Source organism: Mycobacterium sp. KBS0706, assembly GCF_005938675.2.
Classification (GTDB): Bacteria; Pseudomonadota; Alphaproteobacteria; order DSM-16000; family Inquilinaceae; genus Inquilinus.
The window spans coordinates 1-42,227 of sequence record NZ_VCCH02000075.1 but is presented as its reverse complement, the minus strand read 5'-3'; the positions used below and the strand labels follow the sequence as shown (position 1 = coordinate 42,227).

34 protein-coding genes are annotated in these 42,227 nt (G+C 69.4%); 9 read left to right on the top strand and 25 right to left on the bottom strand.

The features are described from left to right. Positions 1–187: 187 nt before the first annotated feature. The 3 genes from FFK22_RS30590 (at position 188) to FFK22_RS30580 (ending at position 4,594) form a co-directional block, all read left to right on the top strand. A complete protein-coding gene (locus FFK22_RS30590) occupies positions 188–802 on the top strand; it encodes a glutathione S-transferase family protein (protein ID WP_186002738.1) in 615 nt (204 codons plus the stop codon). Positions 803–1,070: 268 nt separating this feature from the next. Continuing rightward, positions 1,071–2,690, top strand: coding sequence for a M28 family peptidase (locus FFK22_RS30585; RefSeq protein ID WP_138888111.1), 1,620 nt, complete (start codon positions 1,071–1,073; stop codon positions 2,688–2,690). Positions 2,691–2,995: 305 nt separating this feature from the next. Further along, entirely contained in the window at positions 2,996–4,594 is a 1,599-nt protein-coding gene (locus tag FFK22_RS30580; protein WP_138888110.1) for a M28 family metallopeptidase, read from the top strand. 264 nt (positions 4,595–4,858) lie between these two features. On the opposite strand, the gene ugpC is transcribed toward FFK22_RS30580, so the two are convergent. The 6 genes from ugpC to FFK22_RS30550 form a co-directional block, all read right to left on the bottom strand. After that, positions 4,859–5,941, bottom strand: coding sequence for a sn-glycerol-3-phosphate ABC transporter ATP-binding protein UgpC (ugpC, locus tag FFK22_RS30575; RefSeq protein WP_138888109.1), 1,083 nt, complete (start codon positions 5,939–5,941; stop codon positions 4,859–4,861). Next, positions 5,941–6,789, bottom strand: coding sequence for a sn-glycerol-3-phosphate ABC transporter permease UgpE (ugpE, locus tag FFK22_RS30570; protein ID WP_138888108.1), 849 nt, complete (start codon positions 6,787–6,789; stop codon positions 5,941–5,943). Before ugpE ends, ugpC begins: the two co-directional genes overlap by 1 nt. Then, complete coding sequence (gene ugpA / locus FFK22_RS30565; protein ID WP_138888107.1) at positions 6,786–7,670, bottom strand: sn-glycerol-3-phosphate ABC transporter permease UgpA; 885 nt, start codon at positions 7,668–7,670, stop codon at positions 6,786–6,788. Before ugpA ends, ugpE begins: the two co-directional genes overlap by 4 nt. Before the next feature lie 106 nt (positions 7,671–7,776). Then, the gene (gene ugpB / locus FFK22_RS30560) at positions 7,777–9,078 is read right to left on the bottom strand and encodes a sn-glycerol-3-phosphate ABC transporter substrate-binding protein UgpB (RefSeq protein WP_138888106.1); all 1,302 of its coding nucleotides are present in this window, start codon (positions 9,076–9,078) and stop codon (positions 7,777–7,779) included. A 139-nt stretch (positions 9,079–9,217) separates the two neighbouring features. Next, positions 9,218–10,711 (bottom strand): glycerol kinase GlpK, encoded by a 1,494-nt coding sequence (gene glpK, locus FFK22_RS30555; RefSeq protein WP_138888105.1) that lies wholly within the window; start codon positions 10,709–10,711, stop codon positions 9,218–9,220. Between the two features lie 96 nt (positions 10,712–10,807). Further along, positions 10,808–11,371, bottom strand: a complete 564-nt coding sequence (locus FFK22_RS30550; protein ID WP_138888104.1) for a regulatory protein RecX — start codon at positions 11,369–11,371, stop codon at positions 10,808–10,810. Positions 11,372–11,591: 220 nt separating this feature from the next. Between FFK22_RS30550 and nhaA the strand changes: the two genes are divergently transcribed. Then, positions 11,592–12,812: a Na+/H+ antiporter NhaA gene (gene nhaA, locus FFK22_RS30545; protein WP_138888103.1), complete on the top strand. Its 1,221-nt coding sequence runs from the start codon at positions 11,592–11,594 to the stop codon at positions 12,810–12,812. On the opposite strand, the gene FFK22_RS30540 is transcribed toward nhaA, so the two are convergent. From FFK22_RS30540 to FFK22_RS30520, 5 genes are all read right to left on the bottom strand, one after another. Beyond that, positions 12,778–13,680, bottom strand: coding sequence for a lipid kinase (locus FFK22_RS30540; RefSeq protein ID WP_138888102.1), 903 nt, complete (start codon positions 13,678–13,680; stop codon positions 12,778–12,780). The genes nhaA and FFK22_RS30540 overlap by 35 nt on opposite strands. Further along, positions 13,677–14,096 carry a Cu(I)-responsive transcriptional regulator gene (cueR, locus tag FFK22_RS30535; RefSeq protein ID WP_138888101.1) on the bottom strand — a complete coding sequence of 140 codons (420 nt, stop codon included), beginning with the start codon at positions 14,094–14,096 and terminating at the stop codon, positions 13,677–13,679. Before cueR ends, FFK22_RS30540 begins: the two co-directional genes overlap by 4 nt. Before the next feature lie 78 nt (positions 14,097–14,174). Then, positions 14,175–14,402, bottom strand: a complete 228-nt coding sequence (locus FFK22_RS30530) for a hypothetical protein (RefSeq protein ID WP_373683765.1) — start codon at positions 14,400–14,402, stop codon at positions 14,175–14,177. A 162-nt stretch (positions 14,403–14,564) separates the two neighbouring features. After that, positions 14,565–16,061: an L-asparagine permease gene (gene ansP, locus FFK22_RS30525; protein ID WP_138888100.1), complete on the bottom strand. Its 1,497-nt coding sequence runs from the start codon at positions 16,059–16,061 to the stop codon at positions 14,565–14,567. Between the two features lie 167 nt (positions 16,062–16,228). Then, the gene (locus FFK22_RS30520) at positions 16,229–16,768 is read right to left on the bottom strand and encodes a MarR family winged helix-turn-helix transcriptional regulator (protein WP_138888099.1); all 540 of its coding nucleotides are present in this window, start codon (positions 16,766–16,768) and stop codon (positions 16,229–16,231) included. Between the two features lie 126 nt (positions 16,769–16,894). Between FFK22_RS30520 and FFK22_RS30515 the strand changes: the two genes are divergently transcribed. Further along, positions 16,895–17,230 (top strand): cupin domain-containing protein, encoded by a 336-nt coding sequence (locus FFK22_RS30515; RefSeq protein ID WP_138888098.1) that lies wholly within the window; start codon positions 16,895–16,897, stop codon positions 17,228–17,230. A gap of 38 nt (positions 17,231–17,268) precedes the next feature. Further along, the gene (locus FFK22_RS30510) at positions 17,269–17,673 is read left to right on the top strand and encodes a VOC family protein (protein ID WP_138888097.1); all 405 of its coding nucleotides are present in this window, start codon (positions 17,269–17,271) and stop codon (positions 17,671–17,673) included. A 16-nt stretch (positions 17,674–17,689) separates the two neighbouring features. Here FFK22_RS30510 and FFK22_RS30505 read toward each other — a convergent pair whose 3' ends face one another. The 11 genes from FFK22_RS30505 to FFK22_RS30455 all read right to left on the bottom strand — a co-directional run bounded on the left by FFK22_RS30505 (position 17,690) and on the right by FFK22_RS30455 (position 37,232). After that, on the bottom strand, positions 17,690–20,071 hold the full coding sequence (locus FFK22_RS30505) for a glucose/quinate/shikimate family membrane-bound PQQ-dependent dehydrogenase (protein WP_138888096.1): 2,382 nt from the start codon (positions 20,069–20,071) through the stop codon (positions 17,690–17,692). A 332-nt stretch (positions 20,072–20,403) separates the two neighbouring features. Beyond that, the gene (locus tag FFK22_RS30500; protein WP_138888095.1) at positions 20,404–22,194 is read right to left on the bottom strand and encodes an adenylate/guanylate cyclase domain-containing protein; all 1,791 of its coding nucleotides are present in this window, start codon (positions 22,192–22,194) and stop codon (positions 20,404–20,406) included. 18 nt (positions 22,195–22,212) lie between these two features. Then, complete coding sequence (locus tag FFK22_RS30495; RefSeq protein ID WP_186002737.1) at positions 22,213–27,096, bottom strand: PKD domain-containing protein; 4,884 nt, start codon at positions 27,094–27,096, stop codon at positions 22,213–22,215. A 41-nt stretch (positions 27,097–27,137) separates the two neighbouring features. Further along, a complete protein-coding gene (locus FFK22_RS30490) occupies positions 27,138–29,429 on the bottom strand; it encodes a FecR domain-containing protein (protein ID WP_138888093.1) in 2,292 nt (763 codons plus the stop codon). Between the two features lie 280 nt (positions 29,430–29,709). Continuing rightward, positions 29,710–30,633, bottom strand: coding sequence for an ABC transporter ATP-binding protein (locus FFK22_RS30485; protein WP_138888092.1), 924 nt, complete (start codon positions 30,631–30,633; stop codon positions 29,710–29,712). After that, entirely contained in the window at positions 30,630–31,463 is an 834-nt protein-coding gene (locus tag FFK22_RS30480) for an ABC transporter ATP-binding protein (RefSeq protein ID WP_138888091.1), read from the bottom strand. Before FFK22_RS30480 ends, FFK22_RS30485 begins: the two co-directional genes overlap by 4 nt. Next, positions 31,460–32,359: an ABC transporter permease gene (locus tag FFK22_RS30475; protein WP_138888090.1), complete on the bottom strand. Its 900-nt coding sequence runs from the start codon at positions 32,357–32,359 to the stop codon at positions 31,460–31,462. The genes FFK22_RS30480 and FFK22_RS30475 overlap by 4 nt, the downstream gene beginning before the upstream one ends. Then, a complete protein-coding gene (locus FFK22_RS30470; RefSeq protein ID WP_138888089.1) occupies positions 32,356–33,339 on the bottom strand; it encodes an ABC transporter permease in 984 nt (327 codons plus the stop codon). Before FFK22_RS30470 ends, FFK22_RS30475 begins: the two co-directional genes overlap by 4 nt. Positions 33,340–33,540: 201 nt before the next feature. Next, positions 33,541–35,190, bottom strand: coding sequence for an ABC transporter substrate-binding protein (locus tag FFK22_RS30465; protein WP_138888088.1), 1,650 nt, complete (start codon positions 35,188–35,190; stop codon positions 33,541–33,543). A 315-nt stretch (positions 35,191–35,505) separates the two neighbouring features. After that, complete coding sequence (locus FFK22_RS30460) at positions 35,506–36,732, bottom strand: ROK family transcriptional regulator (protein WP_138888087.1); 1,227 nt, start codon at positions 36,730–36,732, stop codon at positions 35,506–35,508. 83 nt (positions 36,733–36,815) lie between these two features. Further along, the gene (locus tag FFK22_RS30455; protein ID WP_138888086.1) at positions 36,816–37,232 is read right to left on the bottom strand and encodes a cupin domain-containing protein; all 417 of its coding nucleotides are present in this window, start codon (positions 37,230–37,232) and stop codon (positions 36,816–36,818) included. A 350-nt stretch (positions 37,233–37,582) separates the two neighbouring features. Between FFK22_RS30455 and FFK22_RS30450 the strand changes: the two genes are divergently transcribed. Continuing rightward, positions 37,583–38,524, top strand: coding sequence for a ribose-phosphate pyrophosphokinase (locus FFK22_RS30450; RefSeq protein ID WP_138888085.1), 942 nt, complete (start codon positions 37,583–37,585; stop codon positions 38,522–38,524). Here the strand turns inward: FFK22_RS30450 and FFK22_RS30445 are convergent. Continuing rightward, a complete protein-coding gene (locus FFK22_RS30445; RefSeq protein WP_138888084.1) occupies positions 38,521–39,285 on the bottom strand; it encodes a response regulator in 765 nt (254 codons plus the stop codon). The two genes, FFK22_RS30450 and FFK22_RS30445, sit on opposite strands and share 4 nt — an antisense overlap. Positions 39,286–39,509: 224 nt before the next feature. Then, entirely contained in the window at positions 39,510–40,457 is a 948-nt protein-coding gene (locus tag FFK22_RS30440; RefSeq protein ID WP_138888083.1) for a LysR substrate-binding domain-containing protein, read from the bottom strand. 106 nt (positions 40,458–40,563) lie between these two features. Here FFK22_RS30440 and FFK22_RS30435 point away from each other — a divergent pair, with 106 nt between their 5' ends. Beyond that, complete coding sequence (locus FFK22_RS30435; protein WP_138888082.1) at positions 40,564–41,448, top strand: PhzF family phenazine biosynthesis protein; 885 nt, start codon at positions 40,564–40,566, stop codon at positions 41,446–41,448. A gap of 21 nt (positions 41,449–41,469) precedes the next feature. After that, positions 41,470–41,859: a RidA family protein gene (locus FFK22_RS30430; RefSeq protein ID WP_138888081.1), complete on the top strand. Its 390-nt coding sequence runs from the start codon at positions 41,470–41,472 to the stop codon at positions 41,857–41,859. A 112-nt stretch (positions 41,860–41,971) separates the two neighbouring features. Here the strand turns inward: FFK22_RS30430 and FFK22_RS43310 are convergent. Next, a partial coding sequence (locus FFK22_RS43310) for a hypothetical protein (RefSeq protein ID WP_221938974.1) occupies positions 41,972–42,227 on the bottom strand: 256 nt, incomplete at its 5' end.

Here is a 42,227-nt window from a genome sequence, read left to right as displayed (position 1 = left end):
GGACCGTCCGTCCTGGGTGAGAGCGCGGCGCCTGAGGCCGCCCGCGAAACGGGCCGCACAATAGCACCTGAATCTCAGGGGGCAACCGAGTCGCTGCATTGCAGCAAGCCGCGGCGCGCAGGGCGTTGATCCCGGCCGGTTTCGCGCCATCATGGTTGCAGCGGTCCGGAATCGGGAGGGCGCGGCGATGTACAGGCTGTACTGGAACAAGGACACCGGCGCCTTCGCCCCCGACCTCGTGCTGCGCCTGGCCGGCGTGCCCTGCGAGCGGATCCGCGTCGACCACAAGACCGGCGAGCACCGCGATCCCGATTATCTGCGCCTCAACCCGATGGGCGAGATCCCGACGCTGGTGCTGCCGGATGGCACGGTGCTGACCGAATCGGCGGCGATGATCCTGCACCTGGTCGATGCCCATCCCGCGGCCGGGTTGGCGCCGCCTCCCGGCAGCGCCGACCGCGCCCGCTTCGACCGCTGGCTGCTGTTCATGGCGGTGAACCTGTACGGCGCCGTGCTGCGCCAAGCCTATCCCGAGCGCTACACCGCCGACCCCGCCGGCGCGCCGGCGGTGCGGGAGGCGGCGGACCGCGCCGTCGACCGCTACTGGGCGCTGGTCGCCGACGCGCTGATGCCCGGCCCGTTCCTGCTGGGGGAGCGGCGGAGCGCTGTCGACCTGTATCTGCTGCTGCTGCTGACCTGGTACGACTTCCGCGAGGAGATGACGCCGCTCAGCACCCTCTGGAACCGCCTCCTGGCCGACACTGAAGTGGCGGAGGTCTGGAACCAGTACTTCTCCGCATGACGATGTGCCGCAGTGCAGTATAGAAAAGGGTGCGCCAATTTTGTCTGGCGAAATCTCAGATGAGACGCCGCCGATCGGTAGAATTGTTAACGTATAACGCAAATGTTTGAACAGAGTTTCAGACAAATTGCCCTAAATCGGTAATGTTGACGTCTGTCCCCACGCTGCCGGACAGTGCTTGCCTCGTGGGGGGCTGGCCGGACCGAGGCCATTTGTTTTGCGATCCGGCGGCCATAAGCCCCACCGCAACACTTAAGGGGGACCGATCGTGAGACTGAGTCATCTGGCGGCCGCCGCGCTGGCGTCCGTCATCGCCCTTCCCGTGTCCTCGGCCCTGGCCCAGTCGGCGCCCGCGGTCACCAAGGTTTCCGCCAGCACCCTGTCGCTGGGCAATCCGCTCGGCGACCTGATCACGACGCTGATGAGCCTGGACCTGCAGCGCGCGGTCACCGTTAACGGCATCCGCCTGCATCTCGCCGCCCTGCAGCGGATCGCCGACGCCAATGGCGGCACCCGCGCCGCGGGCACGCCGGGCAACGTCGCCACGGTCAACTACCTCAAGCAGCGGCTGCAGCGCGCCGGCTACCGGGTGACGGTGCAGAACTTCGACATCCCGTTCTATGAGGAGCTCGGGCCCGGCACCTTCGCCGAGACGGCGCCGACCCCGAAGACCTTCGTCGAGGACACCGACTTCACCACGATGCCGTTCTCCGGCTCGGGCGACGTCATCGGCCGGCTGGTGCCGACCAACGACATCGAGATCCCGCCGGCGCCGGCGCCGAACTCGAGCAGCGGCTGCGAGGCCGCGGATTTCCCGGCCGCGGTGTCAGGCAACATCGCGCTGGTCCAGCGCGGCACCTGCGACTTCAGCGTCAAGGCGGCCAACGCCAAGGCGGCCGGCGCCAAGGCCGTGGTCATCTTCAACGAAGGCCAGCCCGGGCGCACCGACCTGTTCCCCACCGCCGCCATGGACGTGCCGATCGACATCCCGGTGCTCAAGGCGACGTTCCAGGTCGGCGCCGACCTCTATGCCCAGACCCAGGCCGGCCCGGTGACCGTGCATGTCACCACCAACACGCTGTCCGAGAACCGTCCGACCTCGAACGTCCTCGGCGAGACGTATTTCGGCCGGCCCGACTCGGTCGTGGTGGTCGGCGCCCACAATGATTCGGTGCCCGCGGGCCCGGGCATCAACGACGACGGCAGCGGCACCGCGACCGACCTCGAGGTCGCCGAGCAGCTGGGCCGCCGCCAGCTGCTCCTGCGCAACAAGGTGCGGTTCGCCTTCTTCGGGGCCGAGGAGCTCGGGCTGCTCGGCGCGTTCCACTATGTCGAGTCGCTGAGCGACGCCGAGCGCGCGAAGGTCAAGGTGATGCTGGACTTCGACATGCTGGCGTCGCCGAACTACGTCCGCTTCGTCTATGACGGCAACGGGTCGACCTTCCCGGACGCGGCGGGCCCGAACGGCTCCGGCCTGGTCGAGAACGTGTTCCTGGCCTTCTTCGCCCAGCGCAACCTGGCGACCGATCCGACGGCCTTCGACGGCCGGTCGGACTACGTCGCCTTCACCGATGCCGGCATCCCGGCCGGCGGCATCTTCACCGGCGCCGAGGTGATCAAGACCGAGGCCCAGGCGCGGATCTACGGCGGCACTGCGGGCATAGCCTATGATCCCTGCTACCACCAGGCTTGCGACACCATCGCCAACATCAACAACACCGTGCTCGACCAGTTCTCGGATGCGGTGGCGAACTCGGTCGTGGTGTTCGCCCAGCGGCGCGACCCGGTGGTCGACCCGGTCGGCCTGGCGGCGTCCGCCTCGGCCAAGCGGGTCGCCCGGACGGCGACGAAGGGCGCGCTCTACAAGGGTCCGCTGATGATCCGCTGACGTCGCGTCAGCCGGGTTTCGGGGTCCGGGCGCTCGCGTCCGGACCCCGTTCCGTTTGGTGAGATCAGTAATTTGTCAGGCAATACGCTGGTTATTTTCGAAGCCGTGTAGAAATTGTCAGACGAAAATCGACCGTATCAAATTTCTGCAAATACAGATCAAAACAAGATTCAAAAATTATATTGACGCCTTTCCCAGCGCTGCTGGACAGTGCTGGCCAAGTGGGGGCGGGCCGAAACACGGGCCATTCGATTGCGATCCGGGCGGCCACAAGCCCCACCGCAACGACTTGAAGGGGGACCATCGTGAAACTGCGTCATCTGGCGGCCGCCTTGCTGGCGACCGCCATCGCCATCCCTGCGTCCTCGGCCCTGGCCGCCACCACCAACACCGTCCCGTCGGCGGCCGCCCAGCGCGGCCTGATCGGCGACCTGATCACCGGGCTGATCAGCGCCGACCTGCAGCGGGCAGTTACGGTCGCCGGCATCCGCCAGCACCTGACGGCGCTGCAGGCGATCGCCACCGCCAATGGCGGCAACCGCGCCGCCGGCCTGCCGGGCTACAAGGCCTCGGTCGACTATGTGAAGCAGCGGCTGCAGCGGGCCGGCTACCAGGTCACGCTCCAGCCGTTCCAGTTCGACTTCTTCCTGGAGACCGGCACGCCGGAATTCGCGCGGGTGTCGCCGTCGCCGCGGGCCTATACGCCCAACACCGATTTCGCGACCACGCTCTATTCCGCCTCGACCGAGGTCACCGGCCGGGTGGTGCCGACCAACAACATCGTGCTGCCGCCGACGCCGGAGCCGAGCTCGGCCAGCGGCTGCGAGGCCGCCGACTATCCGCCCGAGACGGCGGGGGCGATCGCCCTGATCCAGCGCGGCACCTGCCCCTTCGCCCAGAAGGCGGAGATGGCGGAGGCGGCCGGCGCCATCGGCGTCATCATCATGAATGAGGGCCAGCCCGGCCGGACCGAGGTGGTCGAAGGCGTCGGCCTCGGCGCGCCCCGGCCGTATCCGGGGGTGTTCACCACCTTCGAGGTCGGCAACGAGCTGTACACCCAGGCCCAGTCCGGCCCGGTGACCGTCCGCATCAAGGTCGAGGCGATCAACGAGCCTAGGACGACCTGGAACGTCATCGCCGACACCCGCTTCGGCAACCCGAACAAGATCGTCACGGTCGGCGCGCATCTCGATTCGGTGCAGGTCGGCCCGGGCATCAACGACAATGGCAGCGGCACCGCGACCAATCTCGAGGTCGCCGAGCAGGTCGGCCGCCGCCAGCTGCTGCTGCGCAACAAGGTGCGCTTCGCCTTCTGGGGCGGCGAGGAGCTGGGGCTGCTCGGCTCGACCCATTACGTCGAATCGCTCAGCGATGCCGAGAAGGCGAAGATCCTGCTGAACCTGAACTTCGACATGCTCGGTTCGCCCAACTATGTGCGCTTCGTCTATGACGGCAACGGCTCCGACACGCCGGATGCCGGGCCGGACGGCTCGGGCCTGATCGAGAACGTGTTCCTGGCCCATTTCGCCCGGAAGAACCTGGCCACCACCCCCACCGCCTTCGACGGCCGGTCCGACTACGGCCCGTTCATCGAGAACGGCATCCCGGCCGGCGGCCTGTTCAGCGGCGCCGAGAACGTCAAATCCGAGGCCGAGGCGCGGATCTATGGCGGCACGGCGGGCCAGCCCTACGACGCCTGCTACCATCAGCCCTGCGACGGCATCGCCAACATCAGCAACACGGCGCTGGACCAGTTCTCGGACGCGGTGGCGAATTCGGTGATCGTGTTCGGGATGCGGGGCGACCCGGTAACCGACACTGCGGAATTCGCAGCCTCGGCCGCCAAGCGCGCGGCGGCAGCCAAGCGCAGCCCGCTGTTCAAGGGCGGCCTGACCATCCGCTGAGGGCGGGGTTTGACGATCGGGGCTGGACGTCACGTCCGGCCCCTTTGCTTTTCGAACAGGATGTCGAGCGTCTTCTCGTATTGCCTCTCCCGCCTGGCGGGAGAGGTCGGACGTCCGCAGGACGGCCGGGTGAGGGCTGGCCCAGGCCTCGACAAACTCCCCTCACCCGGAGCCGCTTCGCGTCTCCGACCTCTCCCGCAAGCGGGAGAGGCAATCGGACTGCACAGACAGCGGTGAGAGACCCCGATCGCGGTCTCCACGGTATCACCCCAGCGCGCGGCCTGTGTCGGGGTCGAACAGGTGCAGCTGGTCCTCCGGCACGGCGAAGGCCAGGCGGTCGCCGTCGCGCACCGGGGCCACGCCGGGCAGCCGGGCCAGCAGCGTCGTGCCGTCGCCCAGCCGGCCATGCAGCACCGTGTCGGCGCCCAGCGCCTCGACCAGCTCGACCGCGACCTCCAGCCGATGTTCCGGGTCGGACGGGCCGTCCAGCGTGAGATGCTCGGGCCGGATGCCGGCGAGAACCTTCCGCCCGCCCAGCCCCGCCGCCCGCTTCGTCGCGACGCGCTGGCCGCCCGGCAGCACCACGCCGTTTCCGTCCGCCGTCACCGTCGCCGGCAAAAAATTCATCGCCGGCGAGCCGATGAAGCCGGCGACGAAGATCGAGGCCGGCTTCAGATACACATCGAGCGGCGGGGCGACCTGCTCGGCCGCGCCGCCATTCATCACCATGATCCGGTCGGCCAGGGTCATGGCCTCGACCTGGTCATGAGTGACGTACAGGCTGGTGACGCCCAGCCGCGACTGCAGCCGCTTGATCTCGATCCGCATCTGGGTGCGCAGCTTGGCGTCCAGGTTGGACAGCGGCTCGTCGAACAGGAACACGGCCGGCTCGCGCACGATGGCCCGGCCCATGGCGACGCGCTGGCGCTGGCCGCCCGACAGCTGGCGCGGCTTGCGCTCCAGCAGGGCCGACAGCTCCAGCGTCCCGGCCGCCTCGCGCACCCGCTTGTCGATCTCGGCCTTGGACAGGCCCTGGATGCGCAGCCCGTAGGCCATGTTGTCGTAGACCGACATATGCGGGTACAGGGCGTAGTTCTGGAACACCATGGCGATGTTCCGGTCCTTCGGCTCCAGCTTGTTCACCACCTGGCCGCCGATCGCGATCTCGCCGCCGCCGATGCTCTCCAGCCCCGCCACCATGCGCAGCAGGGTGGACTTGCCGCAGCCGGACGGGCCCAGCATGACCAGGAACTCGCCGTCGGCGATGACGCAGTCGATGCCCTTGATGGTCTCCTGCGCGGCGCCGGGATAGGTCTTGCGGACCTGACGGATCTCGACTGTCGCCATTACTTTTCGCTCTCGATCAGGCCTTTGACGAACCAGCGCTGCATCAGCAGGACGATCACCACCGGCGGGATGATGGCCAGGATCGTGGTCGCCATCACCAGGTTCCATTCGGTGTCGGCATCGGCGAAGGAGATCATCTTGCGCAGGGCGATGATGATCGTGTTCATGCTGTTGTCGTTGGTCACCAAGAGCGGCCACAGATACTGGGTCCAGCCATAGATGAAGGTGATCACGAACAGGGCCGCGATGTTGGTGCGCGACAGCGGCAGCAGGATGTCGCGCAGGAAGCGCAGCGGGCCGGCGCCGTCGATCCGCGCCGCCTCCACCAGCTCATCCGGGATGGTCAGGAAGAACTGGCGGAACAGGAAGGTGGCGGTGGCCGACGCCATCAGCGGCACGGTCAGCCCGGCATAGCTGTCGAGCAGGCCGAGATCCACGATCACCTGGTAGGTCGGCACGATGCGCACCTCGACCGGCAGCATCAGCGTGACGAAGATCATCCAGAAGAACACCAGCCGCAGCGGGAAGCGGAAGAACACGATGGCGTAGGCCGACAAGAGCGAGATCACGATCTTGCCGACCGCGATCGCCAGTGCGACCACCGTGGTATTGAACAGCACCCGGACCATGTCGATGCCGCCGATCCGGCCCGATCCGCCGAACAGCGCGCCGCCGTAATTGGCCAGGAACTCGCCGCCCGGCACCAGCGGCAGCGGCGGCGACAGGATCGCCTGGGTCGGGTAGGTCGAGGCGATGAAGGTGTAGTAGACCGGGAAGGCGACCAGCACGATCCCGACGATCAGGACGAAATGGGCCAGCAGCGTGCCCAGCGGCCGGTTCTCGATCATGCGTAATGCACCCGGCGCTCGACATAGCGGAACTGGACGAAGGTCAGCGCGATCACCAGCACCATCAGGATCACCGACTGGGCGGCTGATACCCCCATCTGTTGATTCACGAACCCGTCATTGTAGACCTTGTAGACCAGGATCTCGGTCGACTTGCCCGGCCCGCCCGAGGTCACGGCGTGGATGATGCCGAACGTGTCGAAGAAGGCGTAGACGGTGTTGACCACCAGCAGGAAGAACGACACCGGCGAGATCAGCGGGAAGATGATGGTGCGGAAGCGGTGGGCCGGCCCGGCGCCGTCGATCGCCGCGGCCTCGATCAGGCTCTTCGGGATCGCCTGCAGCCCGGCCAGGAAGAACAGGAAGTTGTAGCTGATCTGCTTCCACGCGGCCGCGGCCACCACCAGCGTCATCGCCTGGCCGCCGTTCAGAAGGGGGTTCCAGTCGAAGCCGGCCTGGCGCAGCAGCACCGCCAGCGTGCCCATCGACGGGTTGAACAGGAACAGCCACAGCATGCCGGCGATCGCCGGGGCGATGGCGTAGGGCGACAGCAGCAGTGTGCGGTACAGCCCCTGGCCGCGCACCACCCGGTCGGCCATCACCGCCAGCAGCAGCGCCACCACCAGGGCCGAGACCGCGACCGCGATCGAGAACACGGCCGTGACCTGCAGCGAGTTCAGATAGGCCGGGTCGGCCAGCACCCGGCCGAAATTGTCGACCCCGACGAAGCGGGTCCTAAGGCCGAACGGATCCTCGCGCAGCATCGACTGGCGGATTGCCTGGGCGGCCGGCCAGAAGAAGAACACCACGGTGATCGCGATCTGCGGCGCCACCAGCAGATAGGGCAGGACGGTGTTCGGGAAGATCGCGCGACGATTCATGCGGGGCGGGTCGTGGTGGATGCGTAGGTTGGGTTCGCGGCACGCGAACCCAACAGGGATGCCGGTCGCTGTTGGGTTCGCCGAAGCGAACCCAACCTACGATGCCTTACAGGTCCGCGGCTTCCTTGATCGCGGCGTTGGCGCGCTGGACCGCCTTGTCGAGCGCGGTCTTGGCGTCCTGCTGGCCGTTCAGCATCAGCTCCAGCTCCTCGTTGATGATGTCGCGGACCTGCGGCAGGTTGATCACCCGCACGCCCTTGGAATTGTCGGTCGGCGCCTTGCCCATCATCTGCAGGATCGGGATCTCGCGGCCCGGGTTCTTGTCGTAGAAGCCGGACTTCTTGGTCTCCTCATAGGCCGCCATGGTGATCGGCAGGTAGCCGGATTTCTGGTGCAGCCGGGCCTGGATCGGGGTCTGCGACAGGAACTCGAAGAACTTGGCCACGCCCTTGTATTCGGCGTCCGGATGCCCGGCCAGGACCCACAGGCTGGCGCCGCCCGGGATGGTGTTCTGCGGCGCGCCCGCCGCTTCCGGGTAGTAGGGCAGGGTGCTGGTGCCGTAGTTGATGCCGGATTTGACGATGTCGCCCAGCCCGCCCGAGGACTCCGTCATCATGGCGCATTCGCCGCTGGTGAACTTGATCTTCGCCTCGGAGGTGCGGCCGCCATAGGAGAACACGCCGGCCTTCTGCAGGTCGGCCAGGGTCTGGAAGTGGCGGACATAGAGGTCACTGTTGATCAGCAGTTGCGGGTCCAGCCCGGCCAGGCCGTTCTGCTCGGTGGCGTAGGGCACGTTGTTCCAGGCGGCGAAGTTCTCCTGCTGGATCCAGGTCAGCCAGGTCGAGGTGAAGCCGCAGGGCCAGCCCGCCGCCTTGATCTTCTTGGCCGCGTCGAACAGCTCCGGCCAGGTCTTGGGCGGCGTGTTCTCGTCCAGCCCCGCCTTCTTGAAGGCGTCCTTGTTGTAATAGAGGATCGGCGAGGAGCTGTTGTAGGGGAAGGACAGCAGCTCGCCATCGGCGGTGCTGTAGTAGCTGACCACGCCGCCGAGATATTGCGATTTGTCGAAGGTGACGCCGTCGGCCTGCAGCACCTTGGCCACCGGGACCACGGCGCTGGACGCCGCCATCATGGTGCCGGTGCCGGCGTCGAACACCTGCAGGATGTGCGGCGGCTGGCCGGCGCGGAAGGCGGCGATGCCGGCGTTCAGCGTCTCTGGATAGGTGCCCTTGAACACCGGCACGACCTTGTAGTCGGCCTGGCTGTCGTTGAACTCCTTGGCCAGGGTCTCGACCACCTCGTTGTTCGCCCCGGTCATGGCGTGCCACCACTGGATCTCGGTGGCGGCGAGGGCGGGCAGGCTGACGGTCAGGGCCGCGGCGGCGGCGGCCGTGGCAAGGCGCAGTTTCATGGTGTCTCTCCCCGAATCTTGTGCCTCGGCGCTCTCAGGGCGCCGCATCCCCGCACCATGCCAGCGCGCCGAGGCTTTTGCGACAATTTTCACATCCGCACATCAAGGCGCGTTTCCGCGCCGGCGTGGGGAATGCGACTCAGCGCACGCCCCGGGCCCGCCGCACCGCCTTCTGCCAGCCCTCGTACAGCCGGCTGCGGGTGCCGGCCGGCATCGCCGGCTCGAACAGCCGGTCGCGCTGCCAGGCCTCGGCCACGCCCTCGACCGAGGGGTAGACCCCGGCGGTCAGGCCGGCGAGGTAGGCCGCGCCCAGCGCCGTGGTCTCGATCACCTTCGGCCGCTCGACCGGGGTGTCCAGCATGTCGGCCAGCATCTGGCATAGCCAGTCATTGGCCACCATGCCGCCATCCACCCGCAGCTCCCGCGGCTTCGCGCCGCCATCGGCCGTCATCGCCTCCATCAGGTCGCGGGTCTGGAAGGCCACCGCCTCCAGCGCCGCGCGGGCGATATGGGCGGAGGTCGAATCCCGGGTCAGGCCCAGGATGGTGCCGCGCGCCTCGGGGTCCCAATGCGGCGCGCCGAGGCCGGTGAAGGCGGGCACCAGATAGACCCCGGCGGAATCCTCCACCGACCGGGCCAGGATCTCGCTCTCGGCCGCGTTCTTGATGATCTTCAGCCCGTCGCGCAGCCACTGGATGGTGGCGCCGGCGCTGAAGATCGCGCCCTCGATGGCATAGGTCGGGCGGCCGTCCACCCGGTAGGCGGTGGTGGTCAGCAGGCGGTGCCGCGAGATCTTCGGCTTGTCGCCGATGTTGAGCAGGGCGAAGCAGCCGGTGCCGTAGGTCGACTTGATCATCCCCGGCTTGAAGCAGGCCTGGCCGAAGGTCGCGGCCTGCTGGTCCCCGGCCATGCCGGTGATCGGGATGGCGGCGCCGAACAGGATCTTGTCGGTGGTGCCGAAATGATGCGCGTTGTCATGCACCTCCGGCAGGATCGCGCGCGGCACCCGGAACAGGGCCAGCAGCTCGTCGTCCCAGGCCTGGGTCCGGATGTTGAACAGCATGGTGCGGGCGGCATTGGTGGCGTCGGTCGCGTGCACCCGGCCGCCGGTCAGCCGCCACAGCAGGAAGCTGTCGACCGTGCCGAAGGCCAGTTCCCCGGCCTCGGCCCGGCGCCTGGCGTCCGGCACGTTGTCCAGCAGCCAGGTCAGCTTGGTGGCGGAGAAGTAGGAATCGATGATCAGGCCGGTCTTGGCCTGCACCGCGGTCTCGTGGCCGGCCGCCGCCAGCTCGCGGCAGAAGCCGGCGGTGCGGCGGTCCTGCCAGACGATGGCGTAGTGCAGCGCCCGGCCGGTCTCGCGGTCCCACAGCACGGTGGTCTCGCGCTGGTTGGTGATGCCGATGGCGGCGACGTGGTCGGCGGTCAGCCGGGCGCGGGCGATGGCGTCGCGGCAGGCCGAGACGGTGTCGGCCCAGATCCCCTCCGGGTCGTGCTCGACCCAGCCGTCGGCCGGGTAGATCTGGCGCAGCTCACGCTGGGCGCTGGCCACCGGCCGGCCCTGGGGATCGAACACGATCGCCCGGGTCGATGTCGTCCCCTGGTCGATCGCCAGGACATATGTGCGTCGCCGCATCTCTGTCTTCCCCTGCCCCGACCATGTTCGCAAAACACTATCCGAAGCGCGTTTCCGAACGTCAATGCAACACCGCGAACCCCCGGCGACCGCGGGTCAGTCCTCCGCCGCCTCCAGCGCCGCCACGTCCGGCGCGTCGACCACCGCCCGGCACAGGCCGGGCGCGAAGCCGGCCCGGGCCAGCGCCGCCAGGTCGCGCATCCGGTGCTCAGGCCTGTCGGCCTCGGCCCGGAACGGTCCCAGCTTGCGCCGGCGCGCCAGCCGGATCGCCGCCGTCCGGTCCGGATCGAACCCGGGCGCGCCGCCATACAGGGACAGCGCCTCGGCCGCAACCGTCTCGTCGATTCCCGCCTCGCGCAGCTTGACCCGGATCGCCCGGGTCGACCGGCCGCGGCGGGCCAGGCCGGCGATCCGCATCTCGGCGAATTGCGCGTCGTCCAGCAGCTTCGACCGGGCCATGCGGTCCAGCAGCGCCGCGATCCGCGCCTCCACCGCCTCGACATCGACCTCGGCCCCGGCCTGCAGGGCGCGCCGGATCCGGCGCTGCAGCACCCGGCGCAGCTGACCGGTCGAGGCGGCATAGCGGCCGAGATAATCCAGCGCCGCCCGTTCCAGGGCGGCATCGTCGAGCGCGGGCGGTCGGCGGGGCGGTCGGTCCATGCCCGACACTGCCGCGCCGGGGTGGCCGGTGCCAAGCAGCTTCGTAGGTTGGGCTCGCAGCAGCGGACCCAACAGGATCGGGGTCGTGACGGTGGCGGAATGTTGGGTTCGCCCGAAGCGAACCCAGCCTACGCGCGACCGCTCTCACCCCGATTCCGGTTGAGCCGGCCCGGCGGATCGCCCACCTTGGCATGCCCGACACGACGCCGGACAGGAGCCGATGCCCGAGACCGTGAAGACCTGGCTGGTCCGCAAGCCGATCTCGGCGATCCGCTCCTTCCTCGAGATCGAGGCTGCGGGCGGCATCGTGCTGATGGCGGTGGCGGTGCTGGCGCTGATCGTCGCCAACTCGCCGCTGGCCGGCGCCTATGACGACCTGCTGCATCTGCCGATCGGGTTGCGCTTCGGCAATCTGGCGCTCGAGAAGACGCTGCTGCACTGGGTCAATGACGGGCTGATGGCGGTGTTCTTCCTGCTGGTCGGTCTCGAGATCAAGCGCGAGATCCTGCAGGGCGAGTTGTCGTCGCGCGAGACGCTGATGCTGCCCGGCATCGCCGCGGTCGGCGGCGTGGTGCTGCCGGCCCTGATCTACGCCGTGATCAATGTCGGCGACCCGGTGGCGCTGCGCGGCTGGGCGATCCCGGCCGCCACCGACATCGCCTTCGCCCTCGGTGTGCTGTCGCTGCTGGGCAGCCGGGTGCCGGTGTCGCTGAAGGTGTTCCTGACCGCGCTGGCGATCATCGACGACGTCGCCGCGGTGGTGATCATCGCCCTGTTCTACACCGGCGACATCTCGCTGCCGTTCCTGGCCTGGGCCGTCGCCGGCGTCGCCCTGCTGTGTCTGTTCAACTGGCTCAGGGTGCAGGCGCTGTGGCCCTATCTGGTGGTCGGCGCCGTGGTCTGGCTGTTCGTGCTGAAATCCGGCCTGCATGCCACGCTGGCCGGGGTGGTGCTGGCCTTCCTGGTGCCGCTCGACCGCACCGCGGAGGACGAGGACGAGCCGCCGCTGCTGCGGCTGGAGCACGGGCTGCACGACGTCGTCGCCTTCCTGGTGGTGCCGATCTTCGGCTTCGCCAATGCCGGCGTCTCCTTTGCCGGGGCCAGCCTGTCGAGCTTCCTCGAGCCGGTGCCGCTCGGCATCGCCGCCGGCCTCGTGATCGGCAAGTCGCTCGGCGTCGGCGTCGCCGCCTGGGCGTCGATCCGGCTCGGCTTCGCGGCGCTGCCGGCGGGGGCGACCACGGCCCAGATCGGCGGCGTCTCGGTGCTGGCCGGCATCGGCTTCACCATGAGTCTGTTCATCGGCTCGCTGGCCTTCGAGGACCCGGCGCTGCAGGACGCGACCAAGATGGGCGTGCTGGCCGGGTCGCTGATCGCGGCGGCGCTGGGCAGCCTGTGGCTGCTCGCGGTCAGCCGGCCACGGCCGGGGGGCTCGGAGGGCTGAAGGGCGGGGTGTAGACCCGCACCGCCTTGGGCAGCACCCGGAACCGGGCCGGGGTCTGGGTTGTCACCTCGCCGTCGGTGTTGATGTCGCGCGGCCGGCGGGTGCGGATCTCGACCGACCGGCAGCGGAAGGCGTTGACCTCGTCCCAGCGGCCGTGCCGGCCGGCGCGGAAGGACGGGTACATCAGCGCCAGCCACAGCCAGTGGTCGACCTCGATCGAATAGACGTCGAGCCTGCCGTCGTCCGGCGCCGCGTCCTCGGCGATGGTCATGCCGCCGCCGTAGAAGCGCCCGTTGCCGACCGCGACCTGGATGGTCTTGGCCCGGACCACCTGGCCGTCATCGCCGCGGATCTCGACCGAGAAGCGCTCCAGCCGCCGCACCAGCCGCAGCGCCGCCAGGGCGTAGCCGAAGCGGCCCCAGCGCTTCTTGGTGTCGCCGTCCAGCGACTTCGCCAGCTCGACGCTCATGCCCAGGCTGGCGACGTTGAAGAAGGGCCGGCCATTGACCTCACCCAGGTCGATGCTGCGCAGCCGGCCGTCGACGATGACCTGCGCCGCGGCCACCGGGTCGGCCGGCAGCTCCAGCGTCCGCGCCAGGTCGTTGGCGGTGCCGAGCGGCAGGATGCCGAGCGGCAGGCCGGTCTCCATCAGCGCCGGCGCGGCCCGGTTCAGCGTGCCGTCGCCGCCGCCGATGATGACGCATTCGACCGCGGCGGCGTGGCGCCGGATCAGCGTGTCGACATCGTCGTTCAGCGGCCGCACCGGCTCGACCCCGCCATCGATCAGGGTGCGGATCACGGCGTCGAGGCCGGTCTCGGCCCGGCTGGCCTTCGGATTGACCAGGAACAGCGCCCGGCGCGCGATCATCGCATCGCGGCGAGCGCCGTGCGGCGCAGCGGCGCGCCGGCCAGTTCGTCGATGATCGGGCAGGCGGGGTCTTGGTCGCCGGGGCATTGGTGCACCAGCTTGCCCAGGCTCTCGCGCAGCGCCTCCAGCTCCCGGATCTTGTCGTCGATCTCGACCATCCGGGTCGAGGCCAGCGACTTCACCTCGGACGAGCAGCGCGTCGGGTCCTCATACAGCGTCAGCAGGGCGCGGCACTGCTCGATGGTGAAGCCGAACTCGCGCGACCGGCGCAGGAAGCGCAGCACCTCCAGCGTATGGGCACCGTAGTCCCGATAATTGTTGTCGCGCCGATCGGGCCGGACCAGCCCGATCTCCTCATAATACCGGATGGTCTTCGCCGGCAGGCCCGAATGCCGTGCCGCCTCGCCGATGTTCATCGCCGTCTCCCTCGCCGGTCCAGTGGACCGCATCGGATGCCCGCTGCGCAAGCGCCCGATGCGCCCCGACACCGCTTCCTATGCCCGCGGCCGCCAGCGCCGCAGCAGCAGCGCGTTGGTGACGACGCTGATGCTGCTCAGCGCCATCGCCGCGCCGGCAAGCGCGGGATTGAGCAAGCCCGGCGCCGCCAGCGGCAGCCCGGCCACATTGTACGCAAAGGCCCAGAACGAATTCTGCCGCACCTTGTTCCCGGTCGCCCGGCTGATCGCCAGCGCATCGGCCACCAGCCGCGGGTCCGATCGCATCAGCGTGATCGCCGCCGCCTCCAGCGCCAGGTCGGCGCGCCGCCCATGGCGATGCGGAGATCGGCCTCGGCCGAAGCCGGCCCGTCCGGGGCGACGGCGATGTCGGCCGCTCCAGCGCCAGGTTGACGGTGGCCCCCGGTCATGCAGCCGGGGCAATCCGCGTCAGGACCGGCCCTCGGTCGCCACCAGCGGCTCGGTCTCCGCCATCGGGCTGTCGGGCCGCAGCGCCATCACCTTCTTCCGGGCCAGCGCCCAGCCGACCAGCAGGCCGAGGCCGATCAGCGGCAGCGCCGCCACGGTCAGCGATCCGACCGGGTAGTCCAGCGCCATCAGCACCAGCACGCCCAGCAGGAACAGGAGCGTGATCCAGGTGCTGACCGGCGCTCCCGGCATGCGGAAGGACACGGGATCGGCCTCGCCCCGATGGATCGCCCGGCGCAGCATCAGCTGGCAGACCAGGATGAAGGCCCAGGTGCTGATGATGCCGAGCGAGGCGATGTTCAGCACGATCTCGAACACCTGCGACGGCACGATGTAGTTCAGCACCACGCCGACGGCGTAGATCGCGACCGTCACCAGGATGCCGGCATAGGGTACCTTGCGGGCGTTCATCCGGGCGACGAATTCGGGCGCCGACCCGCCCATCGCCAGCGACCGCAGCACCCGCCCGGTGGAGTAGAGGCCGGAGTTCAGGCTGGACAGCGCCGCGGTCAGCACCACGATGTTCATGATCGTGCCGATGCCGGGTACGCCGAGCGCGCCGAAGAAGGTGACGAAGGGGCTGGTGCCGGCCTGGTACGCGGTCCAGGGCAAGAGCAGCACCAGGAGGACGACCGAGCCGACATAGAACAGCGCGATGCGCCAGATCACGCTGTTGATCGCCCGCGGCAGGATCTTGCGTGCATCCTCGGCCTCGCCGGCGGCGGTGCCGATCAGCTCGATCCCGGCATAGGCGAAGACCACGCCCTGGACGATGACCACGGCGGGCAGGATGCCGTGCGGGAAGATGCCGCCATTGTCGGAGACCAGCTGCAGCCCCGACGCGTGGCCGGCGACATCCATGCCGCTGCCGAGGATCAGGGTGCCGACCACCAGGAACAGCACCAGCGCCGCCACCTTGATCAGCGAGAACCAGAACTCCATCTCGCCGAACCATTTGACCCCGACCAGGTTCATCACCGTGACGACGCCCAGCGCCGCCAGCGCGAACAGCCATTGCGGCACGTCGCCGAACATCGGCCAGTACTTCATGTACAGGGCCACGGCGGTGATATCGACGATGCCGGTCATCGCCCAGTTCAGGAAGAACATCCAGCCGGCGACGAAGGACGCCTGTTCGCCGAGGAACTCGCGGGCATAGGAGACGAAGCTGCCGGAGGTCGGGCGGTGCATCACCAGCTCGCCCAGGGCGCGCAGGATCAGGAACGAGAAGAAGCCGCAGACCAGGTAGACCAGGGCCAGGGCCGGGCCGGCCAGCTGCAGCCGGCCGCCGGCGCCGAGGAACAGCCCGGTGCCGATGGCGCCGCCGATGGCGATCATCTGCACCTGCCGGGATTTCAGGCCCTTGTGATAGCCCTCCTCATGGGATTCGAGCCAGGCTCGCTTGTCGGTGGCGGGGTCGCGGGCGGCCCTGAAGGCCGGCGAGGCGATCTTGGTCATCTGGTCTTCCGCTCTCGTTCTTGGGCTTGTTTTTTTGATTGCGCCGCGGCGACCCGCGGGGGCGCGACGCTAGGATGCGATGGAAGTCCTTGTCAAACGCGAGTGCTGAGATTGCTGTCGGCGGTCATCGGAAGTCTGGGATTTCCGCCGGACTTCGCGGTGAAATCTCAACTTTGTCTCGAAACCTTCATATTCGAATCAGCTTCGATCCGCGTGATCAGCTTGCGCAGCAGGCCGGCCAGCGCCGCGCGCTCCTCCGGGTCCAGCGCCTGCAGCACGGCGGCTTCCTGGGCCATGTCGGCGCGGAAGGCGGCTTCGGCCCGCGCCGCGCCGTCTGCGGTCAGGCCGACCAGCACGCTGCGTCCGTCCTGCGGTGACTTCTCGCGCCGGATCAGCCCCGCCTTCTCCAGCCGGTCCAGCCGGTGGGTCAGGCCGCCCGACGACATCATCAGCGCGGTGTACAGCTCGGTCGGCGTCAGCCGGTAGGGCGGTCCGGACCGGCGCAGGGTGCCGATCACGTCGAACTCGCCGCGGTCGAGGCCGAAGCCGGCGAAGGTCGCCTCGATGTCGCCGCGCACCAGGTTCGACAGCCGGTAGGCCCGCCCCAGCACCGCCATCGGCTCGGTGTCGAGGTCGGGCAGCTCCCGCGCCCATTGCCGGCGCAGCCGGTCGACATGGTCCTCGGTCCCGTCGGTTCCGTCCGTCATCCGTTCCTCCGCACCTGCAGGCGACACATACGCCTTCCACGGCGCCTTCCCAAGATATCTTGACGAGAAGATAATTCGCAAATATATCTTCTCGAGAAGATAAATCCATCGCGGGGAGGATCTCGAATGTTCCAGGTTCGTCGCCATCAGGAGCCGCAGCCGGGCCAGAGCCGGACCGTCCGCTTCGAGGGCCGTGACTTCGGCAGCGCGGTGTCGTGCTTCCTGGTCGATGCGGCGCCGGGCCAGGGATCGGCGCTGCATGTGCACCCCTATCCCGAGACCTGGATCGTCCGGCAGGGCGAGGCCGAGTTCACCGTCGGCGGCGAGACGACGAAGGGCTATCCGGGCGACATCGTCGTCGCCGCCGCCAATGTGCCGCATCGCTTCGAGAACACCGGCACCGGCCGGCTCGAGCTGATCGGCATCCATCCCAGCGACACGATCGTGCAGGCGCCGGCGTGACGTGAACCGTCCCTCGGGGGACGAGAAGGAGAGCTGCAATGCCCAAGATGATCTTCGTGAACCTGCCGGTGGCGGATCTCGCCGCCTCGATCCGCTTCTACGAGGCGATCGGCTGCCGCAAGAACGATCAGTTCAGCGACGACCGTGCCGCCTCGATGGTCTGGTCCGACACCATCACCTTCCAGCTGCTGACGCAGGCCTACTTCCAGACCTTCGCGCCGCGGCCGCTGGCGCAGCCGCGGGAGGCGATCGGCATGCTGATCGCCCTGTCGCGCGACAGCCGGGCGGAGGTCGACGCCATCACCGAGGCCGCGGCGGCGGCCGGCGGCAGGGCCGACATCCGCGAGCGCCAGGACCTGGGCTTCCTGTACGGCCGCACCTTCGAGGACCCCGACGGCCATGTCTTCGAGCCGATGTGGATGGACATGGCCGCGGCGGGATGATCAGGCCGGAAGCCGCCTATTTCGCCAGGGTGTAGGCGATGACGTAGTCGCCGATCCTGGTGCCGAAGGACCCGTGCCCGCCGGCGGCGGTGACGACGTACTGGCGGCCGTCGACGGCGTAGGTCATCGGCGTCGACTGCCCGCCCGCCGGCAGGCGGTCCTGCCACAGCTGGTCGCCATTGGTCACGTCATAGGCCCGGATGTAGTAGTCCGAGGTCGAGGTCAGGAAGGCGACGCCGCCGGCGGTGGTCATCGGCCCGCCCAGGCTCGGCACGCCCATCTCGATCGGGATCGGCAGCGGCGCGCTGTCGCGGATGGTGCCGTTCTTGTGCATCCAGGCGATCTTCATCGTCTTCAGGTCGATCGCGGCCATGTAGCCCCAGGGCGGGCGCAGGCAGGGCAGCCCGACCGGCGACAGGAACGGGTGCAGGACGACGCCATAGGGCGTGCCGTACATCGGCTGGACGCCGATCTCGCTGCCGGAGGGGTGCGCCTCGTTCGGCGCCGCCGGGTTGTCCGGGCCGCGCGGCAGCAGCTTGGACACGAACGGGATGGCGATCGGGTTGGCGATGGCGATCTGCCGGACCGGGTCGACGGCGATGCCGCCCCATTCGAACATGCCGAGATTGCCCGGGAACACCAGGGTGCCCTGCAGCGAGGGCGGCGTGAACGTGCCTTCGTAGCGCATCTGGTGGAACAGGATGCGGCAGGCCAGCTGGTCGAAGATCGTGGCGCCCCACATGTCGGCCCCGGTCAGCAGCGCCTCCGGGCGGAAGGTCAGCTCGGAGAAGGGCTGGGTCGGCGACAGGCGGTCGCCCGGGGCGGGGCCCTGCGGCACCGGCCGCTCCGGCGCCGGCACGATCAGCTCGCCGGTCCGCCGGTCCAGCACGAACAGGTTGCCGGTCTTGGCCGGCTGCAGCACGGCCGGGCGCACGCCGTCCGGCCCGGCCAGGTCGACCAGGCTGGGCTGCGACGGCGGGTCCATGTCCCAGAGGTCATGATGCACCGTCTGGTAATGCCAGACGCGCTTGCCGGTGTTGATGTCGAGCGCCACCAGCGAACTCGAATAGCGCTCCGATTCCGGGGTGCGGTTGCCGCCCCAGATATCCGGCGTCTGCACCCCCATCGGCACATAGACCAGGCCCAGCTTGGGGTCGTAGGACGCGGTCATCCACGAATTCGGCGAGTTGTTGGTGTAGGTGTGCGTGGCGGAGGGCAGGGCGTTCTCGTCGGCCGCCCCGGCGTCCCAGGCCCAGACCAGCCGGCCGGTGTGGATGTCGAAGCCGCGGATGACGCCCGAGGGCGCCTGGGTCGAGTAGTTGTCGATGACGGCGCCGGCGATGACGATGATCTTGTCGCCGACCACCGGCGGCGAGGTCGGCTCGTAGAAGCCGGCCGTCTGCACGCCCATCCCCTCCTGCAGCTTCAGGGTGCCGTGGTCGCCGAAGCTCTGGCAGGCGGCGCCGGTGTCGGCATCCAGCTTGATCATGCGGCCGTCATTGACCGGCAGGAAGATTGCATGCCGGCACTCGGCCGGCGCCGGCGCCCCGGTGGTGTCGACTGCCCCGGCCGCGGTCTCGTGGTAGGAGACGCCCCGGCAGGTCAGGTGCTGGAAGGTCGGATCGGACTTCAGCTGCGGATCATAGGACCAGCGCAGCGTGCCGGTCTTGGCGTCCAGCGCGAACAGGCGCTGGTGCTGCGAGCAGAGGTAGAGCGTGTCCCGCACCTTGATCGGCGTGACCTCGAAGGTGGTTTCGCCGGGATCGTTCTCGCCGGGCAGGTCGCCGGTGCGGAAGGTCCAGGCGACCTTCAGCTCCTTGACATTGGCCGGGGTGATCTCGGCCAGCGGCGAATAGCGCTGCCCGGACTGGGTCCGGCCATAGCTGCGCCAGTCCTCGTCGGGCTGGCCGGCCGGCGGCTGCGGCGGTGCGCCGGACGCGGCGATCGTGCCGTCGATCCGGTGATAGGTGGACAGCAGGCCAATCGCCAGCACCACCACGCTCGCGGCCATCCCGGCCCACAGCGGCAGGGTCATGGCCCCGCGGGGCGTCCCGGCCGGATCGCCGAGGCCACGCGTGACCCACGGGGTCAGCAGCCACAGCCCCAGCAGGAAGACGACATCGCCGCGGGCCGCCAGCGGCCACCAGTCGAAGCCGATCTCGGCGACCGCCCAGGCCAGCGTTCCGATCAGGACGGCGGCGAAGACCCACAGGGCCGTCGGCCGCCGGGCCGCCAGCAGCGCGCCGGTGGCCAGGATGCCCAGGCCGGCAAGGAGGTAGTAGAGCGAGCCGCCGAGACCGGCGAGCCAGGCGCCGCCCGCCGCCAGCGCCAGGCCGATCAGGCCGTAGACCAATCCCGACACCAGCAGGATCGGTCGCGATCTCGAAGCAAACGGCATCTCTGGATCCCCGCTCTGATCTGTCGGTCGCCGGGCCATCGGCGATGGACCGGATGCATCTCCAGAACGGCCCCCCAGCCATCATTGTCGCGATTGTCCATCGATCGCGATGTGCGGTCGAGCGGCAAACACCCGGGCGGCCGGCATCGATCCGCGTCGGACCTCTCCCGCTTGCGAGACCTTTTCAGAACGCGCGTCCCTCGCCGGCATGGCGAGGAAGGGCAAGGAGAGTCGGCCTCAAGAGGGGATGGTATGAACCCGGTAGCCCGCAAGAGGAGGGGGCAGGGCTGTCGGAGGCCGTCAGAGCGGCTGGAGAGCCGCTCTCCGCGGCGTCAGGCCGCCGCCTGGCTCGCCGGCTGGATGTCGTAGACCTCGAGCGGCGCGCTCTTGCCTTTGAGGATGATCGGGTCGAGGGCGTGGGAGATCAGCGGCAGATCGGCGCGCGACGCCGCCGCCTCGACCACGGCCGCGGCCGCCAGCGTCTGGCCCGGCTTCGCCGCCGAGCACAGGCGCGCGGCAACATTGACGTGGTCGCCGAGCACGGTGAAGTCCATCCGGTCCCGCGCGCCGATCGCGCCCATGACGACCTCGCCCATGTCGATGCCGATGCCGATCGCAAGGTTCCGGTCGGGGCTGGCCGCCGAGGCCTCGGCCATGTGCCGCTGCATCGCCACGGCGCAGCGCAGCGCGTCCGCGGCCATGGCGGGCCCCTGGAACACGGCCATGACCTGGTCGCCGACGAATTTGTCGATGTCGCCATTGTGGCCGGCCACCAGGTCGGCCTGCGCCGCCAGATAGAAATTCAGCGTCTCGACCACCGTTTCCGGGTCGCGGCTCTCCGCAAACGCCGTGTAGCCGCGAATATCGGCGAATAGGATCGCAACCTCGCAGCGGCTTCCGCCCAGGTGAACGCCAGTTTCGTCCGAATGCTGGATGGCGTCCATCGTGCCGTGAGACACGAATTTGGCGAGCTCGAAGCGCTCGTTGATCTGCACGATCATGTTGTTGATGCGCTTGGCCAGATCGCCGATCTCGTCTCTGGAATGCACGGTCCGGACCTGGACCCGGTAGTTGCCCTTGGCCACCTCGGTCGCGGCCTCACCGATCGCCAGGATCGGGCGGCTGATGCGGTGGGCGAACACCGCCGCGCCCAGGACCGCGACGGCCAGCCCGCCGATCAGCCAGAAGACCAGGCTCTCGATCATGACATCGGCGGCGTAGTAGGCGTCCGCCTCCTTCTGCTCGACGACGACGGCCCAGTCGAAGCTTCGCGTGAAGGCGAAGGTTCCCAGCATCGGGGTGCCGTCCGGCCGCAGATAGGTTTCGACGCTGATCGCGCGGGAGCGGTTGCCGTCGCGCGCGGCCAGCGCTTCGCTGATGATGTCGCGCCGGCCCAGCTGCTTGACCCGGCCCGACTCGTCCAGCTCGGGATCGAACAGCTTCCGCCCTTCCGCGTCGACCGTGGTGATCATGCCGACCTGGCGGAACGGCTGGCTCTCGATGAAGCCCCGGATCCGGCCGAGATCGATCTTGGCCGAGAGCACGGCGCGCGCGCCGCTGAACCGGGTATCGAGCGGCAGGATGACGGTCGCGAGCCAGGATTCGGTCTTCGGTTCATAGTCGACGGCGGTGACCCACGCGGCCATCTCGCCATCGGGCGCCGCCGCGGCCAGCATCACCTCCGGTGCTGCCCGCAGCACGTTCAGGGGCTGGATGCCTGCCTCGGTAAGCCTCGTGCTGAACCGGTTCTGCGAGATCACCAACGGCAGCCGGCCGCCGTCGAGGGTGATCTGCAGGGCGACGATGTCCGGCAGCTGGGCGATGCCATGGGTGAGGATGGCGACCTTCTCGCCGACGCTGATCTTATCGCTGTCGATGGCGCTGCGGATCAGCAGCAGGGGGGCCAGCCAGGCGCGTTCATAGATGTCGTCGATCTGGCCTGTCACCTCGCGGACGGTGGTGACCAGCCGCTCATTGGCCGCGCTCTTCATCTCGTCCCGGGCGATCCGGATCAGCGACTGTCCGGCGAAGAGGAGCGGAAACGCCGCGATCAGCACCGAAAACAGCAGCAGCTTGCGGCGGAGGCTCAGCGACAGGAGCTTGCGGCGGAGGCTCAGCGACATGACATCTCGGCGCCGCCGTCAGTTCTGAGAGCCCGCCGCGGGCGTCTCGGTCGCCAGCACCGAAGCGCGCCGATGGACCGTGGCGACGATGCGGTCGGTCGCCACGCCGCAGGGCAGCCCCGACGTGTCGGTGACGGTGAGCTCCACCGGGATCTCGCCGGTCTGCCGGAACAGGTGGCGGACGCGCTCGCCCGACTCGGTCGTGCCGTCGCCGATCCGCCAGACATGCGTCAGGGCGCCGCCGTCGGGGTCGCTGGACCGCGTGCCGTCGAGCAGCACCGCATCCGCCGCCCCGCCGACGAAGGCCTCGAAAGCCGGCCCGGCATCGGCGATCGGCGGCGCATTGACCACGACCTGCACCGACCGGCGGACGGCCGCGCAGCTCGACTCCGTGTCGTCGGTCACGGTCAGGCCCACATCGTAGGTCCCGGGCTTGTCGAAGATGTGGGTGGCGGTCGGGCCCTCCGCGCTGCCGCCGTCGCCGAAGTCCCACTGATATCGGACGATGCGGCCATCGGAATCGTATGAGGCCGTGCCGTCGAAGGCGACCTCGGTCATCGGGCAGACGGTCCGCTGCGGGCCGGGCATCGGCACCGGCGGCCGGTTGATGTGGAGCATCCGGGTCTGCGGCCGGCGGCTGCTGGCCAGGGCGCGGCCGTCATCGGGGATGATGGTCACGTCGTAACGGCCCGGGGTCTCGAAGCGCCGGACGAAGCCGTGGGCCCCGTCCTTGGCGCCCGCGTCGCGCCAGCCATCCTCCATCGGCTTCACCGCCGCCGATCCCTTGACCAGCAGATCGACGTCCTCGCCGGTGCAGGCGGCGGCCGGCAGTGCGATCTCGGGGGCGGGCGGCGGGCGCACGGCCAGCACCTTTTCCACCGTCGCGGAGGAGTTCTCGACGCCGGCTTCGTCGGTGACAGTCAGGCGAACCTTGGTGGTTCCCGCGGCCGTGAAGCGGTGGCTGACCTGGACGCCCGTCGCCGTCCCGCCGTCGCCGAAGTCCCAGCTGTAGGTGGCGATCGCCCCGTCCGGGTCACGGGACTGGCTGGCGTCGAGCAGCAGATCCTCGCCCTGGGAGCCGCTGTCCGGCGCCGCGATCACCGCGACCGGCGGGGCGTTGATGGTCACGACATGGGTCGCGGCCACGCGCTGGCAGGTGGGCGAGGGTGAATCGCTGGTCACGGTCAGGGTGACCTTCTTCCGCCCGGATTCGGTGAAGACATGGCTGACCGTGGCGCCTTCGGCGGTGCCACCGTCCCCGAAATCCCAGTGCCAGCCGGTGATCTTGCCGCCCGGCATATCCGAGCCGGAGCCGTCGAAGGCGACCTCGCCGAGCGGCGCGGCCGCGCGGGCGTCGATCCTGACGATGGGTCCCTGTAGGATCCTGACCGCCATCTCGTCGATCGAGTGCGGATCGCATTGGCCGACGCGCTGGCCTTCGATCTTCAGGAACGCCCGGTAGTCGCCGGGACGCTCATAGACATGGTTCGGCTTCTCGCCGATCGCGAACTTGCCGTCGCCGAAATCCCAGTCGTAGCGCTTGATCGTGCCGTTCGGATCGAACGAGCGCGAGGCGTCGAAATCGATCGGGGACATGGCGCAGGCCTCGATGTCCGGCCCGGCATCCGCCGACGGTCCCTGGTCGACCTTGATCGACACCCGGTCGGCATCGACGCTGTTGGCGAGATTGGCGCTGTCCCGCACCGAAAGGGTGACCGGATAGACGCCGCCGCTGCGGTAGGTCTTGGTCGGGTTGACGATGTCGGAGGTCGTGCCGTCGCCGAAATCCCATTCGTAGCGCAGCGCGCCGCCCTGGGGGTCGAGGGACTTCGATCCGTCGAAGGTGATCACGTCCCCGGTGCAGACCACGCGATTGCCGCCGGCATCCGCCACCGGCGGCTGGTGGATGATCAGGGACCTGGCGACCTGGTCGACGGAGTTCCGCAGCCCCTTGCCGTCATCGACGACGAGGATGATCGGATAGGTGCCGGCGGCCGCATAGCTGTGCTGGACCCTGGCGCCGGTGGCCGAGGCCCCGTCGCCGAAATCCCAGCGATAGGTCAGGGGGTCGCCGTCCGGATCGACCGAGGCAGTGCCGTCGAAGGAGACGATCAGGCTTTCGGTCACCACATCGCGGCCGGCATCCGCGACCGGCGCGTGATTGACCGCGATGCTGATCTCGCGGGAATCGAAGCCGTTGGACGCGCCGCTGTCATCGGCCACGGTGAGGCGGGCGGTGTAGAGCCCCGGCGCATCGAACTTCCGCTCGACCTGCGCGGTGGAGACGGGGGGGCTGTCGTCGCTGAAATCCCAGCGATAGCTCACGATCCGGCCGTCCGGATCATAGGAACTGGCGGCGCTCAGCCGGACCGGATCGCCCGGCGCGACGATCAGGTCGCCGCCCGGGTCGGCGACCGGTGCGGCGTTGATGGTGATCCTGGCCTCCTTGTAGTCGACGGCATCGGCATCGCCGCTGTCGTCGGTCACCGCCAGCCTCACACCGTAGATCCCCGGCCGGGCGAAGCTGTGCGAGGTGATGCGGCCCTTGCCCTCGCTGCCGTCGCGGAAGTCCCAGCGGTACTCGACAATGTCGCCGTCCTGGTCGAGCGAGCGGCTGCCGTCGAACACCACCTTCTCTCCGGGCGCGACGATCCGGTCGGGCCCGGGGTCGGCCACAGGGCGGGCGTTGACCGTCACGGTCATGCTGTCGGTCGCCGAGTTCCATTTCGTTCCCGACCGATCGGTCACCGTCAGGCGGACCGGGTAGCGGCCGGGGGCCTCGTAGACATGGGTCGGCCTGGGGCCGGTGCCGGTGCTGCCGTCGCCGAAATCCCAGACATATTGACCGACCGCGTCGTCGGGATCGGAGGAGCCGGCGCCGTCGAAGGTGACCGCGCTGGCGGTGACCAGTTGATCGGGCCCGGCCAGCGCGACGGGGGGCGCATTGACCCGCACGCTGAGCGTGCTGTCGCCGGTCGCCGAGCTGGTTCCGGAATCATCCCGGACGGTGAGCTGCACCCGATAGGTGCCGGGCCGGCTGAAGGCGTAGGTGGTCTTCTGCCCGGTTCCCGTGTCGCCGTTGCCGAAATTCCAGTCCCAGGTCAGGAGACGGCCGTCCGGGTCGCTGGAGGCGGAGCCGTCGAACACCAGCGGCTCGCCGATGGCCGCCGACTGGTCGGCGCCGGCGACCGACACCGGCGGGGCATTGACGACGATGGTGGTCGTGGCCGAGGCCGTCGAATTGGGCAGCCCGGCATCGTCCGCGACAGTCAGCTGGACAATGTAGGTGCCGGGCCGGCCATAGGCGTGGGCCGGCTGGACGTCGGTGCTCCGCGTGCCGTCGCCGAAATCCCATTCATAGGCTGTGATCTGGCCATCGGCATCGAAGGACTGGCGGCCGTCGAAGGCGATGGTCTCGGCCACCGAGACGCGCCTTGCGGGGCCCGGGACCGCGACCGGTGTCGTGTTGACGACGATCGAGGCCTCCGCGGTGTCGGCGCCGCAAGGCTGGCCGGAGCCGTCATCGACCGTCAGGCTGGCGAGGTAGCGGCCCGGCTTGTCGAACCGCCGGCCCACCCGGGCGCCCTCCAGAGTGGCGCCGTCGTTGAAGCGCCAGGTCAGGTGCCTGATCGGCAACCGGCCCGCGACCGATGCGCTGCCGTCGAACGCGACATCGGCGCCGACCGAGGCGGAGAGCGGGGCCCCGATGCTGGCTTCCGGGGGCACCGGGACGTCGACCTCGACATCGGTTGCGGCGCCGTCGCCGATCCTGGCGGACGAGCCGAGGATCTCCAGCCGGGTCTTGTACCGGCCCGGCGCGTTGTAGTCGTGGCGGACCAGCGGGCCTTCGGCGGCGGAGCCGTCGCCGAAATCCCATCGGTAGGCGAGGTTCCCGCCCTTCGGGTCCACGGACCGGCCGGCGTCGAAGGAGATCGACCCGCAGGCCGCCAGGTCGGACCGGTCGATCGCGGCTTTCGGCCGGGCCAGGGCCGGCCAGAGCCTCACCGGAAGCTCGAACCGCACGGGGTTGCCGGCGCCGTCGGCGATCATGAAGGTAGCGTCGTTCGGCATCTCCACGCCGCGGCCGAATTCGAGCGCCGCCTCCGCCCCGCCCAGGCCGGGCGGGACGGGGATCTCGTCGGCCCGCCACTCGTCCTGGCCGGAGGCCTTGAGCGGGACCGACGTGAAAGCCGTCGTCAGGTCGAGGGAGCCGAAGGCCAGATCGAAGTTGTGGACGACCAGCCGGTCGGCCTCCGCCGGCGGGCGGAACCGCAGCTCGGCGAAGGATTTTTGATCGGGGACGCGGACCACCGGCCGATATGCGAAGATCTCCAGCCCTTCGGGCTTCAAGGACCGCGCCTCGCGGGCGCTCACCGCGACGTCGTAGACATTGCCGGCCGCCCCCGCCACGCCCTGCACCAGCAGGCGGAAGATCCGGCGCCCGTCGACGGCGTCGCCCTGGCGCGGGTCGACGACGGCCACCGTCTTCCATTGGCCGATCGCATCCGGCTCGTCGCCGAACAGCTTCTCCGCGATCAGCGTGCCGGCAGCCGCCTGCTCCGGCGGCGGGACGGCGGGGACGAGCGGCGGGAGAAAGAAGGCGCCGGCGCCGCCGAATACCGCATAGCGGGTCCGGCTCGCCCCGGGCGGCCCCACGGACTGGTCGTATTCCGCGCTGATCCCGGGGTCGAACACATTGATCCAGAGCCGCTCGGTCGAGTCCTCGGGCACGCTGATATAGATCGTCTGCTCGCGGTAGAAGTCGCCTTCCCGGGTGGCTGCCTTCGGGCCGTAGGTGATGAGGGCCGGTCTTTCATTGGCCTGCGCCGGGCCCGCCCATCCGCCCGCCAGCAAGGCCACCGCAACCACAACCAGTGCTGCTCCCGTCCGACCTGCCTTCATGCCCATGGCCCCGATCGTGCCTGCCAGAAACGATGTCCCGTTCAATCGATGCGGTAGGACTGCCGATTGCCGGCCGCATCCGTCAGCTCCACCGTCCGGACCGCCGCCGATTTCAGCGCGCCGCGGGGGATAGGAAGCGATCCCTGATAGGCCTGCGCTTCCCGGTTGAACCGCAGCACGGCATCCGCGGTCGCCGATCCATAGCCCACGGTCGCCAGCGCGGTCGCCGCCAGCCCCGAGGCGTCGGAAGCGCGGATCTCGATCGCCGCATAGGAACCGGCATCGCCGGACTCGGGGGTCAGCTTCGCCGTCACCAGCCGGGGCGGATCCTTGTCGAGCGTGACCGTGAACCGGGCCACGTCGGTGTTGCCCAGCGTGTCGGTGGCGACCAGCTCGATCGGGTTGTCGCCGGCGCGCAGGCTGACGATCTCATCGAAGCCTCCGTCCTTCAGCCCCACCTTGCTGCCGTTGATCAGGAGTGCCGCGTCGGCCTTGGCGACCTGGCCTTTGACGAACAGCGTTTCAGATGCGGTCAGGCGCGGCAACTCCTCCGAAAGAGTGATCGTCGGCTGCTGGCGGTCGACCGCGATCTCGATCTTCTGGGCGCTGCGGAAGCCCGAGGGGGCGGTCACGACGATCGACAGCGCCTCCTCGTCGGCGCCGAGCCCGATGTTGAGGGCGAAGCGGCCGGCCGGATCGCTGGCCGTCGATCCGCGGAGGGTGCCGTCGGCCGCGACGACGTCGATGCGGGAGGCCGGCTTGGTGCGGCCGGCGAGCGAAACGGTGTCGCCGGCGGCCAGCACCCGGCCGGCCGGATCCCGGGGAACCGACGCGTCCAGGACGACCGCCTCGGACCGGTCCGGCATGAAGCTGAACCGGCGCGAAAGCCGGGTGACGTTGCCGGCGGGGTCGGTGGCCACGATCTCGACGCGGTTGTCGCCCTCACCGGCCGTCACCGGCCCGGCAAACCGCCCGGCGGCAGTCACCTCGACCGGATGGCCGTTCACGGCGACCGCGGCGCCCGGCTCCGTCTCGCCCCGGACATCGAGTGCAGCGTCACGCTCGATCGCGCCTTCCTCCGGCGCATCGATCCTCAGGAACGGCGCGACCTTGTCGATCGCCACGGTGAAGCGCCAGGGCGCGCTGCGCTCCCCCGGCAGGCCGAAGGCGTCCAGGCCCGAGACCCGCCAGTAGTAGTCGCCGGGCGGCAGTTGCTCGGCGCGATAGGCAGGCTTCTGAAGCCCGAATTCCGAGATGAGCATCGTGTCGAACGACTGGTCGGCCCCGATCTCGAGCCAGTAGCCTCCGGCGCCCTCCGGGCCGGCCCAGGCGAGATCGACGGACGTGTTGTAGGCGATGTCGTCATTGGCAGGGGCGGAGAGGTTGGGCGGGTCGAGCACGTCGTGCTTCTCGCCGGCCTTGCCTCTTGCGGAGAGGACGAGCCCCTCGTTCCGCCCGAGCACGACCGTCTCGCCGCTGGTCGCGACCGAGACGGGACGATCGTCGTAATTGGTGAACTTGGCCCCGGTACCGGCGCCGCCGCTGCTGACCCAGAAATCGCCGGACTCGATGCGGGCCTTGGCTTCGGGGATGTCGACGGCGAAGCTCGTGCGGTCGCTCTCGCCGGCGAGCAGGGCATAGAAGTCGCCTTCGACCAGGCTGACCTTCGCTTCCTCATGCTTGGTCAGCGGGTCGTAGCGCATCTCCTGGATGACGGCGTTCGAATTGGCGTTGAGCCGGAGCCTGCTGGCGTCGCGGAAGGTCAGCTGCGCGGTCGATTCCGACAGGGTGCGGACCTTCTCCTCCTCCACCAGGACGGCGCGCAGCTGGGCGTCGTTCCAGGCCAGGTCCTTCGGCTTCTGGGCTTCGACCGATCCGCGCTTGTCGCTCAGCAGCGCCTCGGCCGCCTCGTCGCGCCGCTCTTCCGACAGGGCCAGGGCCTTCGCGGCTTCCGAGTGGGATTCCAGCGCCAGCTCCTTGGCATCGCTCCAGGCGCGTTCGACGCGGCGGCCCAGCGCCCGGTCATAGAGATCGATGGCGCGGCCGATCTCATCCGGCGCGAACAGCTGCGCGCCGGCCAGGTTGGCCAGCCTGATCTGGTCGGCGCAGCGGGCCAGGGCCCGTTCCGCGGCCGCGATGAGATCCACCGGCACCCGGAGCGTCTGGCCCGGAGCGAGCTGCGCCACCGAAGCCAGCTGGCTGGCCTTGAGAATCTCGGGCCAGAGATCGGGGTCACCCAGATATCGCTCGGAAAGCTGCCGGATGGTCTGGTCCGGTTCGAGCCGGACCTCGATGGTCTCGGCCCGGACGACGGGAAGCGACGTCGCGAACACCAAAGCCACCAGTGTCAGACCGTCGACAGCTGCCCGTTCGACCCATCTGATAAGGGCGGCGTAAGCCAAGGATACCCCCCGACTGAGCGAAAATCTCAGTAACTTCCGAACCCGCAAGGGGCCCCGGTGGAGCACGTCAGATCGAGATTGTTTGTTTCGATCTATCTTTCGTAAATTTTGAGTAATTATCTCATAGGTGTGAAGATTATCAAAGAGGAAGAAATCGGCCTCGCCAGCTTTGTGGCACCCACTATCCGGCTATGAGCCTCGTCCGGAAAGACTATCGCAGCCGCAGCTCCGGCACCGCGCGCATGAAATGGTTCGGGCCGAGCGCCAGGATCTCGTCGCTGGCCGGACGGCTGGCGGCACGGATTGCCTCTGCCTTCGCCTGGAAGGCGCGACTGCCCTGGCCGCGCAGCCGGACATCCGGGTCCGGCACGGCCGACAGCAGCAGGCGGGTATAGGGGTGCTGCGGCGCCCCGGTGACCGCGGCGGCGTCGCCCCATTCCACCATCTGGCCGGCGAACATCACCACCACCTCCTCGGCGACATGCGCCGCGGTGGCGATGTCGTGGGTGATGTACAGCATGGCCAGGCCGCGCGCCGCCTTGGTCTCGGCCAAGAGGTGCAGGATGTCGAGGCGGATCGAGACGTCGAGCATCGAGGTCGGCTCGTCCGCCACCAGGATCTCCGGCTCCACCGCCAAAGCGCGGGCGATGTTGACCCGCTGGCGCTGGCCGCCGCTCAGCTGGTGCGGGTATTTGATCGCAGTGACGTCGGGGTCGAGCCCGACCCAGCGCAGCAGCTCCGCCACCCGCGCCTCCACCGCCCTGGCCGCGGCGGCATGGCCGTGCAGCTTGACCGGCCGCGACAGATGATGGGCGACGTTGAACACCGGGTTCAGCGAGGCGAACGGGTCCTGGAAGATCATCTGCACGGCGCGGCGATAGGCCAGCTCGCCCGCCCGCCCGGCCTGCCCGGTCACGTCGCGGCCGCGGAACCTCACCTGGCCCTCGGTCGGCCGGTACAGGCCGGCGATCAGCCGGGCGCAGGTGGTCTTGCCGCAGCCGGATTCGCCGACCAGCGCGATCGCCCGGCCCGGCCGCAGCTGGAAGGAGACGTCGCGCAGCGCCGTCACCATGTGGTCGCCGGCGCCGAAGCGCATGGCGACGCCTTCGAGCTCGATCAGCGGAGGGGCGGTCATGTCCGGATCCTCTCGCGGGCCGGCTCGGCCTCGACGCCGGCGGCCGCCGGCAGGCGCGGGATCGCTTCCCACAGCCGGCGGGTGTAGTCGTGCTGCGGTGCCCGGGTGATCTGGTCGACCGGACCCTGCTCGACGATCCGCCCGGTCAGCATCACCGCGATGCGGTCGCAGAATTGCGACATCAGGTGCAGGTCGTGGGTGATGAACAGGACCGAGAAGCCCAGCCGCTCCTGCAGCTCGCAGATCTGCTGCAGGATCTCGCGCTGGACCACGACGTCCAGCGCCGTGGTCGGCTCGTCCATGATGATCAGGTCGGGCTCCAGCGCCAGGCAGATGGCGATCACCAGGCGCTGGCGCATGCCGCCGGAGAACTGGTGCGGATAGTCGCCGACCCGCTTCGGGTCGATGCCGACCAGCCGCAGCATCGCCTCGGCCTTGGCCCGCCCCTCCGCCCGGCTGCAGCCGGTGTGCCGGTGCAGCACGTCGAAGAACTGGCGCTCGACCCGCAGCAGCGGGTTCAGCGAGTTCATCGCGCTCTGGAACACCATGCCGATGCGGCGCCAGCGCAGCCGCCGCAGCGCCGGCTCGTCCAGCGTCATCAGGTCGGTGCCGTCGAAGCGGATCTCGCCCTGCCGGATCCAGGCCGGCGGCCGCGGCAACCGGGTGATGGCATAGGCGATGGTGCTCTTGCCGCAGCCGGATTCGCCGGCCAGGCCGAAGATCTCGCCGCGCCCGATCTCGAAGGACACCCGGTCGACCGCGACGAAGGACCCGCGGTCGAGCAGGTATTCGATCACCAGGTCGCGCACCTGCAGCAGCGGCTCGCTCATGCCGGCTTCCTCTCGCGCCGGCGCCGGTCGACCAGGCGCAGCCAGCGGGTCAGGGCGGGGCCGGAGCGCAGCTGCGGGTTCGCCACCTCGTCCAGCGTGAAGTTGATCAGGGCCAGGCCGAGGCCCAGGAGCGCGATGGCGGCACAGGGGGTGAGGATGTCCCACCACGCCCCGACCGTGATCGCGGACGAGTTCTGGGCGTTGTACAGCATCCGGCCCCAGGAGACGCTGAGCGGGTCGCCGAAGCCGAGATACTCCAGCGTCACCTGGGCGATCACGGCGTAGATGATGCTGCCGACCAGGTTGATGCCGATGATCGAGGCCAGGTTGGGCAGGATCTCGACCCCGACGATGCGCCAGGTCGGCTCGCCCACCAGCCGGGCGGCGAGGACGAACTCGCGGTGCCGCAAGGTCAGGGTCTGGGCCCGCGTCACCCGCGCGCCCCAGGGCCAGGAGGTCAGGGCCACGATGGCGACGATGGCGCCGGTGCCGGCATTGCCGAGGAAGGCGGCCAGCACGATCAGCAGCGGCAGGTTCGGGATCACCAGCACGACGTTGGTGGCCAGGTCCAGCACCTCGTCGACCTTGCCGCCGCGATAGCCGCCGATCAGCCCGATCGCGGTGCCCAGCACGGTGATCACCAGGCCGCCGACGAGGCCGACGACGAGCGAGGTGCGGGCGCCCCAGATCATCTGGCTCAACACGTCGCGGCCGACCCGGGTGGTGCCCAGCAGGTGCTCGGCGCTGGGCGCCTCATGCGGCCGGCCGACGCGGGCGACCGGATCATAGGGCGCGATCACCGGCGCCAGCAGGGCGATTACGACGAAGGCCAGGACGATGGCCAGGCCGATCGTCACCAGCTTCCGGCGCCAGAGGGTGTGCAACAGCCCGATCATGCCGCCTGGTCCCTCAGCCGCGGGTCGAGCCACAGATAGACGATGTCGACCGCCAGATTGGCCAGCAGGGTCGCCAGCGTCATGATCAGTAGCTGGCCCTGGATCACCGGGTAGTCGCGCGAGATCGCGGCCTGGAACAGGGTCAGGCCCAGCCCTGGATAGTTGAACACGATCTCGGTGACGACCGACCCGCCGAACACGCTGCCCAGCGCCAGCGCCAGGTTGGTCAGGTTCGGCAGCACCGCGTTGCGGGCGGCGTAGCTGAACATCACGGCGCTCTCGCCCAGCCCTTTGGCGCGCGCCATGGTGACGTAATCCTCGCCGATCACCGAAATCATGCTGTTGCGCATGGTCGCCTGGAAGTTGCCGACCAGGAACAGCGACAGGGTGGCGACCGGCAGGATGGCGTGCCACGCGACGCTGCCGAGGAAGGCGAGCGACAGCTCGGGGTCCAGCGCCGGGTCCCAGGCATAGCCCAGCGGCAGCCAGCGCAGGCTGACGGCGAACAGGAACAGGGCGCTGACCGCGATCACCACCGGCGGCAGCGCCAGCAGCACCACCGCCAGCGGCGACATCACCCCGTCGAAGCGGCTGCCGCGGCGCCAGGCGGCGATGGTGCCCAGCAGGCTGCCCAGGGCGAAGCTGAACACGATCGATGTCGTCACCAGCAGCAGGGTCCAGCCGATCGACCGGCCCAGCACCTCCAGCACGGTCTGCGGGTAGTATTTGGTCGAGATACCGAGATCGAGGCTGGCGATGCCCTTCAGATAGTCCCAGAACTGCTCCAGCAGCGTGGCGTCGCCCTGGCCGAAGCGCATCTTGATCGCCTCGATCATCGCCGGGGTGGCGCGCTTGCCGAACTGGGCGATCATCGCCTCGACCGGGCTGCCCGGCATCAGCCGCGGCAGCAGGAAGTTCATCACGATCGCGACCGCGAAGGCGATGGCATAGATCAGCAGGCGTCGATACGGAACGCGCATGCGGCCTCCCAGCCGGTCGGATCAAGGCTGCGCTGGACGGGTCGTCTTGTCATCTGCCGGCGTGACACCCCCTCACCCTCCCGTCGCCTTCGGCGCCAGGCCCCTCCCTCTCCCCGAGGAGAGGGAATGTTCACCTCTCCTCGGGGAGAGGTCGAAATCGCGTTGGCGATTTCGGGTGAGGGGGCGGCACCGGCCCCTCAGTTACTGCACCGGGCGCAGGGCCAGCAGGTGCAGGATGCGGGTGTGCACGCCGTCATGGTCTTCCGGCACCGCGAAGGGCTTCTCCGGCGTCGCCCAGCCGGTGAAGCGCTTGGTCGAGTACTGGTACCAGGTCGGGTTGTTGAACAGCGGAATCACCGGCAGGTCGGCGGAGACGATGTCCTGCACCTTGCCCATCAGCTCATGCTGTTTGGCGCTGTCGGTGGTGGCGCGGAACGCCGCCAGCGCCGCGTCCAGATCCGGGTTGCTGTAGCGCGCCGACCCGCCCTCGACCCGGCCGCCGCTCTTCGAATTGTAGGTGTCGTTGTAGAACTTGAACGGCGTCGCCCCGTCCAGCGTCGAGCCCAGACCGGCGTCGAAGCTGCCCGCCAGCATCGCCGTGGTCCGCTGCTCCAGCTCCGGCGTCTCGACCCCGGCGTCGATGCCGATGGCGCGCAGCCCCTCGATCGCGATCTGGCTGTCGTCGATCCAGTCGCTCCAGCCGTTCGGCACCAGGATCTTGAACGAGATCGGCTTGCCCGAGGGCGTCGTGCGCATCCCGTCCGCCCCCGGCTTGTAGCCGGCCTTGTCGAGCAGCGCCTTCGCCTTCTCGACGTCATAGCCCATGAAGGCGTCCCACTGCGCCGAATCGGTCTTGCTGCGCCAGACCTCGAAGCGCGGCGGCAAGCCGCTGGCATGGGCATTGGCCGTCGGATAGCCGTAGCCGGCGACGGTGACCATCGAGTCCCGGTCCATCGCCAGGCTGACGGCCTGGCGGAAGGCCAGGTCGTTGAACGCCTCGCGGTTGCCCGCGTTCTCGGTCTTCAGGTTGAACATCAGCGACACGGTCTCGGCCGGCGGCTGCCAGTAATGGTGGTTGGCCGGATCGGAGGCGACATAGGTCTTCTCGATGTCCGGCAGGAACGAGCCGAACCAGTCGAGTTCGCCGCTCTGCGCGATCGCCAGGGTCTGGTCGTTGCCGGCGATCTGCGGGAATTTCAGGCAGTCGACCTTCAGCGAAGCGGCATCCCAGTAGTTCGGGTTGCGGCACTGCTCATAGACCTGGGTGGTGAAGCGCCGGATCTCGGTCATCGGGCCGGTGCCGACCGGGGTCTCGTTGGCGGTGGCGATCGGGTCCGGGATCGCCGACCAGACATGCTTCGGCACGATCGGCGCGTCGCTGAAGGTCTCGGGGAAGGTCGAATCCACGCCCTTCAGATGGACCGTCACCGTGTGCGGGTCGACGGCCTCGACCGACTCCACCGCATCGGCCATGCCATAGGCGTCGACCGCCGGGTTGCCGCGCGCCAGCTCGATCGAATACTTGACGTCCTCGGCGGTGAAGGGCTGGCCGTCGGACCATTTCACCCCGTCACGCAGCGTGTAGGTGATCGCCTTCAGGTCGTCGGAGAAGGTGAAGCCCGTGGCCAGCCGGTAATAGGGCTTGCCGCCCTCCATCGGGTTGAAGATCACCAGCGGCTCGTAGATCAGGTCGATGGTGCTGGCGCGGCGCGAGCCGAGGTTGAACGGGTTGAAGTTGCGCACCCAGGCGCTCTGCTCCTCCATGTGGAGCGTCAGCACGGTCTCGGCGACGGCCGTGGCCGGCGCCCCGAGCGTCAGGGCGGCGAGGATCGTGGTCTTCCAGAACTGCATTTTTGCCTCCCTCCGGCAAATGTGGTCCCGACCGCTTTGGGCTTTTCTTCATTCATTTCGAATTAATCGTGGCCCCAGCCCAAACCGCTTGTCAAGAGTGGACTAGACCACTCAGGACGGCAAACTCACGTTGCGGGCGACATATGTGCGTTTCCGATGAGTGGTGCTGTGAAAGAAAATTGTCATCCTCGGGCTGGACCCGAGGATCCAGGGCTTTCAAAACAGCTCTCGGTGGCCCCTGGATTGCCCGGTCAAGCCGGGCAATGACAGAAATGCGGAACGCTTCTGGTCTGTGAAACGTGGAGTCGAGCCCTGCTAGACCACTGGATTCAGCAGCGCCTGGAAGCGGGGCGCCCAGGTCCGCGCGATCGGCTCGGTGGCGGCGCCGATGGCGACCGCCCACGGGCCGGCGGTGCCGATGATGATGCGCGGATGCGACCGCCCCGGCCGGTCGGCGAGGGACGGCAGCAGCGGTTCCATCGCCGCGCCCAGCCGGGCCAGCAGCGGCTCGGAGAACTGGCCGCCCAGCAGGATCGCCTCCGGGTCGAACAGCGTCTCGACCAGATGCACCGCGGCGCGCAGCCGGCCGGCGGCCATCCCGATCCACTGCGCCAGCGCCGGCTCGTCGCGCTTGCGGATGCCCTCCAGCCGGTCGTGCAGGTCGGTCATGTCCGGGTCGAGGCCGAGATGGCGGGCGATTGCGGTCAGCGACACCAGCTCCTCCAGCGACGCGCCGGGCATCCCGGGCGGCGGCGGGCCGCCGAACATCGCCGCCGGCAGCGTGCCGATCTCGCCGGCGTTGCGGGCGGCGCCGCGGATCACCTCGCCCTCGATCACGATCGCGGCGCCCAGCCCCTGGCCGATGAACAGCTGCACGAAATTGTCCAGCCCGCGGGCGGCGCCGACCATGCGCTCGCCGATCGCGGCCATGCGCGCATCATTCTCCAGCGTCACCACCAGGCCGGTGCGTTCGGTCAGATCGGCGACATAGTCGTTTGCCGATTCGATCCAGGCGGCGGGCCGGCCGGCGACCGAGGGCAGGGGGGTGTCGAAGGGGCCGGGCATGGCCAGGCCGATGCCGAGCAGCCGGTCGGGCGCGGTGGCGTCGATCGCGGCCAGGTCGCGGCCCAGCTCGTCCACCAGCTCGGCCAGCGTCGCCTCGCGCGTCGCGGCGTCGCCGGCATGCAGCCAGCGCCTGGCCCGGCGCTGCGGCGTGCCGGACAGATCGGAGACCACGCCGCGGACCTCGTGATGGTCGAGATGCAGGCCGATGGCGTAGCCGCCGCCGGGCCGGATGCGGTAGGGCGTCGGCGGCTGGCCGCGGCGGCCGGCGACGCGATCGCCGGTCTCGACCAGCCCGGCCGTGGCGAAATCCTCGATGATGTTGGACACGGTCTGCGACGACAGGCCGGTGCGCCGTGCCAGCTCGGCCCGCGACAGCGGCCCGGACAGGCGCAGCAGGTCGAACACGACGCGGCGGTTATGCGCGCTCGCCCCCTCCAGATTGGCGCCCGCGCGGCGTGCGGCGGCGACCTCCTGCATCGCTTGTCCCGACCAGTTGCTCAATCATTTAGATTTAATGCTTCCGATCTGGCAAGCGCGGGGTGTGCGGCCGCACGGCGATGTCATTTCGCGTCCGGGGTCACCAGCTCGGTCTCGTCCGAATTGACCACGAACATCGCGAGCAGCTTGGACGGCTCGGTCTCGCTGGCATTGGCGCTGACGCCGTGATGGTCGCCGGGCATCTCGGTGAAGTTCTCGCCGGCCTTGTAGATGCGCACCGGCCCCTGGTTCACCTGGATCTTGACGGCGCCTTCCAGCACCGTGGCGTAGATCAGCGCCGATTTGGGATGGGTGTGCGCGGGCGAATAGCCGCCCGGCCCGTATTCGACCAGAACGCCCTTGACGCTCTTGCCCGGCACGTCCGGCAAGGCGTGCTCATAGACCAGCGTGACCCTGGCGTTCTTCGAGCCCGAACCCTCGGCGAAGACCGGAGCGGCGGGGATGGCGACGAGGAGGGCCGCGAGAATGGCGTGCTTCATGGCGGGATGTCCTTCAGGGGGTCGTTGCCGCAAACGCTAATCCCGCCGCCCGCGCCGGTCGATTTGGGTGCGGGTCCAGTTTCGCCTATCCCGAGGTGTAGGTGGCGTCGGCGCAGTGTCTGCCGCAGGTGAAGCCGACACAGCCATCCAGGTCCGGTGCCGATGGCACCTTTTCGGGCTCGCCGCGACGGGTCAGCCAAACACGATAGATACCGTCATGAAGGCTCTCTCCTCCTGCGCGATTGCCGCATCGCCGATGCGCGTCCGGGGGCAAGGCCGGTTCGTGGACAAGGCCTCTAGTCGCTTCTAGCGTGGCGCCGTTCCGAAGACCCGGGCGTCCAGGGGGACCAATGGCGGATCTGACTGTCTTCTCCGGAACCGCGCATCCCGGCCTGGCAGCGGAGATCAGCGCCGCGCTCGGCGTGCCGCTCCAGCCGTCCAGGGTGCAGCGCTTCGCCAATGACTGCCTGCAGGTCCAGTTGCAGGCGAATTGCCGCGAACGCGACGTCTTCCTGGTCCAGCCGCTCAACCCTCCGGTCCAGGAGCATCTGGTCGAGCTGCTCCTGATGATCAATGCGGCCCGCGGCGCTTCGGCCTCGCGGATCACCGTGGTCATCCCGCACTACGCCTATGCCCGATCGGACAAGAAGGATGCACCGCGCATCTCGATCGGCGGCCGGCTGGTGGCGGATCTGCTGACCGCGGCGGGGGCCGACCGGGTCCTGACGGTCGCGCTGCATTCGCCCCAGGTGCATGGCTTCTTCAGCGTGCCGGTGGACCATCTCCATGCCCTCGGCGAGCTCGCCGGCCACTTCCGCCGGCACGACCTGTCCAACGCCGTCGTGGTTTCGCCGGATCTCGGCTATGCGAAGGAGGCCTCCGCCTTTGCGCGCAGGCTGGGCGCCGGCGTCGCCATGGGGGCCAAGCAGCGCTACGAGAACGACCGCGTCGAGATCAGCACCGTCATCGGCGAGGTGCGCGGCAAGGACGTGATCGTCATCGATGACGAGATCGCCAAGGGCAGCACGGTGCTGGAGCTGCTGGGTCATCTCCGCCGCCAGGGCGCGCGGTCGATCCGCGTGGCCTGCACGCACGGGCTGTTCTGCGGCGGCGCGCTGGAACGGCTGGGCGCCCAGGACGACGTGCTGGAGATCGTCTGCACCAACACCATTCCGGTGGACGGCGCCGAACATCATCCGAAGCTCGTGGTCCTCTCCATCGCCCCCGCTTTGGCCGAGGCGATGCGCCGGATCCACGCGGGAGAGTCCGTCAGCGAACTGTTTCACGACTAGGAGAGATGCTCGACCGGCAGGGTGAAGCTGTAGCCGACGCCGCGTTCGGTCCGGATCATTCGCGGCGCGCCCGGGTCCGTCTCCAGCTTCCGCCGCAGCCGCAGCACCTGCACGTCGATCGACCGGTCGAAGATATCCTCATGCAGGCGCGTGGCCTGCAGCAGATGCACGCGGGAGAGCGGCCTCCGGGGCGCCTCGAGGAAGGCGACCAGCAGCGCATATTCGCCCTTCGACAGGCCGACCGGAGACCCGGCCGGATCGGTCAGGCTGCGGCGGCGGCGGTCCAGCACCCAGCCGCCGAAGCGGCAGCGGCCGCGGTCCTGCCCTGGGCCGGCGACGGATTGCCGCCGCCGCAGCACGGCCCGCATCCGGGCCACCAGCTCGCGCAGCCCGACGGGCCTGGTGACGCAATCATCGGCGCCGAGCTCCAGGCTCAGGACGCGGTCGAGCTCGTCGTCCCGGGTGTCGGTGATGATGATCACCGGCACGTCGGATTGCGATCGGATCGCCTGCAGCGTCTCCAACCCTTCGGCCCGGCCGAGATGCAGGTCCAGGATCACCAGGTCCGGCGCCCTGGCGGCCAGGTCGCGAAGCCCGTCCTGCGGGTTCGATTTCGTCCTGACCTGAAATCCGTAGCGGTCGAGGTAACCGGCGATCGAGTCGACATTCACCGGATCGCCTTTGATGACCAGGATCTGCTGGTCCCGCCCGGAACTCGCCAGGGCCGCTGCCGCCCTGGTCGCCGGGAAATCATTGCTCATGATCGGAGACGCTCCACACTCCGGACTCGGCCGGCCCGCCCTCAGGCGACCGGCGCCTGCCGTTCGGCCGCACTGGGGGCGGAGGTTACCGGCCGCGTTTGTCGCACCACCGGCCATGCCGGACGGCATGGTCGATCTGCCGCGCTGCAGCCCGGTGTCGGCCCATCGTCTGCGGAGCGCTGAGCCGCTCGCCTAGCCTGGGTGGTTTGTTCGACAGATCCGCGCTACCCCGGATATCCGGCATCAGAATTCCTGACGGCCGAACAACGGGTAGGCGCGTCCCTCGGCCCGGCGGCGTCGCGCTCGTCGCCGAGCATGCTTGTGATCCAGCCGCGGAACCGGGCGGCTTCGGGGCGGCGCCAGCGGGCGGGGGTGGAGACCAGCCAATAGCCGAGGCCGGCATCGATGCGGTCGGGAAAGGCGCGGACCAGCCGGCCGGATTGCAGCGCCTCGTCGACCAGCAGCGGCCAGGCCAGCCAGACGCCGTGGCCGGCCAGGGCCGCCTCGACCGCCAGCGACGCGTCGGGGAAGCGCCGGCGCGGATGGACCGCGAGGGCCGCCGGCCCGCCGGCTGCCGCCCAGGCATCCCAGCCGAACAGGCTCTGCTCGTCCTCGATCAGCGGCACCGTGGCCGTCCGCTCCGGATCGGCCAGGGCGGCGGCGATCGCCGGGCTGGCGACCGGGACCAGCGGCTGCGGCGCCACCAGCTGCGCCTTCAGGCCGGGCCAGCGGCCACGGCCGAAGCGGATGCCGAGGTCGATGTCCTCGCGGTCGAACTCGACCAGCCGGCTGGTGGTGACCAGCCGCACCTCCAGCTCCGGGTGGCGCGCGGCCAGCCCGACCAGCCGCGGCACCAGCCATTTCGCGGCGAAGGCCAGGCCGCAGGTGACGGTCACGGTGCCGCGCTCCTGCGCCGTCGCCTCGGCCACCGCCGCGGCGATGCGCTGGAAGCCTTCGCTCAACCCCGGCAGCAGGCGCCGTCCGGCCGCGGTCGGGGTCAGCCCGGCCTCGCTGCGCTCGAACAGGCCGAGGCCCAGCTGCTGCTCCAGCCCGCGTAGCCGGTGGCTGACGGCACTCGGGGTCACGCCCAGCGCCGCCGCGGCGCGGGACAACGAGCCGAGCCGGCCCACCGCCTCGGCCGCCTGCAGCGCGTTGAGGGAGGGCAGGGGCATGTTGAGATTTCCTCAATACCGTTGAGGAGTTCTCGCTTGGATCGGCGGGCATTGCAACGAAATGATGCCGCCGGATCCTGAGATCAATTCAAAGGCAGGCCGCGTCATGACCACCGTCCCGTTCCATCTGGTCGACGTCTTCGCCGACGAGCCGCTGGCCGGCAATCCGCTGGCCGTGGTACCGGCGGCGGACGGGCTCGACGAGGCCCTGCTGCGCCGGATCGCGCGCGAGCTCAACCAGTCCGAGACCACCTTCCTGCTGGCGCCGACCGAGCCCGGCGCCGCGGCCCGGCTGCGCTCCTTCACCCCGGCCGGGGCCGAGGTCTCGGGCGCCGGCCACAATTCGCTCGGCGCCTGGTGGTGGCTGGCGGAATCGGGGCGGCTCGGCCCGCTCGGCGACGGCCTGGCGCTGCGGCAGCAGCTCGGCGGCCGGGTCCTGCCGGTCGCGGTCGAGGCGCGGGGCGGCAGGCTCGCCGCGATCGGCCTGACCCAAGGCGAGCCGCAGGCGCTGGTGGAACACCCCGACCCGGCGGCGCTGGCGGCGGCGCTGGGGCTGCGCGGCGACGACCTGCTGCCCGGCCCGCGCACGGTCTCGACCGGCGCGCCGCATCTCATGGTCCACGCCCGCGACCGCGCCGCGGTGGCGGCGGCCGGGCCGGACGCCGCCCGGCTGCTGGCGCAGCTGCGCCGGGCCGGGGCGCAGGGCTGCTATCTCTACAGCCTCGACCCGGTCGACCCCTCGGCCGCGGCCCATGCCCGGTTCTTCAACCCGACCGTCGGCCTGTGGGAGGATCCGGCGACCGGCAGTGCCGCCGGCCCGCTGGCCTGGCACCTGGCCTCGCGCGGCCTGGCGCCGTCGTCCGGCGAGGTTGCGATCGAACAGGGCCACGCCCTCGGCCGGCCCAGCCGCATCGCGGTGCGGCTGGCGGACGGCAAGGTCGAGCTGCGCGGCCGCTGCGTCACCGTCGCCGGCGGCGCGCTGCATCTCTGACGCTCATCGAAAGGACAGACCATGATCGGAACCCGCATCTTCACCGGCTCGCCCTATGAGGACCGGGCCGGCTATGCCCGCGCCGTGGTGGCCGATGGCTGGATCTTCGTCTCCGGCACCACCGGCTTCAATGCCGCGGACTTCTCCTTCCCGGAGGATGTCGAGACCCAGTGCGAGAACTGCTTCCGCAACATCGCCTGGGCGCTCGGCCAGGCCGGGGCGGGGCTGGAGCATCTGGTGCGGGTGGTGATCTACGTCACCAGCCAGGCCGAGTTCGAGCGCATCGTGCCGATCATCCGCCGCCACTGCGACGCCGCCCGCCCGGCCAACACCACGATCTTCGCCCAGCTGGTGCAGCCGCATATGCGGGTCGAGATCGAAGCCACCGCGCGAGTGCCGGCCAAGGGGTGAGCAGAAAAGAGTCCCCCCTCCCGCAAGGGGAGGGGGGACTAAAAGAGGAACGGCTTCACCTATTTTTGAAAGGTCGCGGGAGAGGCAACACCTCACTGTCCGGCTCCAGCCGTCAGCCGTTGCCGGCCTGCTCGATATGGTGCAGCAGCGGCGCCCAATCCTCGCGCAGCTCCTCGGCGCGGCGGCCGCGCAGGTCGAACACGCTGAGGCCGTCCATCGCAGCCTCGGTATAAGCGGTGCTGTCGCGGATGCGCGACACCACCGTGTGGCCCAGCCCGCCGAGGAAGGTGTCGAGCTGTGCCGCCGCCCGGGTGCGCGACCGCATCCGGTTGCCGATGATGGCCACCGCGGCGCGGCTCTTGCGGATC

Coding starts and splice junctions, on each gene's coding strand:
- FFK22_RS30480 (WP_138888091.1), bottom strand. CDS start 31,463: ATGAGCGAGCCGCTGCTGCAGGTGCGCGACCTGGTGATCGAATACCTG.
- FFK22_RS30445 (WP_138888084.1), bottom strand. CDS start 39,285: ATGAGCAATGATTTCCCGGCGACCAGGGCGGCAGCGGCCCTGGCGAGT.
- FFK22_RS30460 (WP_138888087.1), bottom strand. CDS start 36,732: ATGCAGGAGGTCGCCGCCGCACGCCGCGCGGGCGCCAATCTGGAGGGG.
- FFK22_RS30430 (WP_138888081.1), top strand. CDS start 41,470: ATGATCGGAACCCGCATCTTCACCGGCTCGCCCTATGAGGACCGGGCC.
- FFK22_RS30540 (WP_138888102.1), bottom strand. CDS start 13,680: ATGATCGCGCGCCGGGCGCTGTTCCTGGTCAATCCGAAGGCCAGCCGG.
- FFK22_RS30520 (WP_138888099.1), bottom strand. CDS start 16,768: ATGACGGACGGAACCGACGGGACCGAGGACCATGTCGACCGGCTGCGC.
- ansP (WP_138888100.1), bottom strand. CDS start 16,061: ATGACCAAGATCGCCTCGCCGGCCTTCAGGGCCGCCCGCGACCCCGCC.
- FFK22_RS30470 (WP_138888089.1), bottom strand. CDS start 33,339: ATGCGCGTTCCGTATCGACGCCTGCTGATCTATGCCATCGCCTTCGCG.
- FFK22_RS30465 (WP_138888088.1), bottom strand. CDS start 35,190: ATGCAGTTCTGGAAGACCACGATCCTCGCCGCCCTGACGCTCGGGGCG.
- FFK22_RS30440 (WP_138888083.1), bottom strand. CDS start 40,457: ATGCCCCTGCCCTCCCTCAACGCGCTGCAGGCGGCCGAGGCGGTGGGC.
- ugpC (WP_138888109.1), bottom strand. CDS start 5,941: ATGGCGACAGTCGAGATCCGTCAGGTCCGCAAGACCTATCCCGGCGCC.
- ugpB (WP_138888106.1), bottom strand. CDS start 9,078: ATGAAACTGCGCCTTGCCACGGCCGCCGCCGCCGCGGCCCTGACCGTC.
- glpK (WP_138888105.1), bottom strand. CDS start 10,711: ATGCGGCGACGCACATATGTCCTGGCGATCGACCAGGGGACGACATCG.
- FFK22_RS30475 (WP_138888090.1), bottom strand. CDS start 32,359: ATGATCGGGCTGTTGCACACCCTCTGGCGCCGGAAGCTGGTGACGATC.
- ugpE (WP_138888108.1), bottom strand. CDS start 6,789: ATGATCGAGAACCGGCCGCTGGGCACGCTGCTGGCCCATTTCGTCCTG.
- FFK22_RS30530 (WP_373683765.1), bottom strand. CDS start 14,402: ATGCGATCGGACCCGCGGCTGGTGGCCGATGCGCTGGCGATCAGCCGG.
- nhaA (WP_138888103.1), top strand. CDS start 11,592: ATGCCCGAGACCGTGAAGACCTGGCTGGTCCGCAAGCCGATCTCGGCG.
- FFK22_RS30505 (WP_138888096.1), bottom strand. CDS start 20,071: ATGCCGTTTGCTTCGAGATCGCGACCGATCCTGCTGGTGTCGGGATTG.
- FFK22_RS30590 (WP_186002738.1), top strand. CDS start 188: ATGTACAGGCTGTACTGGAACAAGGACACCGGCGCCTTCGCCCCCGAC.
- FFK22_RS30550 (WP_138888104.1), bottom strand. CDS start 11,371: ATGGACCGACCGCCCCGCCGACCGCCCGCGCTCGACGATGCCGCCCTG.
- FFK22_RS30450 (WP_138888085.1), top strand. CDS start 37,583: ATGGCGGATCTGACTGTCTTCTCCGGAACCGCGCATCCCGGCCTGGCA.
- FFK22_RS30455 (WP_138888086.1), bottom strand. CDS start 37,232: ATGAAGCACGCCATTCTCGCGGCCCTCCTCGTCGCCATCCCCGCCGCT.
- FFK22_RS30495 (WP_186002737.1), bottom strand. CDS start 27,096: ATGAAGGCAGGTCGGACGGGAGCAGCACTGGTTGTGGTTGCGGTGGCC.
- FFK22_RS30500 (WP_138888095.1), bottom strand. CDS start 22,194: ATGTCGCTGAGCCTCCGCCGCAAGCTCCTGTCGCTGAGCCTCCGCCGC.
- FFK22_RS30435 (WP_138888082.1), top strand. CDS start 40,564: ATGACCACCGTCCCGTTCCATCTGGTCGACGTCTTCGCCGACGAGCCG.
- FFK22_RS30485 (WP_138888092.1), bottom strand. CDS start 30,633: ATGACCGCCCCTCCGCTGATCGAGCTCGAAGGCGTCGCCATGCGCTTC.
- FFK22_RS30515 (WP_138888098.1), top strand. CDS start 16,895: ATGTTCCAGGTTCGTCGCCATCAGGAGCCGCAGCCGGGCCAGAGCCGG.
- cueR (WP_138888101.1), bottom strand. CDS start 14,096: ATGAACATCGGCGAGGCGGCACGGCATTCGGGCCTGCCGGCGAAGACC.
- ugpA (WP_138888107.1), bottom strand. CDS start 7,670: ATGAATCGTCGCGCGATCTTCCCGAACACCGTCCTGCCCTATCTGCTG.
- FFK22_RS30510 (WP_138888097.1), top strand. CDS start 17,269: ATGCCCAAGATGATCTTCGTGAACCTGCCGGTGGCGGATCTCGCCGCC.